This window comes from Methylorubrum populi (assembly GCF_002355515.1).
GTDB classification, from domain to species: Bacteria; Pseudomonadota; Alphaproteobacteria; order Rhizobiales; family Beijerinckiaceae; genus Methylobacterium; species Methylobacterium populi_A.
Genome location: NZ_AP014812.1, coordinates 1 through 42,569 on the forward strand (window position 1 = coordinate 1; position 42,569 = coordinate 42,569).

Consider the following 42,569-nt stretch of genomic DNA (forward strand, 5'->3'; position numbering starts at 1 on the left):
TATGAACCGGAGGCAGAGGCCTGGTAAAATGATTTGCCCAACCTCGTCAATTGGAAATCGCGATTATCCGCGCTAAGCTCAGGTCGCCGACGTTGCGCGGAACCAGGTCAGTAGGTGGAGGCGATGGAGCAGGACACGATCAAGGGGACCAGCGTTGCCGAAAACACGGCTCGCCACCTGAAGGAGCTGATTGCCGAAGGCGCCCTTAGCCCCGGTGATCAACTCCTGCCCGAGCGAGACTTGGCGCTGCAGCTCAACGTATCGCGTCCGACCCTCCGCCAAGGCATCAAGATCCTCGAGGAGGAGGGGCTGATCATTGCAACCCCGGCGGGCCGCTCCGTGGCACCGATCGGGCGAGAAATCACCGATCCGCTGATTGCTCTGATCGCCTCCCACGCGGAGGTCGTGGACGACTACCTTGAGTTTCGAGCGACGACTGAGCGGATGGCCGCCCGGCTTGCGGCCGAGCGCGCCAACGCGGTCGACCGCAAGCGACTGACCGCCTGCATGGAACGCATTGATCGCGCTCACGAAAGTGGAGTGCAGCGTGAGGAGGCGGAGGCAGATGTCGACCTTCACGTCGCGGTCTACGAGGCGAGCCACAACCTCGTCGTGCTGCATACGATGCGGGCGCTCTCGGGCATGCTGCGTCAGGGCGTGATCGAGAACCGCGAGACGTTGTTCGCTCGCCCCGAGACGCGCGATCAGCTGCGGGCGCAACATCGGGCGATTTACGAGGGAGTCATGGCCGGCAACGTAGAGGAAGCTGGCAACGCTGCGGAGATGCATATCCATTACACGCACCGTGCTCTGAACGAAATCAAGGCATCTCAGGCGCGCCTCCAAGTCTCGCTCCGCAGGTTGAACGGCGGCCATGTCGCTGCTCGACAAGCCGTCGAGCGTGAATAGTGCAATTTTTTAGAATGAATTACATCTGCCTTAGGGAAAGCCCCATGCAACTTTGGAGCTAGCATTCTGCGATCGTAGCTGTACCTTTGTTGGGAATGTAATTGTGATTTTACAAATCATTTTACAATTGTTTGGCTGAACGCAGAGTCGCACTAATGTGAAATGTAAAACGCTCATAGGCCGATGTGCAGAAAACGGCCGTTTAGGTGACAATCAGCCGGAACCCCTTCCTGGCCACCTTAAACGTGGCCGTTTATGTCACCTAAATATGTAACCTTTTCTATTGTCGCGAAAACGTAGCTGTGCGAATATCGTGACATGCTGATCGGCTACGCGCGCGTCTCCACCGAGGACCAGAACCTGGACCTGCAGCGCGATGCTCTGAAGGCCGCTGGCTGCACGCGGATTTTCGAGGAGAAGGAGAGTGGGCGCGCCGGCACCAAGCGCCCGGCTCTCGAAGCCGCCCTCGACTTCCTGCGCGCCGAGGACCAGCTGGTAGTCTGGAAGATCGACCGCCTCGGTCGCTCCCTCCGCGAAATGCTCGGCACCGCCCACATGCTGCAGGAGCGCGGGGTCAAGCTGCGCTCCTTGACCGAGCAGGTGGACACCGAGACCGCCACCGGGCGGATGATGTTCAACTTCCTCGGCACGATCGCCGAGTACTTCCTCGACCTAAACCGGGAGCGCACCCTGGCCGGGCTCAAGGCCGCGGTGGCGCGGGGCCGCAAGGGCGGCCGACCGCGCAAGATCACCGACGCTGATCTGGAGGCGGGCCGCGCGATGCTCGCCGCCGGCACCATTCCGGTCGCCGAGATCGCCAAGCGCCTCGGTGTCAGCCGCAAGACCTTCTACCTCTACTTCCCGCAGGCACGTGCGCGCAGCCAGGCGGCCAAGGGTTAGGACCGATCATGCCGATCCGCCCAGAGAACCGCTTCTTCTATCCGATCGACTGGGCGCAGCTGTCCGACGTGATCCGCTTCGGGCGCGCTAAGGGCTGCTGCGAGGGCTGCGGTCGCCCGCACGGGCAGTTGGTCTTTCATCTGGGTGACGGGCGCTGGTGGGACGCCGCCGGGCAAACCTGGCGCAGCGGCAAGGGGCGTCCGCTCAAGCTGGCGCCGCTGGAGTGCCTGCCGGCAGGCACGGTGATCGAAACCACCCGCGTCTATCTCGCGTGCGCCCACCTCGACCACGACCCCGGCAACAACGATCCGAAGAACCTCAAAGCGCTCTGCCAGCGCTGCCACATCCTGCACGACCGCACCGAGCACCTGCGACAGCGCTGGTTTACCTACCGGCACAGGAAGGCCTTGGGAGATCTGTTCCTGGGCCCCTACCCCTTCCGGTACATGCGGTCAGACTGACGGCCGGATCCCCTTATGGGTAGGATCTCGCCAGCAACCTCAGGCCACCACAGCGGTTTATGTGAAGATGCCGAAGGCGCGGGGTGTGTTGTGGCCGTCATTACCATCACGATCGAGCTACGCACCGGCACCCGACATCTCGCTGTCAATTCGGAGCGTAGCGCCGCCGGCTACGCCGAAGCGGTCATCGAGAGCATACCGCGCGAGGCACTGCCGGTGCCGCTTACGGTCTCGTGCGCTGATCCAGGCGTCCGTAACCGCCTGACCTCCTATCTGCTTGATCTGCAGACGGAATGCCTGCGTATGCCGTCGGCCAATCGGAATGCGTCCGGGGCATTGGGGTGACGGACAGGACGGCCTGTGCCTTATCCACCCTACCGGCTGCTCAGCCCATGCCTGGCATGAGTGCTAACTCGAACACGCCGCCGGCCGCGGCTCCTGTGCCCGATCCCGGCCCCACCCTGGATGCCTGCACATGCCTGCGGCTTGGTCTGCAGCTGCAGGCCATCTACGATCCGGTGCTGGATGAGGTGCTTGATCCACGCCTAGCAGAGCTGCTGCAACAGCTGGAGAGCGACAGGGATCAGGTGCAGGCCGGCGCGTAACGCGGGTTATGGTGTGCCAGCGCACCTGCGCTGCAAGCTATGCCGTAAATGCATCGGCAAACGCTCTTGAACGCGCTTGCATTGTGCGGCGCACCATCTAATTTTGCATTATGCGAGATCGCGATGGCGTCGCGGTCCTGCAGCCCTTCTTGGGCGTTTCCTCCCTAGACTTCGGGCCGCTCCCTCACCGGGGCGGCCTTTTTTCGTCTTGGGACCAGCCGTTTAGCCGCCCGTGACCCACGCAACAAGCAAGATTTTTCTTGAGGCGGCTGGCGGCGAGTAGAATTTTTATTCGGATCAGGATTAGAGGTTAACGGCCTGCCGCCACCGCCAAGTGCACACCGGCGGCCTTCTGCACCGTGCTCAGCACGCTGAACAGGTTGCTGGCAGTCGGATTGTCGGTAGGGCTGAGCATGCGCATCAGGCTCTTGGATGAGGACCCAGACTCCTCGGCCAGGCGCTCGAAGCTGATCGTCGCGTTGATGTAGTCGCGCAGGACCGCCTTGCCGGTCTCGAGGTCGCCCGCCAGAAACTGGTCGACCGCCTCGGTCAGCAGGGCATCCCGGAACGCTGGGTCAGCTCGGCGCGCGCCTTCACGGTGTCCTTGAAGCTGCGGGTCAGGGCCATCACCCCTCCTCCTTTTTCCGTCGTTTGTACTCCGCCCAGTGCGCCTGCGCCTCGGCGATGTCGTCCTGCTGCCGGCGCTTGGTGCCGCCACACAACAGTCTTGCACACCAAGCCAACTTCCAGATTTTGACCGGCGTGAAAGCATTAAGCCTAAAACCGTCTCCGCCCAGCTTCTGCAGCGCCCCACACTAGCGATCATCCGCACAGACTGTGCGCGGCGTTCCGCCGATATACCATATTGGCTGCGATCAAGGATCGGCCAACACATCTTCCTGAGAGAAGAGTGTGACCTGACCGATATTTTGGACCGAGCCGAGTGAGAGGCTACTGCATGGCGGCTGCCATGGGTAGCCGGAAGGCCAGGTGGGGGAAGCTGACGGGCGCAGGTGGCCGGTAGCCCAGGGACGAGTGCGGCCGGACGCGGTTGTAGGTGTTCTGCCAGAGGGCGATCACGGCCTGGGCTTCCTTGAGCGAGTAAAAGATTTCTTGGCGCAGGCACTCGTCCCGCAGCTTGCCGTTGAAGCTCTCACAGTACCCGTTCTCCCACGGCGAGCCCGGCGCGATGTACTGGATTTGCGAGCCAGCTTTGGCGACCCATTTGCGCAGTGCTTTCGAGATCATCTCAGGGCCATTGTCGCAGCGGATGTGCTCTGGGATGCCATGCAGGCACATGGCGTCGGCCAGCGCCTCGATCACACCGAGGCTGTTGATGCGCCGCGCCACCTTCAGCGCGAGGCATGCCCGGCTGTGCTCATCGATCAGCGTCAGGATGCGCAGGCTTCGCCCATCGTGCGTCTGGGCCTGTACGAAGTCGAAGCTCCAGACGTGATTGCGGCGAAGCGGCCGTAGTCGCACGCACGAGCCGTCGTTCAGCCAGAGGCGGCTGCGGGGTCTATGTCGGCTCGGGACCTTCAGCCCCTCGCGACGCCAGATGCGCTGAACCCGATCCTTGCCCACCTGCCAGCCATCTGCCTGCAGCAGCGCGGTGACGCGGCGGTAGCCATAGCGTCCGTACTCGGACGCCAGGGCAATGACGGCGCGGGTCAGATCATCCTCGTCGGCCAGCACGGTCGGCACGTAGCGTTGCGTGCCGCGGTGCTGACCGACGATCCGGCAAGCGTGACGTTCCGAGAGGCCGTACTTCTCCCGAATGCCGTCGACCGCCTGCCGGCGTCGCTCGGGGGCTACAAGTTTCCCGAGGCGACGTCCGCCAGCACCTGCTTTTCCAGGGATAGGTCAGCCACAAGCCGCCGCAAGCGAGCGTTCTCGCGCTCTAGGTCCTTCATCTTCCTGGCTTGATCGACCTGCAGGCCGCCGAACTCCTTGCGCCAGCGGTAATAGCTCTGCTCGGAGATCTCCGCCTCCTTGCACGCCAACGCCAAACTCTTGCCCTGAGCTGTCTGCACCTCGATCTGGCGCAGCTTCAAAACGACCTGCTCCGCGCTCGTCTTCTGTCCTCGCCGCATGTCCGACTCCTTCGGTCCTGGCTAATCTCTCTCAATCAGCCCGGTCCAAAGCCAGCCGGTCAGGTCACTGCCGGGTTGAAAGCGGACGACTATCGTTCAGATATTCACAAAGTCATTATTGTTGCATCGACGTCCCCAGACATTGCCAAGCTTGATCGTCTGGATGCAAGATCTGCGCCTCAGCTGGCGCCTGAATATGGTGGCCCTTTGTCCTTTAACCAGGAAACCGTTCGCTTGCGACCAATCAAGAACGGCGTTTTGACAGAAGGAAGGGCCAATTATGCCCGCTCTACGATAGCAGCGCAGAGAACCAAGAATTTGGAGGACGACATATCGTCTCTTGCACAGTCATTCCGTCAAATGTCGCAGTAGTCGGATTCCAAAATATAAACTGCGGGATGAGCAGAACGAAATGCTCGGGAGGGTAATATGAGTATATTTCCGACACGCCGTCAGGTCGTCCATACGTTAGCCGGATCGACATTTTATCTGGGTTTTCTCAATAAGTCTGCAGCGCAGGAAATCAGCGTGACAAAAAAGGAATTCATGAGGGAGTCTCTCGAAAACATCACGAAAAACGGCGGAAAATTTGAGCCATCTACCAAGATGCGGTTTGGAGCGGTTCCACAAGTTACCCCTTTTGTGGATTGGGATTATTTCTATCTTGAGGGCCCCCTGCTCTGGATGCCAAATCAGGGGCAGGACTTTGCGACCGTTACAGTGCCTAAGGGATTTGTGACGGACCTCGCTTCGGTCCCCTCGGGACTCTGGTCAGTGTATCCTAAGACAGGGCGCTATGCCTATGCCGCGATCGTCCATGACTATCTCTATTGGGATCAATCTAGGTCCCGAGAAGAGGCAGATAAGGTCCTGGCAGCAGCCATGGAGGATGCAAAGGTTCCGCAGCTAACAATTTTCAATTTCGTGTCTGTTTTGAAGGCTGCAGGTGGATTTGCTTGGGACAGTAATGCAAGAGCTAAAGCTTCTGGAGAGAAGCGCGTTCTAGCAAAATTCCCGGATGACCGGCTCATAAGTTGGGATAATTGGAAGAATCAGCCTGGTGTCTTCAAGTAGAGAAGCGCCTATCGCTCTGAGTGATGGTAGCTTGTGGTGCGCAGTGGGTTGTTACAGGCTTCTCTGCGACGCCAGCCTTGCTGCAAAGGATACCATTGGACTGCACTGATTTTACGATATATTAACCGATCAAACATGAATTTGAGTAGGCGTTTTAGGATCTTCTTGCTGATCGGCCCCCACGCGGTGGTCCAAGTTCTAAGTTAGTGCAGGGTCGGCCTTTGCTCCACGGGTCGCTTGGCCGGCGGAGCCGACCGGGTGAGCGCAGCCGGCCAAGCGGTGAAGGCCGGCACGAACACCTCCGGGGCCGGTGGTCGGTAGCCGAGCGAGGCGTGCGGACGCACGCTGTTGTAGTGTCGACGCCAACTCTCGATCACGATCTGCGCCTCCTTGAGCGTGTAGAAGATCTCACCGTTCAAAAGCTCGTCCCGTAGTCGTGCGTTGAAGCTCTCGACGTAACCGTTCTCCCACGGTGATCCGGGTGCGATGTAGGCTGTTCTGGCGCCGACACCGGTGATCCAGGCCTGCACCGACTTGGCGATGAACTCCGGACCGTTGTCCGAGCGGATATGGCCGGGCACGCCGCGCAGGATGAACAGGTCGGACAGCACGTCGATCACCTCCGCCGCCTTGAGCTTGCGTGCGACGCGGATCGCCAAGCACTCCCGCGTGAACTCATCGACCACGTTCAGCATCCGGAACTTGCGGCCCTCGTGCGTGCGGGCTTCGACAAAGTCGTAGGACCAGACGTGATCGCGACGCTCCGCCCGCAATCGCAGGCAGGAACCATCCCCGTCCCAGATGCGGCCGCGCTTGGGCTGCCGAGACGGGACCTTCAGCCCCTGGCGCCGCCAGATCCGTTCGACCCGCTTGTCGTTGACGAACCAGCCCGCCGCCTTCAGCAATGCACCGATCTTCCGGTAGCCGTAGCGCCCGTACTGGCGAGCCAGTTCCACGAGGTCGGCTGTCAGCGCGGCCTCATCCTCTCTTCCCCGCGGCACCTTGCGCTGCGTCGAGCGATGCTGCCCGAGCGCCCGACAGGCGCGGCGCTCGGAGACGTCTAGGACGTTCATAACATGCGCGATGCAGGCGCGTCGGCGCGCGGGGCTGGTCAGTTTCCCCGAGCGGCCTCCTGCAGGATCAGCTTGTCGAGGGTGAGATCCGCAATCGCCTTGCGCAGCCGCTGGTTCTCAACCTCCAAGTCCTTCATCCGCCGAACCTGATCGCTCTTCAGGCCGCCGTACTCCTTGCGCCAGCGGTAGTAGGTCACTTCCGTCACGCCGATGGCCCGGATCGCCTCCGCCACGCTCTGGCCCTGCGAGACCAGAACATCCACCTGCCGCAGCTTGGCGACTACGTCCTCCGGCTTATGCCGCTTCGTTCCCATCTGTCCGTCCTCATCTGGCTCGAAAGCCATACCTCAGGGCGGACCACTTCAGTGGGGGCGGATCATTGCCAACCAAAATTGCCGCTATGATAGCTGGTCCAGCAAAAAGGCCGCCGAGCGGGTGCTCCAGGCGGCCTGACGGAAAACGGTCCAGAAAAAGCTTGCCCCGGCGGTATGCTAGGCAGGGACCGACCGGGGGATACGTGTTAAGTTATGGGGCAACCGACCGAAAAATTCAAGTGAAATCCGCTGTGCGTGCCGACCTTCGCTGACGTTCTCTCCACCGATCGCTTCGCTACCTACCGCCATTGGGCCAACGGTGACGACCCCCTGGCGCTCCGGCTCTACACCTTCAACGTCCAGCTCTCGGCGGCGCTCTATGGGCCGTTGCACATGCTGGAGGTGGCGCTGCGCAACCGGGCCGATACCCAGTTGACCGCGGTCTATGGACCGAACTGGCTCGATGATCCGGCCGCTCTCCCCGGCCGCTATCAGCAGGAGAGCGTCAACAAGGCGCGCGCCACGCTGCTGCGTGAGCGCAAGCCGGCCAACCATGGGCAGATGGTCGCCGAGCTGACCTTTGGGTTCTGGAGTTCCCTGTTCGGTCACGACGCCACCCACCTGTGGCAGCACCTCCGACCGATTTTCCAGGCCAAGGGGATCCAGCGCGGTCTGATCGCCGGCCAGCTGCGCGACCTCCGGCACCTGCGCAACCGGGTCGCCCACTACGAGCCGATCCTCGCGCAGCCCCTCGCCCAGCGCTACGGCAATCTCACCACTCTGACCGGCTGGCTCTCACCGACCGCCGCGGCCTGGATCGCGCAGACATCGACCTGGGGCGGCCTTTATCCAGCCGTGCCGGTCCTGGTGCCGGATGCGGCTGGCGATCTCCGTGTCGAGCCGGCGGTGATCCCATACCTGCCGACCTGAATTCCAGGATTCTGGAAAGTCGCAAATACGACGGGATGAGACGGATGGAGAACCTGAAGTGCCAGTAACCGACAGCGCTGCCGGGAGCGCATCCGAGCGTGGGACACTCATCGTCGCAGATCTGCCGATTGAAGGGATCTGGACGCAGCTGTCCCTTTGGGAGAGCCAAGCACTCGCCGCCAAGCTTCTGCGGACCAAGGCTGAAGGGCTCAGAGATGCGCCGAATGATGCCAAGATCCAACGTAAGGCGGCTTCCCTTGCCTACTGCCTGCGGAACGCCCGTGAGTATCTGCGCGGTGGGCAGAGCGCCATCACGTCGCGTGTTGTCGCCAACTATTACGGGTGCATGTGGCTCGCCAGTGCGATCCTGGTGGCTAACCCGAGCAACGACTATGACCTGGAGAAGCTGGAGAGCGTCACCAAGTCCGGGCATGGCCTGGGTAACATCGCTGACGACCGCCAAGCCTTTCCGGACAACGAGTTTGTCTACGTTCGTGAAAGCGGCTTCTTCCCTGAATTCCTCAAGGCGCAGGGACTGAGCCGCGCCGATCTTGCTGCCGTCAAAATCGCCGGAGCCCCGGTGCGAGAGGTAACTGGGTTGGATCCTGATCGCGCCAGCCGCCTCATCTCCATTATCGACATTCTGGCGCGGATCCCCGAGCTGAAGGGGACATTCGAGTATGTCACCGACAGGCCGGCACTTTCTTTTGGTGTTGCCTACGCCTCCTTCAACTACCAGGAGGACCCCGAAAAATTAGAGGGCATCGCAAACCTGTTCGGCGAGGTTCGTCAAGGGCGCGAGCACACTTGGGTCAGCTTGACAGAGGTAAAGCATCTTGATCAGAGGTTTATAGAGGAAAACGGCCCTCCCCTGACCGATTACCAACTCCGGACCTTTGCCGGCTCGACAGCTTGGGAGGGTAAGCTCGCGCATCCGGCCGACCAGCTGTGGTGGAGCTCAATCAAGCACTACAAGTCGGCCATGTGTGGGACGTCTTGGGTCAAGCCACTACTGGGGCACATAGATGATATGTTCTCACTCAATCTAATGATGCTCTATGAGCTGAGCATCCTGGCGCGGTACCGTCCCGCGGTCTGGCGGCAGATCATCGAGGGCTCTCTCGACCAGTACCGCGCGCTGATCGAGGCCTACAATCAGGTAGTTGACCGAGTGATCCCGGAACTCGCGCTACAGGGCATCTCAGGTCAGCGGGTTACGGCCACGACGGCGGGATCGATGTTCGCGCCCGTCTGAGCGCACACAATCACCGCTGATTAGAATGCAAAACCAGAAATCCGGTTTTACGACGATCCGATCTCGCCTCCTGTCAGATCCGTCTGGAACGGATCCCTATAACCAGGCAGAGACAGGTGGCCCCGGCTCATCCCCAGGCGATGCTGCTGCGGAACCAGGCCCCACGGATACGGTCGCCAGCAACCCAGTGGGACTCTGCCTTGGCGGTGTGCCGCGATGGTGATCGCCGCTTCGGTGCGCCGCCTCGAGGGCGGCGTCGCCGTATCGGGTGGAAGTAATGCGATTTTACGACTCTGCGCCTTTCCGGAAATGTGTCCCGCTGGCCACAGTTGTTCTACACAGCGTTAACGATCCGTTGGCGGAGTCGTGATTGTGTGGAATCGTGAACCCACAGAACCGGGTTTTCGGAAAATCGTAAATCCGACGACACGCAAATCCAGAAAGGCGGCGCATGATCATCGGGGTGCTCAACCAGAAAGGCGGGGTCGGCAAAACGACCCTCGCCACCAACCTGGCGGCGGTCATCGCCAAGGCCGGCTACCGCGTACTGCTGGTCGACGCCGATCCGCAGGGCAGCTCGATGGCCTGGTCGTCGGTGCGTGAGGCCGAGCCGCTGTTTCCAGTGATCAGCATGGCCAAGCCAACCCTGCACCGCGACCTGCCGGAGATCGCCGCCGACTACGATGTGGTGATCATCGACGGCGCGCCCCGTGTTAACGATCTCGGCCGTGCAGCGATCCTGGCCAGCGATGTGGTGCTGATGCCGGTGCAGCCGTCGCCCTACGACGTGTGGGCCTCAGCCGACACGGTGCAGCTGGTTAAGGAAGCCCAGCAATTCAAGGAAAACATCAAACCTGTCTTTGTAATAAATCGCAAAATCGTAAATACGGCGATCGGGCGTGATGTGCATAACGCCCTGTCGCATCTCGAGTTTCCGATCTTGCCGGTGGAGGTCTGTCAGCGCGTTGGCTTCGCAGAAAGCGCCAGTCAGGGCCTCACCGTGATCGAGACTGACCCCAAGAGCGATGCCGCGCAGGAAATCAGCCAGCTGGCCGCGCAGTTCGTCGATATGAAAGCCAAACCCAAGACCAAGAAAGAAAGGAAAGCCGCATGAGCAAGGGAGCCAAGCAGGTCTCGTTCAAGGTGCCCGCGTCCAAGCTGGCGCCGGCGGCTGACGCCTGGATCGCCAACCGTGGTGCCGAGCCCGCTGCTACGGATAGGGAAGGGGGCTCCGTGACTGCCCTTAAGGCCGTTGAAGCCGCGTCTGCTCCGGAGCCGAAGGAGAGGATGTCCCGCTTCACCATTGACGTGCCGGAAAGCCTGCACCGTCGTGTGAAGATGCAGTGCGCCGCCCGCGGCCAGAAGATGGCCGACATGATGCGCGACCTACTCGAGCGCGAGTTTCCGGCATCGTAAACCCGCTGATGAAGAAATCCGACTTTACGACTTTCCGGAAATCCTGGTGTGAGTGATCCCGTTCGCCTCGACCTGATGCCCCTCGACGCGTTCGGGGCTCTCGGGCTGCACGAGAAAAACGCCTACCTGCAGGAGCTGGCGGACACGTTCTGCGCCAAGACCGGTCGCGAGCCGCTGCCGCTCAGCAAGGATGCCCTAAGCCGCCTCCGGCGCTTCTACAGCCGGCGCAGCCTGGCCGATCTCAAGGTCGGACCAGAGCCAACCGGCGCCCTCGACATCGCCCTCAAGGCCCTCGGCGACGCGGTCAAACTCAACGAGCGCCAGCCCGACATCGTCGGGGCCTTGGTGTCCGCGCTGCCGGCCCCTGTGCTGCGTGATGCCCCTGAGGGCGACTCGCAGCTCTCTTTCTTCGTGCCGAGCATCTACGACGCGCCGCTGAAGGACGACGTCAATCTGATGGACGTGGCGCCGTTCTCCCTTGGCAAAGCCAAGCGGGGAGGGGAGATCCGTTACGAGCTCAAGGACTGCATCATCACGATCGACGGCAGCGCCTCGGCCGGCCTCGCCACCGTGTTCGACTACGACATCTTCCTGCACATGGTCACCAGCCTGGCCGAGGAAGCTCGGCGCTACCGTCTTGAGCAGGAGAAAGGGCTTCGGACCGATATCCCGGCGCGGGTCTACCGTCCCAGCTCGTCGCACATCCTGAAGTTCTGCCGGCGCAGCTCCGGCGGCAAGCAGTACAAGGACCTGGAGGCCGCGCTGGACCGCCTGCAGGGCACCCGGATCAAGATCGTTAACCTGACCAGCGGCAACCGCCGCGAGGTGGTGGCGATGCCGCTGATCCAGACGTTCAAGGTGATCAGCAAGACCACCACCGGCAATATCGACCAAGTCGAGATCGGCATCCCGGACTGGGTCTACAACGGCGTGGTGCGCGAGAAGGGCAACCCGCAGATCCTGACCCTCAACCCAGAGTACTTCCTGATCACCCAAGGCATCGGGCGGTTCATCTACCGCCTGGCCCGACGGGCAGCCGGCAAGAGCGGCATCGCCCGGTATGGTCTCAAGGAGCTACACAAGCGCAGTGGGTCCACCCAAGGCCTGCCGCAGTTCGCGTTCCAGGTACGCCAGTTCGTCAGCAGCACACGCATGTTCCCGTTCCCCGACTACGACCTCGAACTGGTCCCGGGCAAACGCGAGGAGGTTCTCGTCATGCGTGAGCGGAAGCCTGACGCGGCTGATGTTCCTTTGGGCAGCGGCGCCGGCACGCCCGAGCTGCCCCTGGCCTAAAGCCGTTTTTGTCAGCCGTTTTTGTCAAAACCGTACATCGCCAACTGGGCCATTTCGAACCCGAAAGCCTTGCCGGCCCTGTGGATAAGTTTTGCCAGCGTCGTACATCACCAATCCAAAACCGTACTTCGCCAATGACATCCCGTACATCACCAATGACATCCCGTACATCACCAATTCCGGGGCCGTACATCACCAATCGCGTTAACCGACAAGCCGTTGATAAATCCGCGCATTTTTTGTCAGCAGGGCGAGCTGAAAACCCCTAAAACTATTTAAAACCTAGAAAACTATCTAAAACGCAACACCAGTGGAGAACTCAAAACTTGTGCTCTTAATGGTTCCGAGGCAGCCAATTCACGAATCATACAGAGCACCTTCGACAGAGACCTCGCAGAAGGAACCCCCGCCCCTTTTTGGCTTCGCCAAAAACCCGCTCCCCCACCCAAAGCGGAAGCCGCCTACAGCGGCTCACTTCAAAAAGGGTCCGCCTAACGGCGGCCAAGAAGGGCTGCCGGGAGTGCGGGTGGCAGAACGACCTCAGCAACTCCTGGAGAGGTTTTAGACTGCTCAACCGATAGAGACTGGCAAGACGCCCGAAACGCCCGCTACAGCCTTCCTGAAAGGCTTTGTCCCGCGCAAAGCGCGTGGAGGATGATGGTGCGGTCGCACAGCGACCGCTGACCCGGCCAGCTGAGGGGTAACGCGGCGTGTCCGATCCGCGCGACACCGGCCTGGAGGAGGGTTGGTCTGGCAGCCGGAACTATCAAAATCGTACCTCACCAATCCTGCCGGCTTGGCGGCGCATGGTGAAAACGGCTGCTCAATCAACTGCTGCGACCGCATTTCTGTAAAATCGTATTTATGTATATACGGCGATACGATTTTATGGATCGTGCTATTGTGTTTGACGGCGTAAGGGTGCTGTGCCGTCTCCGTCTGTGGGAGCAGAGGATCCGATCTTACCGTGCTCGATGTGGTCAACAGACGCTTCATCAGCGCGTTCAAGTTTGGGCTGCTCCATATCCGGTTTGCTCAAGCGTCCCGCTCTATGGCAGGGCGATGCATCGCCCTGACCTCGCCTTCCGCGCCTGCCTCGTTCTCGTCTTAGGGCTCGTCGTCTTCCTTCTCGGCTACCCGGCCGCGTATCTGGCCAGTCACGGCCTCGACACGCGCGCTTGGCCCGCCTTGCCTGGGACCCCGGTCGCCTGGTTCACGCCGGAGGGCAGCGGCCCGGACGCGTGGCTCGCTCTCCTCGTACGGATGGGCCGGACCTATCTTAACATGGTGCTGGGCCGCTCACAGGCGCTCCCCGGTGGCGGGCGTGAGGCCTTCGGCATCGTATGGGGAGCCGCCATTGCGCTCGGCATGTTGATCGTGATGGGCGGCCGCCGCGTGCCGCTGCGTCATCGCCTGCGCCGCTTCGGCGATGCCGACTTCGCCTCGCCACGCGCGCTCGCCCGCATGCGCAAGGGGATTGAACTCGGCCTCAACCCCAAGACAAACCAGGCGGTTCGCGTCCAGGTCGAGGGCAACCTGCTCACCATTGCGCCCCCGCGCTCCGGCAAGACCAGCGGTTTGATCCTGCCCAACCTCGCCTTCCCGGAACCCGGCGCCTGGGCCGGTCCTGCCGTAGTCATAGACCCCAAAGGTGATGTCGTGCGCGCCGTGCGGCAGCGGCGCGAGAGCATGGGCCAGAGGGTGTGCGTGCTCGATCCGCTCAACCTCGCCGGGGGCACGGATCGCTGGGATCCGCTGTTGGGCCTCGACCCTGAGGATGTGCTGGAGCTGCAGAGCATGGCCCGCGCCCTCCTGCCCGAGGCCAGCCAGACCAGCGAGGCCGGTGCCTTCTTCCGCGACCGCGCCGGGGTCCTCGTCGTGGCGGCCCTGCAATGTGTGATCCGAGCCGGCCAGGGCGCGCCCGAGGCCGCCGCCCTGGTGCGCGATCCCAAGGCGCTGCGCGCCGCGCTGGAGGGGTACGACGATGCCGTCGCCCAGGACGCACGCGGCATCCTCGACTCCGACGACGAGAAGAGCCGCGCCAGCATTCTCACGACCGCCGCGCAAGGCTTCAGCTGGATGCTGGACACGCGCATGCAGCAGGTGGTGGCTGGCCACAGCTTCAGCCTCGACGCGCTCTGCGCGGGCGACGCCGACCTGTTCATCGTGCTGCCGGCCGACGACCGCCGCAAGGAACTCAGTGCCTACGTGCGCTGGCTGCTCGCTGCCCTGTTCAGCACCGTGCGGCGCACGCCCGTGGCTGAGCGCCTCCTCGTCATCATCGACGAGGCCTACGTGCTCGGGCGCTTCGATGCGATCCTGCGCGGCGCTGGCGAATTGCCGGGCTACGGCGTGTCGTTGTGGACGTTCTGGCAGTCGGAGGCGCAGATCACCGACACCTACGGCGAGGCGGGCGCCGCCATCCTGCGCGACACTGCTGAGGCCCTGATGCTGTTCAACCTCTCCGGCGCGCAAGGCGCGGAGCGCGAGCGCTGGTCGAGTGCGCTCGGCACCTTTACGGGTGTGCATGAGACAGTCTCGCGCGATCCAACCACCGGCCGGGAGACGAAGAGCGTGGCGCCCGGACCCGAGGCGCTGGTGCCAGCCTCCGAGCTCGCCCGCCTGACCCAGCGCCACACCCTGGTATTCCTCAACAGTGCTGCCTACACCACCGACCCGCTCAAGCTGCGCAAGACACTCGCCCACCGCAACGCGCGCTTTGCCGGCCTGCTCGACCCGGTCGCGCCGGTGCGAGCCACCGCCTGAGGGCCGCACCCGCGCCCATCAGGCAGCGTCAGCACCGGCCTGGGGCGGCGTTCCCTTATCGGGAGAGATAGAGCCCGCTGCGCCAGACCGTACCGTGGCCGTAGCCCTGGCCCGAGTACCAGACCCGGGTCTGTGCCACTTGCGCGTCCAGCCGCTCGACCGGGACCCAGGTTCGGGCTGGAAACGTGTAGCTCTCGACGCGACCGTCCGGACCGATCAGGTTGCTGGACAAAGCCTGAGTCGAAATCGCCAGATGAGGGGTGGCGGACCACGCTGTGTACAGCCACACGCCCGTGATCCCGGCTAAGCCGAGCACGGCCGGGTGCAGGAACTGATGCAGCGCGGCCGCACCGAAGCGGCGACCCAGCGCCTGCAGTCGGCCTCCCGGCCGCCAGCGGCGGCGCGGCCGGGTGAGATCGGCCTGAAGCGAGCGGCGCAGGCTGACCCTGTCCGGAGCGACGACGGCCGGATCATCGAGGTGGCCCAGGCGCTCGCGCGGCGGCATCCGCAGGAGCTCGGCCAGCCGCGCCCGGCTGGCCTGCTGCACCCTCTGCGTGGCCGCCCGCTCGGCCTCCTGCGCCGCGCGCAGGCGCACTTCTACCGTGGAAGGTGGGGTGCGGGAGGGGGAACGTGCCATGAGCCTTCAGCCCTCTAGCCAGCGTGCCGCCGGACCGGCCGCCTGCATGGCCTTGGCCCGGAAGCGGGTGAGATCCTCGACGATGCGGCCGGCCTCGGCGAAGCCGAACCGGTCGGTCAGGCTGTCCTCGGCGGCGGTGAGGTCCTCGCCGATAAAGGGGTCAGGACATAGAACGGGCACAGATATACGCTAAGCGTCTCTGCGCGCACTTATGGGTCGACTCTATGCGTCGACGACTCCAGCATTCCAAAGGCATCCATCGGACAGTTGTAGCATCGCCTCTCGTCGCAGAGCCGGCATATCGTCAGCGCCGAGACAGCGTCGTCAGACATCTGCGCAAGTATTGTCTCGGCAATACGTTCCAGCACGAGGCGGTCAGCATTCGAGACATGGCTAAGGATTTCGGATAAAGTCTCGTTTCTTCGTTGCAGGATCGCAGATAGGCGAGTCTCGCCTGCCTCAGTGAGCATCAGCGCTACTGCACGACGGTCCCGTAGCGCTTTGGATCGAACGGCGAACCCGGCTGCAACCAATCGATCGACAAGCCGCACCGTCCCCGCGTGGGACAAGCCTAGCACCCGTCCTAATTCGTCGATCGAAAGACCGGTCGCGTGACCGATGACGACGATCGCCGCGGTGGTTTCGCCACCGCCGGGTATCGTCGGGTCGAATGCCGCCTTCTTAATTCGATCGGTGATGCCCACTGCGAGGGCGCCGAACAGATTGACGAGCCGGTCCGAGAGTACGTTCAAAGGGTTGCCTCATTCATTGACGGCGCATAGTGTATGCGCAGCGCATATATCACGCCTGTCTAAGCATGAAGGCAGGTCATGCGCCATGATGAAAGCGAGGCACCATGTTTTCGACATTACACATAGCTGAAAAGACGACCGGCTCTCGCGGGTCTCTCGCGTTGCTGCGCTGGGCGCTGGTGGTCATCTTTCTCTGGTTCGGTTGCATGAAATTCACGAGCTATGAAGCGATGGGCATCGCGCCATTGATGAAGAACAGTCCGATCATGAGCTGGATTCCGGCCGTTTTTGGGGTGCAGGGTGGAAGCTATTTTATAGGCACCGTCGAGCTCGCGACGGCCGCTGCGCTGATTATCGGTGCTTTCAACAAGACGGCCTCCGCTCTCGGCGCGGCGATGTCATGCCTGACTTATGCCGTGACACTGACGTTTTTCCTGAGCACGCCTGGCGTCGCCGAGCCGACCGCTGGCGGGTTCCCGGCGATTTCGGCCGGAACCGGACAGTTCCTGTTGAAGGACCTGGTGCTTCTTGCGGCATCAGCGTGCCTTCTACTTGCGTCCATACGGACAGCAGACGCGTGACGGCAAACAGGTGATAGGCGACGCTCCGGACCTGCGCTTTTGCCGAACCATACCCGCCTCAGCCCATAACGATCGACAAACCCTGTCGCTTTGATAGGGTGTTCGAAAACATGCTTTCGAGGGTTTGTCGTACATGCTGGTCGGATATATGCGGGTGTCAACGACCGATGACCGCCAAACGGTCGATCTCCAGCGGGACGCGCTCGTCGCAACCGGGGTCGATCATCGGCATCTCCATACCGACAAGGCATCCGGCGCGCGCGACGACCGACCAGGCCTGAAAGCCTGCCTCGACTATCTGAACGCGGGCGACACACTGATCGTGTGGAAGCTCGACCGGCTCGGACGCTCGCTGCCGCACCTGCTGACGATCGTCACCGATCTGAAGGCGCGCGGCATCGCGTTCCGGTCGCTGACCGAGCAGATGGATACGACCACGCCGCACGGCGAATTGCTGTTCTCGCTGTTCGGTGCATTGGCACAATATGAGCGTGCGCTCACGCGCGAACGGGTGATGGCGGGACTGGCTGCTGCCAAACGCCGGGGACGCCAAGGTGGCCGCCCGCCGATGATCGACGCCGAAACGCTCGAGCGGATCACCGCCGCGCTGGATGGCGGGGCCAGCAAGGCGTCCGTCTGCCGGACCTTCAAGGTGCCGCGTTCGACCCTTCTCGGCACGCTTGCCCGGATCGGCTGGACCGCACCGGCCAAGGTCTAAGCCGATGCCGCGTCGCGCCGTCCTGTCGGACGAGCAACGCGCGGCGTTGCTCGCGCTTCCCGACGACGAAACCCTGCTCGTCCAGCACTGGACATTGAGCCGGGACGACTTGGCCATCATCGTCCGCCGGAGGCGACCGCATAACCGGCTGGGTTTCGCGATCCAGCTTTGCGCGCTGCGCTATCCTGGCCGTTTCCTGCGACCCGGTGAACTGATCCCTGATACGCCGCTCGCGTTCGTCGCAGAGCAATTGCAGGTCGGACCCGAGGTGCTGGCCGACTACGCGACGCGCGGCCCGACCCGGTACGAACAGCTCGATGCACTGCGCGATGCATTCGGCTTCATGCCGCTCAGTCGGCCGCTGCGAACGACGTTGCAGGAATGGCTCCTGCCGATCGCGCTGACGACGACCAGCGGGGCTAGGCTGGCGCGCGTGATGCTGGATGAGTGCCGGCGACGGCGCATCATTGTGCCGGGCATCAGTTCGGTCGAGCGGATGGTCGCACAGGCGTTGCTCGATGCCGAACGCCATGTCGCCGAGCATCTGACCCGAGGACTCGATGCTCGACAGCGCCGGCTGCTCGATGCGCTTCTCCTGCCCCACACAGGCACGAACTTGAGCGATCTGGCCTGGGTGCGGCAGTCACCCGGCAAGCCCGGCCGAAAGACATTCGCCGCCATCATCGAGCGACTGACACTGCTTCGGGCCATCGGGATCGATCCGGATATCGCCGTAGGCGTCCATCCCGAGCGCCTCCGACGCCTGTGCCAGGAAGGCGTGCGGCTGACCGCGCAACATGTTCGGACGCTGCAAGCGACGCGGCGTCGCGCCACATTGGTGGCGACCATCCTCGAAACCATCGTTACCCTCACCGACGATGCGGTGCTGATGTTCGATCGCCTGCTTGGGCAGATGTTCCGGCGCGAACAGAACAGCGCGGACACGACACTCAAGCGCAACCGGCGCACCATCAACGGCAAAATCCGGCTGCTTGCCCAACTCGGCGCTGCCTTGCTCGCCGCCAAGATATCAGGTGGCGATATCGGCGCTGCGGTCGAGGCAGCGATCGGATGGAATGATCTCGGCCGCGAGGTCGATGAAGCCCGCAAGCTGATCCGCCCCGATTCGGTCGATCCCGTCGCGGTCGCCGCGACCAATTACCCCGTCCTCCGACAGGTCGGTCCCTCGTTCATCGCCTCGTTCACATTCGGGGCGGTGCCAGCCTGCCATGCGCTCGCGCGAGCGGTCGCGATCATGCGCGACCTTCATTTTGGTCATCTGCGCAAATTGCCTGCAGGCACGCCAGTCGGCTTCATCCGGCAAGCTTGGCGTCGGGCGATCGGCACCGGCATTCCCGATCGCAGGATCTATGAATTGTGCGTGCTGGTCGAGCTTCGCGACCGGCTTCGCGCCGGCGACATGTGGGTCGAGGGAAGCCGACGCTATCGTGCTGTCGAGCAGCAACTCATTCCTGCCCCCGTATTCGCCAACATGCGCGCGGCCGGCCCCTTGCCGATACCGGCACCGGATACGGCCGATATCTGGCTGGCCGAACGACGCGCCCGCCTCGCCCGTCGATTGGCCGAGGTCGAGCGAAAGGCGGAGACGGACGCGCTGGAAGACGTGCAGCTCAGCTTGGGCAGGCTGCGGATTTCGCCCTTGAAGGCGATTACTCCCGAGGAATCCGATACCGCCCTTGCGCCGCTCTATGCGCATCTGCCCGCGATCCGCATCACCGACCTTCTTGCCGAAGTCGATCGATGGACCGGGTTCAGCCAGTGCTTCACGCATCTGCAAAGTGGCCGTGCCGCGGATGAACCACGTGCGATCCTCACGGCGGTGCTCGCCGATGCCACCAATCTGGGCCATACGCGCATGGCGGAAGCCTGCAATCTCGTGACCCAGCGCCAACTCGGTTGGCTCGCCTCATGGCATCTGCGCGAGGAAACCTACGGTCGCGCGCTCGCCCGGCTTGTCGACGCCCAACACACCGCGCCGCTGGCCGCGCTGTTCGGGTCCGGCACCTCGTCCAGCTCAGACGGTCAGAACTTTCCGCTCGACCGCCGCGCCCAGGCAACCGGCGCAGTCAATCCGCACAAGGGGACAGAGCCGGCTGTCTCCTTTTACAGCCACGTCTCGGATCGCTACGCGCCGTTCCATTCCACAGTTATCTCCGCTTCGGCGAGCGAGGCGGCACAGGTGCTCGACGGGCTGCTCCACCACGGCGCCGATCTGCACATCGAAGAGCATCACGTCGATGGCGGGGGCGTCTCCGACCATGTGTTCGCGCTATGTCATCTGCTTGGGTTCCGGTTCGCGCCGCGTATCCCGAATATCGCCGCACGCCGTTTGCACCTGTTTAACGGCATCGAACCCGGCCCCGATATTGCGCCGCTGGTCGCGGGCCGCATCGACGAAGGTCTGATCGAGGCACACTGGGACGACGTGCTGCGACTGGGAACCTCGATCCGCACAGGCGTCGTCAGCGCCTCGATCATGCTGGAACGGCTCGGCTCCTATCCACGCGCCAACGGCCTGGCACTGGCGTTGCGCGAGATCGGTCGCGTCGAGCGTACCCTGTTCACGCTCGACTGGATCGAGCAGCCCGAACAGCGTCGCCGCGCCACCCGCGAACTCAACAAGGGAGAAGCGGAAAATGCCCTGAAACGCGCCATCTTCTTCCATCGCATCGGCCGTATCCGCGATCATGCGCTGCAAGCCCAAAGCCATCGGGCGAGCGCGCTGAACCTCGTCGCCGGTGCCATCGTCCTGTGGAACACGACCTACCTGCAAGCCGCCCGGATGCATCTCGCCAACCTCGGCCGGCCGGTCCCGCCGGACCTGCTGCAACACCTATCACCGCTCGGTTGGCAGCATATCAATCTCACCGGCGATTACCTCTGGACCGATCCCGATGCGCCATCCACCGCGCTCAGACCGCTTCGCCAGATGCGCGCCGTCGAAGGCACGGCAAAACCTTAGCGTATATCTGGGTCCGTTCTGTGTACCGACCCCGATAAAGCGTAACCCGCCCTTCTGCAGGAGGTCGTTGGCGCGCTCATCGAGGCTGAGCTTCTCCAGCCGGGTCACGGTGACGTCCTTGAAGGCCTTGAGCGCCTTCGCATCGACCGGCCCCTCGATCTGGTTCTCCACGGCAAAACGCGCCGCCGTGAACGGCTTGGCGAGGTCGAGGAGGACGGGGGCGTTGGCGAGTGCGCCAGGTTCGCTGGTGAGCACGACGAGAAGGCCGAATTCCACGCCGCGGCGGGCGTAGCGCGCCTGCGCCTCACCAATCAGCGGCAGAAGTGAGCCGGCCGTGTTGGCGCCGACATCGACGATGACGGGGCCTTGCGCGGCCGCGATGGCGTTGAGTGGGCCGTCGAACTCCGCGCGCGCGGCGGCACCGCCGGTGCGGTTGATCTCGCCGCGCTCGGCCCGGACGGGGAAGAAGCTGACTCGGTCCTCCAACTCGATCAGGCGGCGGTTGGCCTCGATCTCGATGAGGCGGGCTGACGGCAGGCACTCGGCGAGCGCGCGCACCAGCACGGTCTTGCCGGAGCCGCCCTTGTCCTGGGCGACGAGGAGGATGCGGGGCATGGGAGGACCTTCTTCAAGACTTCTTCAGGAGCTGATGCAGATCGTGCAGGCCGGCGCGCCGGATCTCCTCTTCCGTAGCGCGCGCGCTGGACCCGATCGGGGAGGGAAGAGCAGGTTCGGCCGGGACTGGAAGCGGTGGTTCGGGCGGTGGGACAGCCTCGGGGGAGACGGTCAGGTCGGGCCGGGTTCGGCGCCGGGCCTCGCGCTCGGCCTTGCGGCGGGTCTGGGCCTCAACCTGGGTGACGATGGCGGTCAGGCGCGTGGCAGTCAGGGGGCGGCCCTCGCCCTGCGTCACGCCCTGTGCGCTCATGGCTTCGGCGATGGCTGCCCAGGTCACGCCGGCCGCGCGCAGCTGGCGGATGATGGGCAGGCCGGCGCGCACGGCGCGAGTGACCCCGGTGGTCTCCCGGCCGATGCTGCTGTCAGGCCGTTGGGCTTGGGCACGCTTCGCATCGCGGGCGAGGCGCTTGGGATCGAGGGGCATGCCCCTGCGCTAGGGGAGGGCGGGTTAACGGCGCCTTGGCTGCCAGGCTTTGCCAGGGCTGCTAGGCTCTGCCGTTAACTTTGCCGTTAAGGAACCATGGGTGGGGTAGGGTCACACCACACGCACTAGGTCGCAGACTCATTAAGCTCGGAGCCAGACGCGGACAGCTGCGAGCTTGACGCTGGCGAGGAAGTTTTCCGGATCCTTGTCGTATCGGGTCGCGACCGCGCGGAAGTGCTTGATCTTGCTGAAGAACCGCTCGACCAGATTGCGGTACTTGTACAGGAAGGCGCTGAAGGCGGGCACGGTCTTGCGGTTGGGCATCGGCTTCACGTTGGCCCACGCTCCCTGCTCGGCCAAGCGCTCGCGCCGCGCATCACTGTCGTAGGCGCGATCACCCAGAAGGGTCTGCCCTGGGCCGAGATCGCCGAGCATGTCGTCGGCCGCCCGACCGTCATGCGCTTGGCCTTCGGTGATCTTGAGCGCGATGGGCCGGCCCTCGGCATCCACCAGCGCGTGGATCTTGCTCGTCAGGCCGCCGCGCGAGCGACCCATGCCACGGGATCGGTCGTCTTTTTTTTAGCGCAGCCCGCGTGCTGATGCACCCGCACGCTGGTGGCGTCGATCATCTGCAGGTCGCCCTCGTAAGTCTCTGACACGGCTTTCAGAAGTCGATCCCAGACCCCGCGCTTGCGCCAACGCCGGAAACGGTTGCCGCACGTCGTGTGCGGGCCGTAGCGCGCCGGGATGTCGGCCCAGGGCGCGCCCGTGCGCAGCCGCCAGAAGATCCCGTTCAGCACCCGCCGGTCGTCCGCCCGCTCCTTGCCGCGAACGTCCGTCGGAAGAACCGGCTCGATCGCCGCCCACTCCGCATCCGTCAGGTCAAACCGCGCCATTCGTGATCCTCCAGTCCTGAAGGACCAACGACACAGCCGCTCAACCGTGCCGCCGTTATGAGTTCACGACCTAAAGCTGCCGATCGCTAACCATAGGGAGCTGAGAGGCCGGCCAAGCCCTTGTGGCGGCTCAGGCTCGGCTGCCACGGTCCCGCTCCTGCTCCCGCCGCCACGACCTCCGGCCCCCATGTCCGCCGCCCAGAGCCTGACGCTGCCTCTCACACCCGAACTCGCCGCGCGCCTTGCCGCCGCCACCGAGCGCACCGGCCTGCCGGCGGAGGAACTCGCGCTGCGGGCGCTCGTCGACCATCTCGACGGGATCACCGCCTACGGCCGGCTCGGCGCGGAGATGGCCTTCATCAAGGACCGGCTGGCTGAGCTCGCCGGGATCGTTGGCGACGCGCTGGCCGAGCCGACACCGGCGGCGATGGCCGAGATCTGCCGCTACCGGGCGAAGGCCTCGTCCCCGTGACTGCCTCGCTGCACGCGCTCGGCTGCGGAGCGTCGGCGGGTGCGTACTACACCAACGACCCCTACCGCGAGACGTACAACCGGGACGAGTACTACGTCCAGGACGGCGGTGGCCTCTGGTGGACGCAGGGCGCTGCGATCGTGCGCCACGGCGCCCCGGTCGTGCTGGAGAGCTTCCGCGATCTCTGTGCCGGATTGAACCCGGCGACGGGCCAGCCGCTGGTGCGCGGGGCCGGGGTGGGACACCGGGCGGGCTGGGATCTGACCCTGACTGCACCCAAAACCGTTTCGCTGCTCTGGGCTGCGGGTGATCCCGAGGCACGGGCGCAGCTGGAGGCCATCCACGCCGCGGCCGTCGAGGAGGCGCTCGGCTTCCTGTGCGCGGAGGAACTGGTGGAGGTCCGGCTCGGGGCCGGCGGCCACCGGCGCGAGCCGCCGGCCGGCCTAATGGTCGGGCGCTTCGATCACTACACCTCGCGGGCCGGTGACCCGAACTGCCACACGCACTGCGTTCTGATCAACGCCGCCGTGTCTAAGGACAAAAAGCCTAGAACTCTGGAGCCGGAGCGGCTCTACCAGTGGCAGCTCGTGGTCGGCAGCGCCTACCGGGCCGCGCTGGCCGAGCGCCTGGTGGGCGAGCTCGGCCTGTGCTTGCGTCCAGCGGGCCAGGGGCAGTTCGAGATCGCCGGCATCCCGGAGGCGGTGATCGAGGCCTTCTCCAAGCGCTCGGTCGCGATCGAGGCGCAGGTCGGCGGTGATCGGGCAGCCGCCTCGGGGGCGCAGAAGGAGGTGGCGGCGCTCGCCACCCGCGGCGCCAAGGCCGATCTGCCGACCGGGCCCGCGCTGGAGGCGCGCTGGCACGCCGAGTTCACCGCGCTCGCGCACGATCCTTGGGCCGCGGTGCGCGCAGCGTCGCGGGAGCTGGTCCGGGAGCATGTGATTGAGCGCGGGCCGGAGCCCGCCTTCGATCCGCCCGAGATCGCCGGTGCGACGCCAGTGGCACGCGCAGCCTCCGCCCTGTTCCGGCACGAGAACGTGCTCACGCGCCGAAACCTGATCGAGCGGGCGCTCGACGAGGCGGCGCTGCAGGGGCTTGGGCTCGCGGCGGTGCGGGCCGAGTTGGCAGAGTTGGAGCAGTCCGGCCAGCTCGTGCGCCTGGTGCAGGCAGAGCGGGAGGCCTGCTGGACGACACCGGGGATCGCTGCCGCCGAGTCCGCGCTGCTGCGCGCCGCCGACCGGCCCGCGGCCGAGCGCATGGTCCCGGCACCGGTCGTGGACGCGGTGCTGGCCAGCGCCGCCCCGCTCGCCGAAGAGCAGAAGGCAGCCCTGCGCCACGTAAGCGGTGCGGCCGCCGTCAGCGTGCTGGAGGCGGGGGCCGGCACGGGCAAGACCACGACGGCGAAGGCGCTGGTCGAGATCGCGCGGTATTCCGGGCTTCAGGTGATCGGCCTGGCGCCGAGCTGGGTCGCGGCCGACGAGCTCGGCGCCTCGACCGGGATCCCGGCGCAGGCGATCGCCAAGTGGCGCCACGACCAGGCGCGCGAGGCAGACGCAAGCCTAGGCCCCGACACCCTGGTGCTGGTCGACGAGGCCGGGATGGTCGGCACGAAGGATCTCTGCGCGATCCTGGCGGCGGCGGAGGCGGGCGGGGCCCGCGTGGTCTTGATGGGCGACCGGCGCCAGCTCGCCTCGGTGGCGGGGGCGAGCGCCCTGCGGGCGGTGAACGACGTGCTCGGCCGCCACGCCACGCTATCCGAGGTGCGGCGCCAGGCTGTGCCCTGGCAGCGGGCGGCGTCGGTGCTGATGGCGCGCGGCGAGGTCGAGGCGGGCTTGCGTGCCTACGCCCGGTACGGCTGCATCGAGCTCGTCGCCGGCGCCCCGGCCGTGCAGGCGCGGGCGCTTGCCCTCTGGTCCGAGGCACGGGCGCGGCACGGGGCGGACGCGGTGCTGATGGTGACGCGACGCAATCGCGACGCGACCGAGCTGAACCGCGGCGCCCGTGCCCTGCTGCGGGCTGAGGGTGATCTGACCGGACCAGACGTCGAGGTCGTGGCGCGCGACCGCGAGAACCGGCCGCGGGCGCTGAGCTTGGCGGTCGGAGACCGCGTCCGCTTCGGCGAGAGCCTGAGTCAGCACGGCATCCGCAACGGCACGCGGGCGACGGTCGAGGCGATCGGGGCGGACGCGGGCGGGGCGCTGCGCCTGCGGGTGCGGCTGGAGGACGGCCGGCGGGTTGAGGATGCCTATACCAGGTTCGTGCCGGTGCGGGCGCGCCGAACGGCGCAGGTGCAGCCGTCGCCGCGGATCAGCCTCGGCTATGCTGGGACCGCCTACGCGGTGCAGGGCCGAACCTGTGCGGCGACGATCTACTGCGGGTTTACGGCCGGCGATGCGCGCGAACTCTATGTGGGGCTGACGCGCCACCGGCAGGAAGCGCATCTGGTAATCGAGCGCGAGCGCCTGGAGGCGGCGGTGCGGGTGCGCCAAGTGGATCCGCATCTCACACCGAGCACCGCCGAGCTGCAGGAGCGGCTGTTCGTCGAAGCGCGCCGCTACAGTGAGAAGGTGAACGTGGTCGACCATGTCGAGGACAGGGCGGCGTTCGTGCGCAGCGGCGCGATCCCGCCGCCCCGTGCCGAGATGCGCCTCGATTTGCAGAGCGGCTTTGCGGCGGCGCGAGCCCTGCGCCGGGTGTTGCAGGAGATGAGCGAAGTGCCACGGCAGGCACTCCGACAGCTGGCTCGGGGCGTACGCCGCGCGGAGCGCCAGGTCTCGCCCCGTATTCTTCGGCTGGTCGAAGACATCCGGGGAACTCTGCCGGACGTCGTTACGCGTGAGCGGTCGGGCCGGTCCCACTCAGGACCGGATTACGGACGTTGAGGGGCTCTGTTGGAGGCGGCAGGGCGCCAGCTTGAGCCGGTCGCCGCGTGCCGTAGGCGTCGTCTCTTGCGCTTGGCGGGCTCCGCCTCGCCGGCCGAGCCCACAGCGCATCAGAACGGGTCTGTCAGGAACGGCCGGGACCAGACGTTACAGGGCTGGCTCACGGAGCAGTGGAGCTTGGTCAGGGCCGGAAGGCTGCCCGGTGTGTCGAGCAACTCGTTCTGCACCAAGAGTCCGCCGGTCAACAGGATGGTCACGAGGAAGAACAGCGGGTGGCGGATGAGCCGCGTGAAGGTGCGATAGGGCGCGAAGCGCTGGGCGGCGGCATCGATGGCATCGCAGAGAGGGAGCAGAGGCCGAAGCCGGCTTGGCAGCAGGGCGTACAGGGCCAGAGCGGCGATGATCGCCAGGATGATGCCCCGCACCTCAAGCTGCTCGCCGATGCCGAGCGCGGTGATGTTCTGACGGATGAGGTCGAGCCGACGGATCAGAGGAGTGTTCTGGGGGTCGAAGCCCTCGACGCTGGCGTCGATGAGCTCGGAGGCGGGCACCAGCTTGACCCCGACGGGATCCGCGCGGGTGACCGGCGGAACGAGCTGGAAGAGCAGGAAGGTAGCAAGACCGAGGGTGGCCAGGACGGCCAGGGCCTTGCTGAGGATGAGATTGCGCATGCGTGTGTTCCCCGTGTTGGTGGAACACGAGGAGCGCATGTTCGCCGAGCTTCGTCAAAGACTAGCTTGTGACAGAGTTAATTTAACTCTGTCAAAATGACACGGGGCTGCGCTCGTGGCAAGTACATGGTCGAGATGTGGTTAACAAAAGGTTAACTACAGGGTTGCCGTTACATGGCCCGGCTGCTAGTTCATTGGTTTGCAGTCGAGCCGTTCTCAACGGAGGCGACTTCTAGGATCCGTGAAACGCTACTGGAACAGCCCACTGACTGAACACGTAGCCGAGCTGGCGTGCCGCCATTCGCATAAGGGCAGGTTACGGAACGATAAAATGACGAGCGCGGCTTGCAGAGCTGTCGGAATCCCTCTGTGACAGAGAGACCGTCGGGCCGGTGATCACGGACGTAGGCCGGCTTCTCGGCAGCGGCTTGCTTCACAGTGCCCCTTTTAAAAACTCAAGCTCAAACGCCTGTCGGCCGACAAGCCGTTCGAGCGTGGCGATCCGTGCCTCATAGGCCTGGATCGTGTCGGCGGCGGCTGCATCGTCGTCGAGCGCGCCAGCCTCGTATTTCTGCACCCAGACGCGCAGGAGGTTGCGCGAGGGGTCATGGCGCTTGGCCAAGCCGAGCAGCGTCTCGCCCGACGGGTACTCCTGTACGACCTGGCGCTTGAATGCGATGCTGTGGGAACGATGTCGGTCCACGGTCTTCATCCTCCGAAGACCCAGTGATCCGGTCAATTAGTCCTGCCCGAACTGTCCACCCCCAGGGGCTCACTCCAAACTCTGATAGGGCTCGGAACAAAAGAGGCCGCCCTCAAGCAGCGGCCCGAAGTCACGGGAGGAAACGTCCTTGGAAGGGCTGCAGCGCAGCGGCGCTGACGCTATCGCATTGCTGCACTGCGATAAGTCGCCGGGCGCCGCAGAGTTCCACCCCGCTGTGCTGTTAATGCACGAGCCCCACCGACCCAGCCCGCGGGGAAGGGGGGTCACCTTGGACCGAGCCGGTGGGTGTCCCTTGGGAGGACGCTAGAGAGCTTGGTGCGGCAATGCAGCAATTGAAGGATGGCTGCTGGCAATCACGCTACAGATGTCAGTTTGTGCTGGTCAGCCTGCCGGAACTGCACGTTCGCGCTCGACCCTGAGCGGTGCCGCAATTCACAGCTGAACCGGCGCCCGTCTTCGTCAACGACCAGATCAAACCGGTCGGGAAGGCGGATCTGCTCCTTCACATGAAGCCGTGCGCCACCATTCGAAATGTCGCGGATCGAGCATGCGATCACGCTCCCGCCTGGCACGTGGATGCTGGCTGGTAGCAGGACTCGGATCCGACGCTCGGCGCGACGCTCCTCCATGCCGACGGTCCAATCGTCCAAGCTGGTGCTGATGCTGGACACACCGCTGGCCGCATGTCGCATGCTCGACAGGATGTCGCCCGTCGCCCGAGCTTGCTCGTCCATCGAAGCGCTTACACCATCGACGTGCGAGCTGATCGCGCCGATCGCCGCGGTGATCGAGGCGAGCGTCGTCGCCACCTCGGCCGATACGGTCTGCATGCCGACGACCTCCCCACTGATCCGGGCAGTGGCGGCTGCGGCTTGGCCGGCCAACTCCTTCACCTCAGTGGCAACGACCGCGAAGCCTCTACCGGCCGCACCCGCCCTGGCAGCCTCGATTGTGGCATTCAAGGCCAGTAAATTGATTTGCTGAGCGATGCCTGCGATTGCCGTCGCGACGCCACCCATCGCGGTAGCGGCAGCCTGCAAGCGCTCCGTCGCCGCGTCGGCTTCGCTCGTGCGGCCGTGAATGTCGTCGACAACCGTCTTCGACTGCGCCATGCCATGCGAGATTTCTTGGGCAGCCGCGTTCATGGTCTCAGCTGCATTGGTGATCGCTTGAACGTTGTCGAGCGTCCGCTCGGCGGCCTCGACCGCAAATGAGCGCGCTTCCATGTTCGCGGTGACGTCGGTCGCATACTTGACGATCTTAGTCAGCTGGCCGGTCGGACCGAAGATCGGGTTGTAGCTGGCCTGGATCCAGACCGGGCGGCTGCCCTTCCCAAAGCGCTGGAACATTCCGCCAAGAAACTCGCCGGTTCGCAGGCGATCCCAGAACGCCGCATATTCCGGCGACTGCGCGTAGCCGGGCTCGACGAACATGGCGTGATGTCGCCCGCAAATCTCCTCGATCCGGTAGCCGAGTGCACCGAGGAAGTTCGCGTTGGCGTCGAGCACCGTTCCGTCGGGGGCGAATTGGATCACCGCCTGTGATCGGTTGACGGCCGCCAGTTGCCCCGCCGCGTCCGTGGCCAGCAGCTTTTGCACGGTGACGTCAACGGCGAACTTGACCACCTTCACCGGCACGCCGTCCCGGTCGCGGATCGGGTTGTAGGTGGCTTGGATCCAAAATTCGCGGCCACCCTTGGCTATGCGGCGGAACTCGCCAGAGGCGAACTCGCCGCGTGAGAGCTTTGCCCAAAATTCACGATAAGCCGTACTCGCCTGCTCATCTGCATCTACGAACAGGCTGTGATGGCGGCCTTGGATCTCATCGAGCCGATAGCCAACCGCATTGAGGAAGTTCTGGTTGGCGACTAAGATAGTCCCGTCGAGGGTGAACTCGATCACGGCCTGCGAACGATGCAGGGCGTCGAGCTGACCGTCGTGGTCGATGTGGCGCAGAACCTGCTCGGTGATGTCGGTGGCGAACTTGACGATGCGAGTGACCCGTCCTGCACGGTCCAGCACAGGGTTGTACGTCGCCTGGATCCAGACAACTCGATCGTCCTTAGCGATCCGCTTGAACTCACGGGTCTGCGCTTCGCCGCGACGCAGGGCTGCCCAGAAGGCGCGGTACTCGTCGCTGTCGCGCTCGGCAGCGGGAACAAACACGGTGTGGTGCTGCCCCTTCACCTCTGCGAGGTTGTAGCCCATCAGGATCAGAAAGAGACTATTGGCCGTTACCACCGTGCCATCAGGCAAAAACTCGATCCGCGCTCGGGACTTATCGATCGCCGCCATGAGGGCACGAAGCTCAGCGTCGAACAGCGGCACCAGACGTTTCCTTACCCAGCTTGCTCGAAGGCAACTTCACCCTCCAACGGATTTGTGCACGATAGAGTTGAGCGAACGTTACTAATCAAATCCTGAGGGCTTATCGACACGATCTCACAATCACAGCGCGCGTCGACGCACTCATGAGTTGCGCTTGAAATGGCCCCTGCGAGAGTAGCGCTTCAATGCTTTGGACTATCGCCTGTGATTAGGCGTGGAATAAGGGTTCATCCGCACTTTCGGTGCTGCGGGTCTGTTGTCCGATCAAGCTTTGCCGGTCTCAGTTCACGCGGCATGGAGGACGCGCTGGCGTAGGAGATCGAATCCGGCTCTGCCGTACATGCTGCGCTTGATCAGTTTCAGGCGGTTGACCTGCCCCTCGACAGGACCGTTGCTCCAGGGTTCGACGATGGCGGCGCGCACGGCTGGCTCGTCCCGCCGGAGCCCTGTGACGAAGCCGCCGAGATCGGTCGCGGCTGCAGCGTCCAGCCAGGGCGTCAGTCCGGTGGGATCGTTTTGGCGCAAAAGATCGGCGAAGGCGCGGATAACCTCGGCTGCTTGGCTCAGCTTCGGCGCGGCGCTGCAGAGCGCTTCGGTGAAGGCGCGATCCTCCGGCGACAGCGCAGCCAGGTCGCCAGTGAGCCATCGGGTGATGCGGCGCGTCGAGGGGATCCGAGTGGACGGTGGTCGAGCCGGTGCCCCGCGCTTCCGACGCGCAGCCCAGCGCCGGACGATATCGTAGCCACCCGTGAAGCCGTGTGCGTGCAACTCCCGGTAAAGCGCGGTGGCGCTGTGCTGGCCTTCCTGCCAGCGGGCCTCAACGAAGGGGAGATGGCGGTCGAGCCGGCTCGAACCCGGTGCGCGACGGTAGGGCACGAACCGGCCTGCCCGCACCCAGCGGCGCACGGCGTTGCGGGACGCGCCGAGACGGCGAGCGATCTCCTTGGTCGGCAGACCTTCGCCGTGGAGGCACAGGGCCGCCTCACAGCGATCACGTCGTCGGCTCGTCACCTCCGGCTTGGCTGCGGTCTCCCTCAGGCCAGGGGAGGCCGAGGGATCCTTCTCGGCGCGGTGGGCCACGCTCCGGATCTGGGGCTGGTGTCGTTCGACCACGCCGCGCAGCGCCTCGGATGCGTTGACGAGCAGGTGCCAGCGATCCGCGACCTGCGTCGCCGTCGGCGCTCCCGTACGCGCAGCCTCGGCATAGGGCCCCGAGCGGTCACGGCTGACGACAGTCACGCTCGGATGGGCAGCGAGCCAATCCCGCACCGGTGCCGCAGAGCGGCCGGGCAACAGGTCGATGACGCGCCGCCGCTCCAAGTCGCACACGATGGTGCCGTAGGACCGGCCGCGTCGCCACGCCCAATCGTCGATGCCCACCACCCGCGGCGGCGGAGACGGTACGGTCCCGCGACGACGGATCAAGCGCAGGACGGTGTCGCCGCTGATAGGCATGGCCAGCCGCCGCGACAACCTTGCGCCGGCCTCACCACCCAGCACCATGCCGATGTCGGTCTGCGCCTCAGCCAACCGGTCGCTGCGGCGCGCCTTGCGCGTGCCCAGCCCCGGCACGCGTTCGGCGAAGATCCGCCCCGGGCAATGGCCGCAGCGGAAGCGGCGGACCTGCACCCGCCATGTCACCGACCGGTCCTGCCAGGGCAGGTCCTTGAACGTCCGCCAATACCTGCTGTGCACCCGCGTCGAAGCACGCCCGCAGACCCGACAGGACGCCTGGGCCGCCGTGGTCCGGGCAGTGATCAGCAACCCCGTTTTATCCAGCGTCAGGTCATCGACGTGCAGGCCGTCCGGGACCGACGGCATCGACGGGTTCGAGATCGGCATCGCGCTGCCCTCGGGCCACCATGCGAATCAACGCCCAAACCACCGCTCCGCACCGAAAGTGCGGATGAACCAAGGTTCAACGCTGTTTGACAAATCGGACCAAGTATATCAGTCGTGTTTGGCAGCGTTGCGCCATCCGGCTTTGGCTAGCCAGTTCAGCGCCGAGAGGCTCGGCATGAACAGATACTCGCCGCCTTTCATGATGTTGAAGGTCTGCACGCCATCGATGCGCCTGCGTGCTGGCGTCTGCGGGATCGTGAAGCGTCGTTCCCCCTCGTGCAGACCAACGACCGGATCCCGCTCCTCCCCGAGGTCGATGAAGTTGCCGCGGTTGATCCATTCCTGCTGCATGAACTCGATCGTGTCGTAGGCACGCGCGCTGATGAAGATGAAGAAGATGCCGCGCTCGCTCCTAGCATCGTCCTCCGGCGTCACCTCCTCCGAGTAGACGGGCCCGAAGGTGCTGGAGCGGCGGATGATGCGATGGATGTTGACATCGGTGAGCAGCGTCAGCTCGGCGTCGCGCGGGTTGAGCCGGCGCATGTGACAGCCGAGCGGGACGCGGCGGCCCTTAGGGTCGTCCGCGTAGGCGAAGTTGTTGTTCCGGCGCGGATCGGCGCCGAGGTCGGGATTGTCCTCGTCGGGCGCGAGGGCGAGCGGGGCGCCCGAGCGCCAGCGCCCGAACATCTTGGCGGCGAGGCGCTCGCGTTCTTCCAAGGTGTCGCTATGAGCCTTGAGGAAGGCGTTGAAGCAGCCGACGCGGCTCTGGTACTTGCGCAGCACCACGAAGGTGCCGTTCCGCCCCAAGGCAGGCGGCTCCGGCATGGCGAGCGGCACGCCGGTCTCGCTCGGGTAGCCGAGGAGGAACTCGCCGGCCTTGATCGGCCGCGCCTCGCCGGGCAACGGGGCCACGCCGCTGCCCTCCACCGCCGGCTGCGAGATCGAGTCGCGGAAGCCGAACGGGTTCTTCGCCCCCTCAGGCGCGCCGAAGCGATGCTCGCCGAGTAGCGTCACCCCCGCAGTACGGTCGAGCTCCGCATGGGCAGTCGCGAGCGCCTTGTCGAGGGCGGTATCGTCGACCGCGTAGATGGTCAGCGCGAGGTGGCATTGGCCGGGCGTGAACACCGCGTCCCAGTTCTCCGGCGCGTTCGGGCCCTGATCGCGCAGCTGCGGCGCGCGTGCGGCCATGCCCTGCTGGAAGGGCAGCGGGAACGTCTTGAGCTGCTCCTCGGGCAGACCGAGGGCCTGGAGCCCGTCGTAGCTGAGGGCAACGCCGATCCAGTGGTCGAGCTCATCGGTCCAGGTATCAGCCGATGCGATATGCGGCGCGAGGCGTCCGAGCAAATTGCGCGCACCCTCCGCGTCGTCGAAGTGGAGCATGGCATGGACGCCGACATACGGCTCGGGTCGGCTGCGCAGGATCAGCGCCTGGATGTCGTCGAGCTCCAGCGAGACGGTCTCCCGGCGGAAGCGCGATGCGAGTCGTTCGATGATCGACATGCCTCAGCCCACCTTGTCCAGGAACTCGTTGAAGGCCCGCTCCAGGCGCTGGAGCCGGCGCACGTCGACGACCGTGACCTGCGGGTTGGCCACGAACCAGCCGGCAGCGGTGACCTGGTGCCCGGCGATGAAGTCCTTGACCTTGGGGCTCTTGATCCCCGGCCAGCCCTCGACCGACTGGAACAGCAGGTCCATCAGGTCCGGGATCTTGGTGGCGAAGTCGTTGATGTACGTGTCCCAGTCGCCGTCATAGGTGGTGGCGAACAGGATGCGCGTGTCGTCGTCGAAGAAGGCGAAACGCATGTCGTGGAGCGTGCCGACCTTCTGCGCGCCATCGAAGTTGCCGTTGACCAGGCCGAAGATGCGGCGCAGCCGCTCGGCGCCTCCCGGCTTCAGCTTGGCGATCGCCGTCAGCTCGGAAACGTTGCCGGACTGCGCGCCAACCCGCCCGGCCGAGCCCGCGGAGCCCTTCAGGTCGGGATTGTGCCGGGTCATCATCTGTTCGAGCGCGAGCTTGGCGAGCTGCGGCGCGTCGCCCGCGACCTCCTCGATCCGCCGGCGTATGGCTTGCAGGCGGGTCTCGTCGATCTGCGGGGTGTCGTTACTGTCGGTCATGGATAACTCCTCTGCGTCCGCGGTTCGGAAGCGCCCGTCAGTCAGGGATCTGTTCGATCGACGTCGGCTCGACGCGCGGCCGGGCATTGAGCGCGTGTCGACGGGCGCTCGACCGTTCGTAGGCGGCGATGCGCACCCGCATGATCGAGCCGAGCGGCCTGTGCTCCTGGATGCCATGCCAAGGATTGAACGAGAGCACGTCATCACCGTAGACGCGCCGGGCCGGAGAGTAAGCATCCTGCGGCGGGAGCCGCAGGGTGGCGACCGGCTGGTGCGGTGAGATATCGTCCGGCCAGAGCACCGAGGCGTCCTCGACCGGCATCGCCGCGAGATCGGTGCAGAGCTGGGCACGGAGCTGATACTCGGCCCCTTCTGTCCGGAAGTGCTCGACGACGAGATCGCGCATAGTCCCGTCGTCGACCGGGCCGATTTCCTTGCCGGTCAGCGCCCGCACGTTGGCGGACAACGGCGCGGCGCTGATCTTGGCGACGTGGTCGCCGAAGCGGAGCGCCGCCATGGAGTGGTAGGTCTCGCCGAGCAGGTGGGCGTTGTCCCGGGCCAACCCGCGCAGGGTCGCGCCGGGCGTGAGACCGACCGCTTCGGCCGCCGACTCGATCCCGCGCGCGGCGCCGGCGAGCGCCCGCTGCAGGAAGGCGGGGTTCCGGGCGTTCTTCTCCAGGAGACCGACGAGCTGCCTGTAGGCCTGGATGGTACCGAAGCTGAGGACGGGGATGTTGACGAGCAGGAAGTCCTGGTTGCCTCCCGCGTCCTCAGGCAGGAGGCGTTCACCCTCGACCCCGAGCACCTTGATCGCCATGCCGCGCGGGGCCGGGACCGTGTCGGAGTGGATGTCGCCGGGCGCGGAGGACAGGCGCACGACGACGGGGTAGACGGCGGGTCGTGCGAAGATCCCCTGCTGCAGGTGTGCCGGCAGCCCGTCAGATATGACGAGCTCGCCCGTGAGGATGCCGTGGCTCTTGGCGTGGGCGTCGCGGACCGCGTGACGATGCCGCTCGAACGCCACATGGTTCGAGCGCGCCATGACGTCGAGGATTTCTGCCGTCAGGGCCGCTTCATCGGGTTGTTGAACCTCGACATCCGGCGTGTAGCGGAGATAGGGCCTTCCGGCGTCGCGGTGAGAATTCCCGTCGAGCGTACTCATGCCGCGAGCTCCGCCGATACGCCCGGTGCGACGGCGTCGATGGCCAAAAGCAGGTGCCGTGGACCGCGCAGCGAGGCGCCGGGGCGGTATGGCGGTGGGTCGGCGAGAAGCCGCGGCGCCCGCAGCCGCTGGGCCAGCGCGACGAGTGCGACCTCCGCCTCGATCCGCGCCAGCGGAGCTCCCACGCAGTAGTGCAGGCTGCCGCCGAACCCGAAGTGCTGGTTGTTCGCGCGGTCGGGATCGAAGCGGTCCGGATCGGCGAAGCGCAGCGGGTCGCGGCTGCCGGACGCGAGCAGGAGTACTACCGGCGCCCCTTCCGGGATCGTGGTTCCCCCGATCGCGATGTCGGCGCGCGCCAGCCGCGTGCGATAGTGGACGGGCGGCTCGTAGCGCAGCAGCTCCTCGATCAGCCGCGGCGCGATCGCCGGCTCCCGGCGCAGGCGTTCCAGGTGCTCGGGGAAGCGGAGCAGCGTCAGGACGCCGTTGGTGATCAGGTTCACGGTCGTCTCGTGACCCGCGACCAGGAGCAGGACGGCCGTGGCCACGAGGTCGTGGTCGTTCATGCGCTCGCCGTCGTGCCCGGTCGCGAGCCCGGAGAGCAGGTCGTCCTGCGGCGCCTGGCGCTTCTCCTTGATCAATCCCCGCAGGTAGTCGGAGATCGCCGTGAACGCTTCCTCGGTCCTGCCGGCGTTCTCGCGGTCCGTACGCCGGTCCGGTTCGAGGGCGGTGGCGAGCTGCGTCGCCCATCCCTGGAACCGGGGCTCGTCCTCGCGCGGGACGCCGAGCAGCTCGCAAATCACTGTAACCGGCAGGGGGTAGGAGAAATCGTCCACCAGATCGAGGTCGGTCCGGTCCCGCAGCCCGTCGAGAAGGGCGTGGGTGAGCTGCTCCGCCTTGCGGTGCATTGCCCGCACGCGGGCAGGTGCGAACTCGCGCATGACCTGCCGGCGCAGGAGATCGTGATCCGGCGGATCGCGGAAGATGAAGGGACGATGGCGCGCGGTGATCCGGCTTCGGATCGGGCGGACGAACAGGTCGCGCAGGGGATGCCCGGTCCAGCGGAACAGAGGCGGATCGGGCAGATCCTCCGAGCTGATGCGCGGATCGTACAGGAGGCGGTAGAGTTCCGCGTGGGTGCTCACGACGTAACTGCCGTCGTCTTGGCGGCTCACGGGCGTCCGGCGCATCTCGGCGTAGAGCGGGTACGGGTCGGCGCGGTTGGCCGGATCGAGGATCTGCTGGAACAGCGTGCCGTTCACGGTGAGCTCCTGTCGGACGGTGGTGCGGGATGCGGTTAGGGCACGGTCTGGGCCAGGGGTCGAGGCCGGATATCGGCTTGGTCGAGGGCGCCGACGATCGGTGGGAAGGGAGCCCCCTCTGTCACCGCGGCTCGGTAGGCGGGCAGCCAACGGGCGCTGTCTACGGAGACAGCGGCCACGGTTCGCCCCTGCGCGCCGTACACGCCGATGAACCGGCGATCCCGCAACGAACCCTGGACGACCGCGAATTGGTCGGCCCCGGCCGGCAGGCCGACGAGCTTGATGTTGAGACCGAATTGCTGCGACCAGAAGTCCGGCAGGTGGTCGTAGGAGACCAGCCCCGCTTCACCGGCGGCCATGTTCCGGGCTGCCGTCTCGGCTTGAGCGACCGCGTTGCCCCAGTGCTCGACGGCGAGGTGGCGGCCGCCGTAGATGGCGCTCGGCCAGTGAGCAATATCGCCGGCCGCGAAGACATCCGGCACAACTGCCCGGGTGGTGCTGAGGACGCGGCAATGGGCGTCGACGCGCACGCCTTTGGGCGAAACCTCCAAGCCCGCACCGGCCAGCCACTCGGTGTTGCGCAGGGCGCCGAGGGCGGCGACGACGCAATCCGCCTCGATCCGCTGGCCGGTGCGCAGGATGGCCGCGACGACCCGGCTATCCGCATCGGCTTGAAATCGCGCGACTTCCGTCTCCAGGCGGAGGTCCACGCCGCAGTCGCGGATCACGTCCCGCATGAAAGCGGCCGTGACGGAACCCAGGGCATGAGCCAACGGGAGCGCACCGCGCACCGCCAGGGTCACGTCGAGGCCGAGATCGCGGCAACACGACGCGATCTCACAGCCGATAAACCCGCCACCGATGATGAGCACGCGGCGCGGTTTCCAGGCGAGGCCGCGTGCGAGATGCTCAGCGTCCGCGTGGCTGCGGAGCGTGTACACGTTTGAGGAAGCTGCTTCCGCACCGTTCGGCCACGGACGTGCCCGAGTCCCGGTCGCGATGAGCAACCGGTCGTATACGATCTGCGTGCCGTCCGAGAGGTAGATACGATGTGCGAGCGTATCGAGCTCCAATGCACCGACCCCGAGGCGGAACGTGGCATCCAGATCGGCCCGTTGCGGCAGGGAGGTGTCCGCGCCGTACAGGCCGCGGAGCACCTGCTTCGACAGCGGCGGCCGATCGTAGGGCGACTCGTGCTCGTCACCGATCAGGATGATCCTGCCTCCGTAGCCCACGTCACGCAGTGCGTGCGCCGCGGACAGGCCCGCGAGCGAGGCGCCGACGATGACGATCTGGCGAGGAGCTTCGGTGGGCGCTGTCATTGGTCGCCCGCTTTCTGCGGCATAGGGACTGGAATGTCGCTCGTCGCAGTAATGGCACGTACCGGGCAGGCCTGCACCGCGCGCTCAATCTCGGCTCGGGCGGCTTCGTCGGGCGCCGTGTCGTAGACCAACGCTTCTGCACCATGCAGGGCGAAGTGGTCCGGAGCGGCGTAGATGCACTGCGCGTAAGCTTGGCAGCGGTTGAGGTCGACGACGACCTTCATGGATGACACTCCGTCGAAGGGGGAAAGCGCCGGTAGCAGCAATCACTGGAGGACGCGGAGCGTCAGTCGTGCGACCTCCCGGCGGAGGATGACGCGCTCGTCCCCTCATCGAACACGGCACCGCAGCGGGCACTCAACTGCTCGCGGTGTTGATGCATGCAGGCGATGATCGCCGGACGGTTGGGCACGTTCTCCGCACACAGGCGCAGGACGTCGCTGCGACACGCCAAGGTCGCTTCCGTGATACTTGTCTCGGCGGCAGCGCCGTGGAGACCGCTACCAACGACAAGGGAAAGGAATAAGATTGGGAGGGTCAAACGCAACATGATGCGGCTCTCTGGATGCGCCCCGTTGGAGAACCATAAAGGAAATAATAGGTTCCTTTTCAAGTAGGAACGTCCCGGGGAGGTATGCAGTGACGACAAGCCAGAAGGATGCGTCGCCGTCGGCGTCGAGGAAGCGTGCGCTGAGCCCCGGACGCCCGCGCGCGGCGACAATCCAGGCACGTCAGGATCGGCTGATGGACATCGTCACTGCCGAGTTTCTGACATACGGCTATGAGGGGGCAAACATCGCGCGTGTAGCCCGCACCGCAGGAGTTTCGCCCAAGACGATCTACGCGCGCTACGCCACTAAAGACGAGTTGCTGCTGGCAGTCGTGGTTCACCTAACGGAAGCCTCGCGCGAAGGACTGGCCCAGGAGCTTACGGATGGCTCAATCAGCCCCGAGCAAGGTTTGACGACCTTTGCCCTGACCACCGCCTACCATTGGACGTCGGAACGCGAGTTCGGACTCTACAGGTTGGTCATCACGGAAGCCGGGCGCTTCCCCCACCTCGTAACGCTTTATAGAGAAAGCACCGACGCGTTCCGTGAGGTCGTGACGACGTATCTCACCGATCAAATCGCTCGACGTGTGCTCGTGATCAAAGATGTCGGGACCGCCGTTCAGCTATTTGTGTCCGTGACGACAGGCCAGATCAGAGAGCGGATGCTTCTAGGTGAGCGTCCTTCGTCTATCGAAATCGAAGCTCAGGTGAAAGAAGGTGTTCGAATGTTCCTAGCTTGGTGCAAAAGCAAATAATCGTATCCGTTAAATATCGGAAAAAATCTTCTACAAAAATTATATATATCTTTGATGGGTGTTAGGAGCAGCTGCCAGAGATTGTTGTCTGAAGGCGCATTTATAGCGGACAGATTGTTCCGGCTTCTCTCTGTGAGCTGACCGGCCAGGCCGAATTCTAGCTGCGCTGTTCCACATCGCTTGCGCTATTGGAACGCAACGATAGGTAGCGCCGCCTGCTATGTGTCCAGAAAACGACCGTTTTCCAACCACTTAAATGCGTGAAGAAATTGTGTGCAAAAATCAAATTCCATGAATTGTGGCACTTATTGCCAGGCCGCAATTAAATCTTGTGAAAAATTGGTAGCCAATAAAATTGTAACAGTGACCGTTCCTTGCCCGGATTCATGGGAAATCAACTTGGCGAACCACCAAACGCCAGCGTCGTATCTGACTTGAGCCGCAACTTTTGCACTCTGCCAATCCTCGTCGCTCTAACTCCAGGCAAGCGGCCAAAGTGCTGTCATTTTTTGCTCCGCTTGAAAATCCAGATCGGATTTTAACAACAGACGTGCTTATAAAATCATCGGTAAGCGCTGCGAGTACTGCCTGTTCGTCCTCTTTGAGCGAGCGCATTTTGCATCCGTCAGATAAATTTTTAGAAATACTGCAGGTATAGCCGTCACTGTGGCGCATTACGCGCGTCGCATCCTTTCGGCGCTTCAGGCGAAGCGCAAATTTGCGCGTGTGAGCTGGTCGATGGATGCACACCCCATCAACCGCATATCGCGCTCGATCTCCGATCGCATGAGTTCAAGAGCGCGCTCGACGCCGGCCTGACCGGCCGCTGCAAGCGGGAACAAGTAGTAGCGGCCGAGGCCGACGGCTTTCGCTCCAAGAGACAGCGCCTTCAGTACATGAGTGCCGCGCTGGACCCCGCCGTCCATGATCACGTCGATCCGATCGCCGACCGCATCGACAATCTCGGCAAGTTGGTCGAAGGCCGAGCGTGATCCGTCGAGTTGCCGGCCGCCGTGGTTTGACAGGATGATGCCAGTGCAGCCGATCTCGACTGCGCGCTTGGCATCCTCCACCGACATCACGCCCTTCAGGCAGAACTGGCCATCCCATTCCTGCACCATCGCGGCAACGTCGTCCCATGACAGGCTGGGATCGAGCATCTCGGTGAAGTAGCGGCTGATCGAGAGCGCCCCCCCACCCATGTCGACGTGCCCGTCGAGCTGCGGCAGCTTGAAGCCCTCGTGTGTCAGGTAATTGATTGCCCAGGCCGGCTTCAGCCCGAACTGCATCATCCCGGCGAGCGTGAGCCGGAAGGGAATCGAGAAGCCGGTGCGTTTGTCGCGCTCGCGATTGCCGCCGGTGATGCTGTCCACGGTCAGCATCATCACCTCGATCCCCGCCTGCTTGGCGCGGGCCATCATGGCGCGGTTCAGGCCGCGGTCCTTGTGGAAGTAGAACTGGTAGACCTGCGGGCTGCCGCTGATGCGACGCGCCTCCTCCAGGCTCACCGTTCCGAGCGAGGAGACGCCGAACATCGTGCCATACTTGCCCGCGGCAGCGGCGACGGCGCGCTCGCCCTGATGGTGGAACAGCCGCTGCAGGGCCGTGGGCGAGCAGTAGACCGGTAAGGCGAGCTTCTGGCCCATCACCGTCACCGACATGTCGATGTCGCCCACACCGCGCAGGACGTTCGGCACGAGCTGGCAGGTCTCGAACGCGGCGGTGTTGCGCCGATAGGTGACCTCGTCGTCGGCCGCCCCATCGATGTAGTCGAAGATCGGTCCCGGCAGGCGCTTCTGCGCCATGCGGCGGAAATCGTGGAAGCTGTGGCAGCTCTTGAGTCGCATCGCGAGTCTCCGCAGGCGCGCGGTGGCAGCGCCGGATGAGGAAGGAAGACCGGGGGCAGCCAAGGGCCCCCGGCCCGGAAGGCTCAGCGCGCGAGGGCGGGGACCGGCATGGCCGGGACGAGCGCGGTGAAGGGTGGCACGTAGGCCTGCAGCATCACCAGGACGCCGACGAGGGCGGCGAGCGCGATCGAGTGGAAGAAGACGTAGCGCAGGATCTTCGCCTCGCCGCCGTACCACTGCGTCGCGGTCGAGGCGACGACGATCGACTGTGCGTCGATCATCTTGCCCATCACGCCACCCGACGAGTTCGAGGCGGCCATCAGGATCGGCGAAAGGCCCAGCTGCTCCGCCGTGATCTTCTGCAGGCCGCCGAACAGGACGTTCGAGGCGGTGTCCGATCCCGTCAACGCCACGCCGAGCCAGCCCAGCATCGCCCCGAAGAAGGGGTAGATCCAGCCGGTCTGCGCGAAAGCCAGCCCCAGGGTGGCGTCGGTGCCCGAGTACTTGGTGACGTAGCCGAGCGCCAGCATCGCCGAGATCGTCAACAGCGAGTAGCGGACAAGCCAGGCAGTCCGCCCGTACTCACGCACAAGCTTGAGCGGGCTGAAGCCGAGGATCAGGCCGCCGACGATGGCCGAGAGCAGGATGCCGGTGCCGGTCGCCGAGAGGAGGTTGAGGGTGTAGACCGCCGCTTCGTTATGGGCGCTGGCGACGACCGGCGGCATCTTGACGACAAGGTTGTGCAGGCCGGGGATCGGCATCCGCCACACCCAGACCGAGTCGAGCCACGCGCGGAACTGCGGCGTGCCCCAGGCGAAGACGAAGACTGAGAGGATCAGCCAGGGCAGCCAAGCACGGAACACCGTCCCGGCGCTGTGGCTGTGGCGCAGCGCGACCGTGGCGGGCTGCGCGCCGCCGTCCGTCGCGGTCCAGATGCGCGCCGGCTGCCATACCCGCAGGAAGCCCGCGAGCGCCGCCATCGAGCAGATCGCCGCGACGACGTCCACGAGCCAGGGGCCGTGGAAATTCGAGACGAGATACTGCGGAACGGCGAAGGCGAGCCCGGCCACGAGGAGCGCCGGCCAGACCTCCAGCATGCCCTTACGGCCGGCGAACGCCCAGATCAGCCAGAACGGTACGAGAAGTGAGAAGAACGGGAGCTGGCGCCCGATCATGCCGGAGAGTTCGATCAGGTCGAGGCCCGTGACCGCCGCGAGCGCGATGACGGGCGCGCCGAGCGCGCCGTAGGCGACCGGTGCCGTATTCGCGATGAGCGAGAGGCCGGCGGCGGCGAGCGGTGTGAAGCCGAGCCCCATCAGCATCGCGGCGGTTACCGCCACCGGGGTGCCGAAGCCCGCCGCGCCCTCGAAGAACGCCCCGAACGAGAAGGCGATGAACAACAGTTGCAGCCGCCGGTCCGGCGTGATGCCGGCAATCGAGTCGCGCAGGATATCGAACTGCCCCGTCCGCTCGGTGAGCCGGTAAAGGAAGATCACGTTCAGGATGATCCAGCCGATTGGCAGCAGCCCGAAGGCTGCACCGTAGGCCGCCGTCGCGCCGGCCATGGGTGCGGGCATTCCGAAGCCGACGACCGCCACGATCAGCGCCACAGCGAGGCCAAGGAGCGCGGCGATGTGCGCCTTCAGGTGCAGCAGGCCGATACCACCCAGCAGCACCAGGATTGGCAACGCGGCGAGCGCCGTCGACCAGAGTGAGTTTCCCAACGGATCGTAGACTTGGTTCCAGCTCATGGCGGGATCCTCCCGAAGCTTGACGTGATCCGCGCCGCGCGCCGGACAGCCTCCGTCGTTGCCCCGACGCGTGGCGTGCGCATCGGGAGCTGAGGCCGCCTCAATCGAGCTTTGCCGCAGAGCCTTGGATTCGGA

General features: G+C 64.8%; 38 protein-coding genes and 2 pseudogenes. 18 read left to right on the top strand and 22 right to left on the bottom strand.

Features of this window, described 5'->3' with window-relative positions:
- Positions 1 to 123 precede the first annotated feature (123 nt).
- The 5 genes from MPPM_RS27150 (at position 124) to MPPM_RS28340 (ending at position 2,875) form a co-directional block, all read left to right on the top strand.
- Positions 124 to 909 carry an FCD domain-containing protein gene (locus tag MPPM_RS27150; protein WP_096488072.1) on the top strand — a complete coding sequence of 262 codons (786 nt, stop codon included), beginning with the start codon at positions 124 to 126 and terminating at the stop codon, positions 907 to 909.
- A gap of 318 nt (positions 910 to 1,227) precedes the next feature.
- Positions 1,228 to 1,809 carry a recombinase family protein gene (locus MPPM_RS27155; protein WP_096488073.1) on the top strand — a complete coding sequence of 194 codons (582 nt, stop codon included), beginning with the start codon at positions 1,228 to 1,230 and terminating at the stop codon, positions 1,807 to 1,809.
- An 8-nt stretch (positions 1,810 to 1,817) separates the two neighbouring features.
- Complete coding sequence (locus MPPM_RS27160) at positions 1,818 to 2,270, top strand: hypothetical protein (protein WP_096488074.1); 453 nt, start codon at positions 1,818 to 1,820, stop codon at positions 2,268 to 2,270.
- 15 nt (positions 2,271 to 2,285) lie between these two features.
- Positions 2,286 to 2,615, top strand: a complete 330-nt coding sequence (locus MPPM_RS27165) for a hypothetical protein (protein ID WP_244573603.1) — start codon at positions 2,286 to 2,288, stop codon at positions 2,613 to 2,615.
- Between the two features lie 47 nt (positions 2,616 to 2,662).
- The gene (locus MPPM_RS28340) at positions 2,663 to 2,875 is read left to right on the top strand and encodes a hypothetical protein (protein WP_157914321.1); all 213 of its coding nucleotides are present in this window, start codon (positions 2,663 to 2,665) and stop codon (positions 2,873 to 2,875) included.
- A gap of 310 nt (positions 2,876 to 3,185) precedes the next feature.
- On the opposite strand, the pseudogene MPPM_RS27170 reads toward MPPM_RS28340, so the two are convergent.
- The 3 genes and pseudogenes from MPPM_RS27170 to MPPM_RS27180 form a co-directional block, all read right to left on the bottom strand.
- Positions 3,186 to 3,502 (bottom strand): annotated as a pseudogene (locus MPPM_RS27170) (helix-turn-helix domain-containing transcriptional regulator).
- Positions 3,502 to 3,600, bottom strand: a pseudogene (locus MPPM_RS29140) (type II toxin-antitoxin system RelE/ParE family toxin); the annotation flags it as partial. The pseudogenes MPPM_RS27170 and MPPM_RS29140, both read right to left, overlap by 1 nt.
- Positions 3,601 to 3,826: 226 nt before the next feature.
- Positions 3,827 to 4,968 (bottom strand): IS3 family transposase gene (locus MPPM_RS27180; RefSeq protein WP_085985057.1). Its coding sequence is split into 2 segments (ribosomal slippage): positions 3,827 to 4,701 and positions 4,701 to 4,968, totalling 1,143 coding nucleotides; the frame shifts between segments, so codons are not numbered across the junction.
- Between the two features lie 429 nt (positions 4,969 to 5,397).
- On the opposite strand from MPPM_RS27180, the gene MPPM_RS29315 reads away from it, so the two are divergent.
- Positions 5,398 to 6,042, top strand: a complete 645-nt coding sequence (locus MPPM_RS29315) for a DUF1353 domain-containing protein (RefSeq protein ID WP_348529784.1) — start codon at positions 5,398 to 5,400, stop codon at positions 6,040 to 6,042.
- 203 nt (positions 6,043 to 6,245) lie between these two features.
- Here the strand turns inward: MPPM_RS29315 and MPPM_RS27190 are convergent.
- A protein-coding gene (locus MPPM_RS27190) for an IS3-like element ISMex5 family transposase (protein WP_096488077.1) occupies positions 6,246 to 7,429 on the bottom strand; the annotation gives its coding sequence in 2 pieces (ribosomal slippage) (positions 6,246 to 7,165 and positions 7,165 to 7,429; 1,185 coding nt in all).
- 255 nt (positions 7,430 to 7,684) lie between these two features.
- On the opposite strand from MPPM_RS27190, the gene MPPM_RS27195 reads away from it, so the two are divergent.
- The 6 genes from MPPM_RS27195 to MPPM_RS27220 all read left to right on the top strand — a co-directional run bounded on the left by MPPM_RS27195 (position 7,685) and on the right by MPPM_RS27220 (position 15,089).
- On the top strand, positions 7,685 to 8,359 hold the full coding sequence (locus tag MPPM_RS27195; RefSeq protein WP_096488078.1) for an Abi family protein: 675 nt from the start codon (positions 7,685 to 7,687) through the stop codon (positions 8,357 to 8,359).
- A 58-nt stretch (positions 8,360 to 8,417) separates the two neighbouring features.
- The gene (locus MPPM_RS27200; protein ID WP_096488079.1) at positions 8,418 to 9,614 is read left to right on the top strand and encodes a YaaC family protein; all 1,197 of its coding nucleotides are present in this window, start codon (positions 8,418 to 8,420) and stop codon (positions 9,612 to 9,614) included.
- Between the two features lie 451 nt (positions 9,615 to 10,065).
- Positions 10,066 to 10,728: a ParA family partition ATPase gene (parA, locus tag MPPM_RS27205; protein ID WP_096488080.1), complete on the top strand. Its 663-nt coding sequence runs from the start codon at positions 10,066 to 10,068 to the stop codon at positions 10,726 to 10,728.
- Positions 10,725 to 11,030 carry a hypothetical protein gene (locus tag MPPM_RS27210; RefSeq protein WP_096488081.1) on the top strand — a complete coding sequence of 102 codons (306 nt, stop codon included), beginning with the start codon at positions 10,725 to 10,727 and terminating at the stop codon, positions 11,028 to 11,030. Before parA ends, MPPM_RS27210 begins: the two co-directional genes overlap by 4 nt.
- Before the next feature lie 48 nt (positions 11,031 to 11,078).
- Positions 11,079 to 12,323: a replication initiator protein A gene (locus MPPM_RS27215; protein WP_096488082.1), complete on the top strand. Its 1,245-nt coding sequence runs from the start codon at positions 11,079 to 11,081 to the stop codon at positions 12,321 to 12,323.
- Positions 12,324 to 13,385: 1,062 nt separating this feature from the next.
- The gene (locus MPPM_RS27220; protein ID WP_096488083.1) at positions 13,386 to 15,089 is read left to right on the top strand and encodes a type IV secretory system conjugative DNA transfer family protein; all 1,704 of its coding nucleotides are present in this window, start codon (positions 13,386 to 13,388) and stop codon (positions 15,087 to 15,089) included.
- A 55-nt stretch (positions 15,090 to 15,144) separates the two neighbouring features.
- Here the strand turns inward: MPPM_RS27220 and MPPM_RS27225 are convergent, their stop codons facing one another.
- The 3 genes from MPPM_RS27225 to MPPM_RS27230 are packed head-to-tail and all read right to left on the bottom strand — an operon-like array spanning position 15,145 to position 16,478.
- Positions 15,145 to 15,726: a hypothetical protein gene (locus tag MPPM_RS27225; protein WP_096488084.1), complete on the bottom strand. Its 582-nt coding sequence runs from the start codon at positions 15,724 to 15,726 to the stop codon at positions 15,145 to 15,147.
- A 6-nt stretch (positions 15,727 to 15,732) separates the two neighbouring features.
- The gene (locus tag MPPM_RS28345; protein ID WP_157914322.1) at positions 15,733 to 15,906 is read right to left on the bottom strand and encodes a hypothetical protein; all 174 of its coding nucleotides are present in this window, start codon (positions 15,904 to 15,906) and stop codon (positions 15,733 to 15,735) included.
- 29 nt (positions 15,907 to 15,935) lie between these two features.
- Positions 15,936 to 16,478 (bottom strand): MarR family winged helix-turn-helix transcriptional regulator, encoded by a 543-nt coding sequence (locus tag MPPM_RS27230; protein ID WP_010339851.1) that lies wholly within the window; start codon positions 16,476 to 16,478, stop codon positions 15,936 to 15,938.
- A gap of 104 nt (positions 16,479 to 16,582) precedes the next feature.
- Between MPPM_RS27230 and MPPM_RS27235 the strand changes: the two genes are divergently transcribed.
- From MPPM_RS27235 to MPPM_RS27245, 3 genes are all read left to right on the top strand, one after another.
- Positions 16,583 to 17,059 (top strand): YkgB family protein, encoded by a 477-nt coding sequence (locus MPPM_RS27235; protein WP_010339850.1) that lies wholly within the window; start codon positions 16,583 to 16,585, stop codon positions 17,057 to 17,059.
- A 133-nt stretch (positions 17,060 to 17,192) separates the two neighbouring features.
- Positions 17,193 to 17,777 carry a recombinase family protein gene (locus MPPM_RS27240; protein WP_010339849.1) on the top strand — a complete coding sequence of 195 codons (585 nt, stop codon included), beginning with the start codon at positions 17,193 to 17,195 and terminating at the stop codon, positions 17,775 to 17,777.
- A 4-nt stretch (positions 17,778 to 17,781) separates the two neighbouring features.
- Entirely contained in the window at positions 17,782 to 20,760 is a 2,979-nt protein-coding gene (locus MPPM_RS27245) for a Tn3-like element ISMpo10 family transposase (protein WP_012449407.1), read from the top strand.
- Between the two features lie 628 nt (positions 20,761 to 21,388).
- Here the strand turns inward: MPPM_RS27245 and MPPM_RS27255 are convergent.
- Positions 21,389 to 21,859 carry a hypothetical protein gene (locus MPPM_RS27255; RefSeq protein ID WP_096488085.1) on the bottom strand — a complete coding sequence of 157 codons (471 nt, stop codon included), beginning with the start codon at positions 21,857 to 21,859 and terminating at the stop codon, positions 21,389 to 21,391.
- A gap of 141 nt (positions 21,860 to 22,000) precedes the next feature.
- Positions 22,001 to 22,755 (bottom strand): IS5 family transposase gene (locus tag MPPM_RS27260; protein ID WP_096482775.1). Its coding sequence is split into 2 segments (ribosomal slippage): positions 22,001 to 22,440 and positions 22,440 to 22,755, totalling 756 coding nucleotides; the frame shifts between segments, so codons are not numbered across the junction.
- 187 nt (positions 22,756 to 22,942) lie between these two features.
- Here MPPM_RS27260 and MPPM_RS27265 point away from each other — a divergent pair.
- Both MPPM_RS27265 and mobF read left to right on the top strand, forming a co-directional pair.
- Complete coding sequence (locus MPPM_RS27265; RefSeq protein WP_096488086.1) at positions 22,943 to 23,227, top strand: hypothetical protein; 285 nt, start codon at positions 22,943 to 22,945, stop codon at positions 23,225 to 23,227.
- A complete protein-coding gene (mobF, locus tag MPPM_RS27270; protein WP_096488087.1) occupies positions 23,224 to 26,106 on the top strand; it encodes a MobF family relaxase in 2,883 nt (960 codons plus the stop codon). The genes MPPM_RS27265 and mobF overlap by 4 nt, the downstream gene beginning before the upstream one ends.
- Positions 26,107 to 26,216: 110 nt before the next feature.
- On the opposite strand, the gene MPPM_RS27275 is transcribed toward mobF, so the two are convergent.
- From MPPM_RS27275 to MPPM_RS27320, 10 genes are all read right to left on the bottom strand, one after another.
- The gene (locus MPPM_RS27275) at positions 26,217 to 26,777 is read right to left on the bottom strand and encodes a hypothetical protein (RefSeq protein ID WP_096488088.1); all 561 of its coding nucleotides are present in this window, start codon (positions 26,775 to 26,777) and stop codon (positions 26,217 to 26,219) included.
- 433 nt (positions 26,778 to 27,210) lie between these two features.
- On the bottom strand, positions 27,211 to 27,489 hold the full coding sequence (locus MPPM_RS27280) for a transposase (protein ID WP_348529783.1): 279 nt from the start codon (positions 27,487 to 27,489) through the stop codon (positions 27,211 to 27,213).
- 365 nt (positions 27,490 to 27,854) lie between these two features.
- Complete coding sequence (locus tag MPPM_RS27285) at positions 27,855 to 29,828, bottom strand: PAS domain-containing protein (protein ID WP_432419870.1); 1,974 nt, start codon at positions 29,826 to 29,828, stop codon at positions 27,855 to 27,857.
- A 285-nt stretch (positions 29,829 to 30,113) separates the two neighbouring features.
- Entirely contained in the window at positions 30,114 to 31,649 is a 1,536-nt protein-coding gene (locus MPPM_RS27290; protein WP_096488098.1) for an ISL3 family transposase, read from the bottom strand.
- Positions 31,650 to 31,778: 129 nt separating this feature from the next.
- Entirely contained in the window at positions 31,779 to 33,170 is a 1,392-nt protein-coding gene (locus MPPM_RS27295; RefSeq protein ID WP_096488089.1) for a Dyp-type peroxidase, read from the bottom strand.
- Between the two features lie 3 nt (positions 33,171 to 33,173).
- A complete protein-coding gene (locus tag MPPM_RS27300) occupies positions 33,174 to 33,785 on the bottom strand; it encodes a hypothetical protein (protein WP_003601162.1) in 612 nt (203 codons plus the stop codon).
- Positions 33,786 to 33,822: 37 nt separating this feature from the next.
- Entirely contained in the window at positions 33,823 to 34,947 is a 1,125-nt protein-coding gene (locus tag MPPM_RS27305) for a catalase family protein (protein ID WP_173808035.1), read from the bottom strand.
- Entirely contained in the window at positions 34,944 to 36,206 is a 1,263-nt protein-coding gene (locus tag MPPM_RS27310; RefSeq protein ID WP_096488090.1) for a cytochrome P450, read from the bottom strand. The genes MPPM_RS27305 and MPPM_RS27310 overlap by 4 nt, the downstream gene beginning before the upstream one ends.
- Positions 36,207 to 36,241: 35 nt before the next feature.
- The gene (locus MPPM_RS27315; RefSeq protein ID WP_096488091.1) at positions 36,242 to 37,528 is read right to left on the bottom strand and encodes an NAD(P)/FAD-dependent oxidoreductase; all 1,287 of its coding nucleotides are present in this window, start codon (positions 37,526 to 37,528) and stop codon (positions 36,242 to 36,244) included.
- A complete protein-coding gene (locus MPPM_RS27320) occupies positions 37,525 to 37,752 on the bottom strand; it encodes a ferredoxin (protein ID WP_096488092.1) in 228 nt (75 codons plus the stop codon). Before MPPM_RS27320 ends, MPPM_RS27315 begins: the two co-directional genes overlap by 4 nt.
- Positions 37,753 to 38,272: 520 nt before the next feature.
- Between MPPM_RS27320 and MPPM_RS27330 the strand changes: the two genes are divergently transcribed.
- The gene (locus MPPM_RS27330) at positions 38,273 to 38,836 is read left to right on the top strand and encodes a TetR/AcrR family transcriptional regulator (protein WP_096488094.1); all 564 of its coding nucleotides are present in this window, start codon (positions 38,273 to 38,275) and stop codon (positions 38,834 to 38,836) included.
- Between the two features lie 384 nt (positions 38,837 to 39,220).
- Here the strand turns inward: MPPM_RS27330 and MPPM_RS28350 are convergent, their stop codons facing one another.
- The 3 genes from MPPM_RS28350 to MPPM_RS27340 all read right to left on the bottom strand — a co-directional run bounded on the left by MPPM_RS28350 (position 39,221) and on the right by MPPM_RS27340 (position 42,434).
- Positions 39,221 to 39,511 (bottom strand): hypothetical protein, encoded by a 291-nt coding sequence (locus MPPM_RS28350; protein ID WP_157914323.1) that lies wholly within the window; start codon positions 39,509 to 39,511, stop codon positions 39,221 to 39,223.
- A 26-nt stretch (positions 39,512 to 39,537) separates the two neighbouring features.
- A complete protein-coding gene (locus MPPM_RS27335; RefSeq protein WP_096488095.1) occupies positions 39,538 to 40,683 on the bottom strand; it encodes an alpha-hydroxy acid oxidase in 1,146 nt (381 codons plus the stop codon).
- Positions 40,684 to 40,766: 83 nt separating this feature from the next.
- The gene (locus tag MPPM_RS27340) at positions 40,767 to 42,434 is read right to left on the bottom strand and encodes an L-lactate permease (RefSeq protein WP_096488096.1); all 1,668 of its coding nucleotides are present in this window, start codon (positions 42,432 to 42,434) and stop codon (positions 40,767 to 40,769) included.
- Positions 42,435 to 42,569: the final 135 nt, after the last annotated feature.

Bases quoted from the DNA above. Each gene is read 5' to 3' on its own strand.
- MPPM_RS28340 (WP_157914321.1), top strand. From the start codon at position 2,663: ATGCCTGGCATGAGTGCTAACTCGAACACGCCGCCGGCCGCGGCTCCT.
- MPPM_RS27290 (WP_096488098.1), bottom strand. From the start codon at position 31,649: ATGCCGTCGGTCCCGGACGGCCTGCACGTCGATGACCTGACGCTGGAT.
- MPPM_RS27275 (WP_096488088.1), bottom strand. From the start codon at position 26,777: ATGCGCAATCTCATCCTCAGCAAGGCCCTGGCCGTCCTGGCCACCCTC.
- MPPM_RS27330 (WP_096488094.1), top strand. From the start codon at position 38,273: ATGGACATCGTCACTGCCGAGTTTCTGACATACGGCTATGAGGGGGCA.
- MPPM_RS27295 (WP_096488089.1), bottom strand. From the start codon at position 33,170: ATGTCGATCATCGAACGACTCGCATCGCGCTTCCGCCGGGAGACCGTC.
- MPPM_RS27280 (WP_348529783.1), bottom strand. From the start codon at position 27,489: ATGAAGACCGTGGACCGACATCGTTCCCACAGCATCGCATTCAAGCGC.
- MPPM_RS27155 (WP_096488073.1), top strand. From the start codon at position 1,228: ATGCTGATCGGCTACGCGCGCGTCTCCACCGAGGACCAGAACCTGGAC.
- MPPM_RS27255 (WP_096488085.1), bottom strand. From the start codon at position 21,859: ATGCCCCTCGATCCCAAGCGCCTCGCCCGCGATGCGAAGCGTGCCCAA.
- parA (WP_096488080.1), top strand. From the start codon at position 10,066: ATGATCATCGGGGTGCTCAACCAGAAAGGCGGGGTCGGCAAAACGACC.
- MPPM_RS27335 (WP_096488095.1), bottom strand. From the start codon at position 40,683: ATGCGACTCAAGAGCTGCCACAGCTTCCACGATTTCCGCCGCATGGCG.
- MPPM_RS27305 (WP_173808035.1), bottom strand. From the start codon at position 34,947: ATGAGTACGCTCGACGGGAATTCTCACCGCGACGCCGGAAGGCCCTAT.
- MPPM_RS27245 (WP_012449407.1), top strand. From the start codon at position 17,782: ATGCCGCGTCGCGCCGTCCTGTCGGACGAGCAACGCGCGGCGTTGCTC.
- MPPM_RS27150 (WP_096488072.1), top strand. From the start codon at position 124: ATGGAGCAGGACACGATCAAGGGGACCAGCGTTGCCGAAAACACGGCT.
- MPPM_RS27320 (WP_096488092.1), bottom strand. From the start codon at position 37,752: ATGAAGGTCGTCGTCGACCTCAACCGCTGCCAAGCTTACGCGCAGTGC.
- MPPM_RS27235 (WP_010339850.1), top strand. From the start codon at position 16,583: ATGTTTTCGACATTACACATAGCTGAAAAGACGACCGGCTCTCGCGGG.
- MPPM_RS27165 (WP_244573603.1), top strand. From the start codon at position 2,286: ATGGGTAGGATCTCGCCAGCAACCTCAGGCCACCACAGCGGTTTATGT.
- MPPM_RS27240 (WP_010339849.1), top strand. From the start codon at position 17,193: ATGCTGGTCGGATATATGCGGGTGTCAACGACCGATGACCGCCAAACG.
- MPPM_RS27160 (WP_096488074.1), top strand. From the start codon at position 1,818: ATGCCGATCCGCCCAGAGAACCGCTTCTTCTATCCGATCGACTGGGCG.
- MPPM_RS29315 (WP_348529784.1), top strand. From the start codon at position 5,398: ATGAGTATATTTCCGACACGCCGTCAGGTCGTCCATACGTTAGCCGGA.
- MPPM_RS28350 (WP_157914323.1), bottom strand. From the start codon at position 39,511: ATGCGCCACAGTGACGGCTATACCTGCAGTATTTCTAAAAATTTATCT.
- MPPM_RS27210 (WP_096488081.1), top strand. From the start codon at position 10,725: ATGAGCAAGGGAGCCAAGCAGGTCTCGTTCAAGGTGCCCGCGTCCAAG.
- MPPM_RS27300 (WP_003601162.1), bottom strand. From the start codon at position 33,785: ATGACCGACAGTAACGACACCCCGCAGATCGACGAGACCCGCCTGCAA.
- MPPM_RS27340 (WP_096488096.1), bottom strand. From the start codon at position 42,434: ATGAGCTGGAACCAAGTCTACGATCCGTTGGGAAACTCACTCTGGTCG.
- MPPM_RS27315 (WP_096488091.1), bottom strand. From the start codon at position 37,528: ATGACAGCGCCCACCGAAGCTCCTCGCCAGATCGTCATCGTCGGCGCC.
- MPPM_RS27220 (WP_096488083.1), top strand. From the start codon at position 13,386: ATGCATCGCCCTGACCTCGCCTTCCGCGCCTGCCTCGTTCTCGTCTTA.
- MPPM_RS27265 (WP_096488086.1), top strand. From the start codon at position 22,943: ATGTCCGCCGCCCAGAGCCTGACGCTGCCTCTCACACCCGAACTCGCC.
- MPPM_RS27225 (WP_096488084.1), bottom strand. From the start codon at position 15,726: ATGGCACGTTCCCCCTCCCGCACCCCACCTTCCACGGTAGAAGTGCGC.